Raw genomic sequence first — 57,671 nt, 5'->3', positions numbered from 1 at the left:
TGCTCGAAGGATTGGACGATATAGGCCTTACGCTGCGAAAAGTCGATGAGATTGCGGCTTTTGAGGCTTCACGGCCGGAGTTCAAACCCCGTACTTTGGAGCCTTCTGAGTAGCTGATTGGGCGCCCTTGGGGGGCAAGGGCATTCCTTTTGGGTTGGTAAAAGGCTTAGAGAATTTTGCCGAAATTACGCGTGGCACTTGGAAATCAGGTGGTGTTGGGTTTACCGTGTTCGAAGTCGGTTCAACGTGGACCACTGGCTTCGGAGGGTTTTACATGAACAAAGCAGAGCTCATCGACGTTCTGACACAGAAATTGGGCTCGGATCGTCGGCAGGCCACCGCTGCGGTGGAGCACGTCGTCGACACCATCGTTCGCACCGTGCATAAGGGTGAGAGCGTGACTATCACCGGTTTTGGCGTTTTCGAGCAGCGCCGCCGCGCCGCACGCGTCGCCCGCAACCCGCGCACCGGTGAGACTGTCAAGGTGAAGCCGACGTCCGTTCCGACGTTCCGTCCCGGCGCACAGTTCAAGGCGGTTGTCTCTGGCGCACAGAAGCTCCCGTCCGACGGCCCCGCTGTGAAGCGTGGTTCCACCGCGGCTCCGGCCAAGCGTGGCGCTGCCAAGAAGGCTGCTCCTGCCAAGAAGGCTCCGGCCAAGAAGGCAGCACCGGTCAAGAAGGCGGTAGTCAAGAAGGCTGCTCCTGCTAAGAAGGCTCCGGTCAAGAAGGCAGTAGTAGTCAAGAAGGCTGCTCCTGCTAAGAAGGCTCCGGTCAAGAAGGCAGTAGTAGTCAAGAAGGCTGCTCCCGCCAAGAAGGCTCCGGTCAAGAAGGCGGTTCCCGTCAAGAAGGCCGTAACCAAGGCTCCTGCCAAGAAGGCTCCGGCCAAGAAGGCACCGGCCAAGAAGGGCCGCAAGTAGTTTCAAACAACATCGGGTCCCACCTCAGGGTGGGGCCCGATGTTTGTATTTCAGGGGTAGGTGATGTCAGGGGGTAGCCCCCGTTAGCCCACGGCGGGCAGCGGGCTGTCCAGATGATCTGCGGCCACCAGCTTCTGGCCGCGCATCGACAGCACCCATATGCTGCCCTTACGGTTACGTGACTTATCGGGGCGGATGCCGTCGCGATGCGCCCACCATTCGATGAGATCCGGAATGACCCGGCCCTGTGTGCATACCACCCGGACCCCGGCCGATCCGGCGATTTCAAGAATCCTGCGATGTGCGCGCTTTCGGTCTGCCCAATAGGCCTCTTCGCTGAGCGCGGGCTCGCTGTAGATCACCGTGTTCAACTCCTCGGCAACCGGTTCCACGGTCTGCCGACAACGCAGTCGATCGGCGGCGTGAATGGCGTCGGCGCCGAATGCAAGTAGTTGACCAGTGAGCGCCTCGGCTTGGGCGCGGCCTTTCTTGTCCAATGGCCGCAGGGTGTCGTCTCCCGAATAGCGTTCCTTTCGCCCCGCCTTAGCGTGACGCACGATAATCAATGTCTGGGTGTCAATTTCGTGCTTTGCGAGATTTCGCAGCACTTTCCGGTCAACCGCATAGCTGACGGTCTTGATCGCGCGCGCTATCGGTAGCCATTGAATCTCGTCGACTTCATGGTTGGCTTCGAACTTTCCGTCTAAAGCTTGTGCCGCCCAATATTTGACGCGTTTGGTTCCCTGGGACACCGGATAACTCACGGACGGTAATCGTCTGCCGAGCCGCGAGGTAAACCCAGTCTCCTCGGCGATCTCGCGGACCGCAGCGATTGCCGCCGTCTCACCAGGGTCGAGCTTCCCCTTGGGTAATGACCAATCGTCATACCGTGGGCGGTGAACCAGCGCTACTTCGATGTCGCCGTCGGCAGGGTCGCCCTGGTACCGCCAGAGCGCCGCCCCCGCGGCAAGGACCGCTGCGCCGGTCCGGGTGGTCGGATCGGGCACGAAAGCTCCTTCGGGGGAGAGTGGTTCGGCCAGGACAACTTATGTGTGCGAGCGGTGCCGTTTCATCATCTCGATCTGGTGGTCGCGTACTTCCTCGCCGTCCGCGGGCGAGGCCAGCCACTGGCCGTCGGGCTGCAATTCCCAGCAGCGGGTTCGAGAGTCCAACGCCGAGGTGAACATATCGTCGAGCTGTGCTGTGAGCTTGGGGTCGGTGACTCGCGCGAGGACCTCGACCCGTCGATCCAGGTTACGGTGCATCATGTCCGCACTGCCGATCCAGAATTCGTCGACGGCGCGGAAGTGAATGATGCGCGAATGTTCAAGGAAACGGCCGAGAATGGACCGCACCGTCACGGTGCCCGAGAACTCCGGAACCCCGGGTCGCAGTGCGCAAATCCCACGCACCACCACCTCTACTGGCACCCCGGCCTGGGAGGCTCGGTACAACGCGTCGATCACCTGCTCGTCGACCAGTGCGTTCATTTTCAACCGGATTCGGGCGTCCTGCCCGGCCCGGTGTGCGGCGATCTCACGGTCGATACGGTCGATAATCCCCGCGCGAATTCCCTGCGGTGCCACCAATAGGTTGCGGTAGGAAACCTTTCGCGAGTACCCGGTGAGGGAATTGAACAGGTCGGTGAGGTCCGCCCCGATCTCTGGCGCGCTGGTCAGCAGACCGACATCCTCGTAGAGCCGCGCGGTCTTCGGGTTGTAGTTGCCGGTGCCGATGTGGCAGTACCGACGGATCGCCGAGCCCTCGCGCCGAACCACCAGCGACGTCTTGCAGTGCGTCTTGAGCCCGATCAAGCCATAGACCACGTGCACACCAGCGTCTTCCAGCGCGCGGGCCCACTTGATGTTGGCCTGTTCGTCGAAGCGCGCCTTGATCTCGACTAGAGCGACCACCTGCTTACCGGCCTCGGCGGCGTCGATGAGCGAGTTGACGATGGGAGAGTCGCCGGAGGTGCGGTACAGCGTCTGCTTGATGGCCAGCACCTGTGGATCGGCGGCCGCCTGCTCGATAAACCGTTGCACGCTGGTGGAAAACGAGTCGTAGGGGTGATGAACGAGCACATCACCGTCCCGGAGGGTGGAGAAGATGCTCTTCGGGGTTTCGCCCTGACCGAACGCGGGATGGGTCGCCGGCACGAACGTCGGGTCCTTGAGCGCGGGACGATCCACGCCATAGACCTGCCACAAGCAGGACAGGTCGACCAGCCCGGGCACCTGCACCACATCACCCGGATGCACGTCCAGCTCGCGCAACAACAGTTCGAGCATGTGCTCGGTCATATCGTCGGCGACCTCGAGCCGCACCGGCGAGCCGAATCGTCGTCGTGCCAGTTCTCGTTCGAGTGCCTGCAGCAGATCCTCGTCCCGATCTTCCTCGACCTCGAAATCGGCGTTACGGGTAATGCGGAAGGCGTGATGTTCAACGACTTCCAGGCCGGGGAACAGCGCCGACAGATGCGCCGCGATGAGTTCCTCCATGGGCAGGAAGCGTGCGCTGTGTGCAGTCTGGGAGGCTTCCGCACCTTCGGGGCTGCGCAACCTGACGAATCGATCAACGTTGTCAGGCACCTTGATTCGGGCGAAATGCTGGCCGCCCGTCTCGGGAACCTGGACGGTGATGGCTAGATTCAGACTCAGACCGGATATGTAGGGGAATGGATGCGCCGGGTCGACGGCCAGCGGGGTCAGCACCGGGAAAACCTGGTCGGTGAAATATGAGGAGAGATAGCTCCGCTCGTTCTCGGCCAGGTCGGCCCAGGTGACGACGAAGATGCCGTTCTCGGCGAGCTCGGGGCGCACCGACTCGCTGAACACCCGGGCGTGCTGGATCGAGATCTCCTGAGTGCGCTCGCCGATTAGTTTCAGCTGCTCGCGCGGGGACAACCCGTCGGCGGAACGCACCGACAGGCCGGTCTCATCGCGGCGCTTCAGGCCGGCAACGCGGACCATATAGAACTCGTCCAGATTGGATGCGAAGATCGCCAGGAATTTGGCGCGTTCCAGGATGGGCAGCGATTCGTCGGCGGCCAGGGCGAGGACGCGCGTGTTGAAATCCAGCCATGAGAGCTCCCGGTTGAGATACCGGTCCTCGGGAAGCTCCTCACCCGACACGATCGTGGTTGCCGCCGGGGGAACGCTCGGTGTGGTCACCCTTGTGATCATAGGGTCAGAGGGGCAGTGCCGCCCCCAGCTCGCGGGCCACGGCCAGATCTTCCGGGGTATCGACGTCGCAACGCAATCCTGGCCAGTTCCCGGTGAGCTCGACTGCCCCCGAATCCCGATGTCGCCGTGCTGAATCGGTTCCGAACAGCGGGTTGAGATCGCCGTCGGTGCAGAATAGCGCCGCGGTGCCGGTGCCGTGCCTGTCGGCGACGAAACTACGCAAGTGGCGGTGCGCGAGCTCCACCGCTGCCGCGAATTCCTCGGCCGTGACTGCGGGAAGGTCGGCTTGCAACACAACAAGATTCGGTGACGATGCGCGCATCTGTGTCGCGGCGTTCCGTAACGCGTTGTTCAGCGGATCGGGGTGGCCGGCGGGGGTGTCATCGAAGATAAACCGTGCTCCGGCCTCTCCCGCCGCCGCCTTGGCGGCAGGGTCGGGACTGATGACCGCGACGGATCGGGCCGCGGTAAACGCCACGGTGATGGCGTGCGTCAGCATGCCCAGTACCAGTCGTTCCCGCTCGGGTGCGGGGAGCGACGGTGCCAGGCGACTCTTCGCGGTCGACAGGTTCTTGACCGCGATGATCACGCTGAAGTCTGTGTCGGCCTGTCTGCCCACTTGCTCCGTGCCCACATCTCCATGGTGCCAGCTCCCAGTAGGGTGTCTGCCATGGCCACGGCGGCGGTGATGGGAGCTGGTTCCTGGGGGACCGCGTTGGGCAAGGTACTTGCCGACGCCGGTCACGATGTCCGTTTGTGGGCACGCCGATCCGAACTGGCCGATGAGATCAATGCGACGCACCGGAACTCGGTGTACCTCAGTGATGTGGATCTGCCTGCCTCGATAGTCGCCACCGGAGTGGCCGCCGATGCCCTCACGGGTGCCAACCTGGTGTTGCTCGCGGTGCCCTCGCAGTCGCTGCGCGCCAACCTGACCCCCTGGGTCGATCTCATCGAACCCGGATCCTCGGTGGTGAGTGTGGCCAAGGGCATCGAGGTTGGCACACTCATGCGGATGAGCCAGGTCATCACACAGGTCCTGGGCGCCGACCCCAGCCGGGTGGCGGTGCTGACCGGTCCGAACCTGGCCAGTGAGATCGCCTCATCCCAGCCCGCCGCCACTGTCATCGGCTGCACCGACTCGACCAGGGCCGTCGCCCTCCAGCGTGCGTTCTCCACGCGTTACTTCCGCCCGTACACCAACTCTGATGTGGTCGGCTGCGAGATAGGCGGTGCGTGCAAGAACGTGATCGCCTTGAGCTGCGGGATGGCCGCCGGAGTCGGGTTGGGGGAGAACACGATTGCCACCATCATCACCCGCGGGCTGGCCGAGATCACGCGGCTGGGTCTGGCGCTGGGCGCCAGTCACACCACCCTTGCGGGACTGGCGGGGGTGGGCGACCTGGTAGCCACCTGCACCTCGTCACACTCCCGGAACCGAACCTTCGGTATGCGGCTGGGCCGCGGTGAGACGCTGCAAGAGGCACGTAACGCCGGCGGCGGTAGGGTCGCCGAGGGAGTCACCTCCTGTGAGTCCATCCTGGCGCTGGCGTCGAGCTATGACGTCGAGATGCCGCTCACCGAGGCTGTCCATGGCGTCTGTCATCGCGGACTGAGCGTCACCGATGCCGTCGCCCAACTGCTGGGGCGCAGTACCAAACCGGAGTAAACACATGCCAGAGCCAGGGATATCGACCCGGGCCGTTGTGGCCGCCACCGCTGAACCCGCTGCCGGGCAACCCTTTCTGGCGGGTCCGGTGTTCGCCTCCGCATACCATCTGCCGGTGCCCGAGGATGACTCACTCGACACCTATGGGCGTGCCTCCAATCCCAGTTGGAGGCAATGGGAATCGGGGCTGGCGGCACTGGAGCGCGCCGAGAGCGCGCTGGTGTTCGGCTCGGGCATGGGCGCGATTACCTCGGCTCTGCGGGCGTTGGTTCGGCCCGGACAGACCCTTGTCGTCCCTGCGGATGGGTACTACCAGACGCGGCGCTACGCCACGGAAAATCTTGCGGCGTTGGGGATCAACGTCATCGCGGCCGCCTCAGACGAGATCGTGGCTGCTGCCGAGCGGGCGGATGTGGTGGTGGCGGAGACGCCCTCGAACCCGCGGCTCGACGTCGTCGATTTGGCACTGCTGGCCCGGCAGACGCATGCCGGCGGTGGTGTTCTGGTGGTGGACAACACCACGGCCACCCCGATGGGGCAGCTGCCCCTGGAATTGGGGGCCGACCTGGTGGTGGCCAGCGCGACGAAGGCGCTCTCGGGTCACAGTGACCTGATCGCGGGATACGTCGCTGGATCGCGTGAGGACCTTGTGTCGGCGGTCGCGCAGGAACGTTCGCGGGCTGGAGCGATCCTGGGTCCCTTCGAAGCCTGGTTGGGTGCGCGCAGTCTTGCCACCGCCGGGTTGCGTTTCGACCGCCAATGCCAGAACGCGTTCGCGTTGGCGACGATGCTGCATGAGCATCCCGCGGTCGCGTCGGTGCGCTATCCGGGTCTCGCGAGCGACCCATCTCATCCCGTGGCGTCCGCCCAGATGAGCCGGTACGGCTCACTGGTGTCGATCGAACTGGCCGATGCCGACGCTGTGCACGCGCTGGTGCAGCGGAGTGAGCTGCTGGCGGCATCGACGAGTTTTGGCGGCGTGCACAGCTCGGTGGACCGCCGAGCTCGCTGGGGAGACGCAGTTCCGGAGGGGTTCGCGCGGATCTCGCTGGGCATCGAGGACACCGACGATCTACTGGCCGATATTGAGGCCGCGCTCGCAGCCGGTACGGTCTGAAGGTTGTGAACCGGATCAAGGTCGCGCTCGTCTTCGGCGGGCGCAGCAGCGAGCATGCGATCTCCTGCGTATCCGCCGGCAGCATTCTGCGCAATCTCGACCAGAACGCGTACGAGGTGGTGGCGGTCGGGATTACCCCCGAGGGCGGCTGGGTGCTGACAGATGGCGATCCGGCGCAGCTGGCGATCAGCGACCGGACTCTTCCTCAGGTCACCGACGCGTCCGGTATCGAACTGCTGCTCGCCACCGACCCGCGTCGTGCGGGCCAACTGGTGAATGTCGATTCGGGCGCAGCCGGTCAGGTGCTGGCCTCGGTGGACGTGGTGTTCCCGGTACTGCACGGGCCCTATGGTGAGGACGGCACCATTCAGGGACTCCTCGAGCTTGCCGGGGTGCCCTACGTGGGTGCGGGTGTGCTCGCGAGTGCGGCCGGTATGGACAAGGAGTTCACCAAGAAACTGCTGGCCGCCGAGGGGCTTCCGATCGGCAAGTACGCCGTGATCCGCCCCCGCGACACCACACTGACCCTGGATCAGCGGGAGGACCTGGGGCTGCCGGTGTTCGTGAAGCCCGCCCGCGGCGGCTCGTCGATCGGTGTTTCTCGGGTGATGACGTGGGAAAAGTTGCCGGCGGCCATTGAGCACGCACGCCAGTTCGACCCCAAGGTGATCATCGAGGCCGCCATCATCGGACGTGAGCTGGAGTGCGGTGTGCTGGAGTTCCCCGACGGGGACATCCGGGCCAGCGTGCTCGGCGAGATTCGGGTCGAGGGTGTGTACCAGGATGAGACGGCTGCGGGCGCCTTCTATGACTTCGAGACCAAATACCTGGACGACACCGCCGAACTGGACGTGCCGGCCAAGGTTGACGACGCGGTGAGCGATCAGATCCGCGAGCTGGCGGTGGCGGCGTTCCGGGCGATCGACTGCCAGGGGCTGGCACGGGTGGACTTCTTCCTTACCGAGGACGGCCCGTTGATCAACGAGATCAACACCATGCCCGGATTCACGACCATTTCGATGTATCCGCGGATGTGGGCGGCCAGCGGCGTGGATTACCCGACACTGCTGGATGCGATGGTGCGCACCGCGCTAGCGCGCGGAACGGGTTTGCGATGAGCCGCTTGCGCGAAGAGTGTCTAGCTGCGATGAGCCGCTTGCGCGAAGAGCCTCTACCGAGGTAGCGGCACCGGATCGGGTTTTACGGCGGGTAGTGCCTTCCCGATTGCGTCGGACATCTCCGTCAATGGCTCCGAACCCGAACCGTCCGGCATCGTCAGCGCGATGTAGACGCCGCGGTCCACGGCGAACCAGGTGGTGGTCGCGATCGCGGCATCGGTGACCCGGAACCACTGCACCCCGTTGACCTGCTCGACCGAGGTGCCGACGGCGAACTCTGCAGGTCGGTCGACTCCGCAGCGTGCGATGACCGAGTCCTTCCCACGGCGCCACGCCGCCGTGGCGGGCGGTGCGGGTTCGACGATCTGCACTCGCGTCCAGTCGCCTGCCATACCGATCGGATATGCCTTGACCATATCCACGCAGAGCGGTGAATTAGCTTGTGGTGCTGGGATGTTGGTAACTGCGATGGGTTTTGTGCCGTCCTGGAATTGCGCGAACTTCAGGACGCCGAAGAGGACTGCCAGGGCCGCTACCGCCCCGAAAATTGCGATGCCGATGAGGAGCTTGCGTGACGGGCCGTCGTCGGATTGCACGGGCCTACACTAACCGAGTGCCAAATCTGGGCGATACCGGCGAGTTCGGCGTGATCAGCCGACTCACTGCGGGTCGTGCGCTGGGTGCCGATATCCAACTCGGTCCGGGTGATGATGCTGCGGTGGTCGGCGCGCCGGACGGTCGGGTCTTGGTCTCGACGGATATGTTGGTGCAGGACAGGCATTTTCGACTCGACTGGTCTTCGCCGTCGGATATCGGGCGAAAGGCGGTGGCGCAGAACGCCGCAGATATCGAGGCGATGGGCGGGCGAGTCACGGCCTTTGTGATCGCGGTGGGCGCACCCGCGGAGACCGCTGTCTCCTTCCTCGAACGGCTCAACCAAGGAGCCTGGGCCGAAGCGGCGCGGGTTCAGGCATCGATCGCAGGTGGAGATCTGGTCGCCTCACGTGACCTGGTGATCTCGGTGACAGTGCTTGGAGACCTGCAGGGCCGCGCACCGGTGACCCGCAGTGGAGCAACAGCGGGGGAGACGGTCGCCGCCTGTGGTGCGCTGGGCACCTCGGCGGCGGGTCTCCGGTTGTGGCAGGAAGGGATTGACGAGTTCCCCGAGCTGCGACAGGTACACCTGGTCCCGTCCCCGCCGTATGGGCAGGGACGGGTCGCTGCGCTGGCCGGAGCCACCGCTATGACCGATATCTCCGACGGGCTGCTGGCCGATATGGGCCATATCGCCGAGGCGAGCGGGGTCCGTATCGACCTGCGGTCGGCCGATCTGAAGCCCTATCTGGTACCGGTCGCCGGTGCCGCGCGACTGCTGGATGCCGATCCGTGGGACTGGGTACTCGTGGGCGGAGAGAACCATGCCTTGGTGGCCACCTTCCCGGGGGCCGTCCCGGCAGGCTGGACCGCCATCGGCGAGGTTTTCTCCGGGAATCCCGGAGAAAACACGGTGACGGTAGACGGTGCGGCATGGACGAAGCCGATGGGATGGGACTCGTTCGCTTAATGTCTTCGCGCACGCGGCTCATCCCCGCCCGACGTCTTCGCGCACGCGGCTCATCCGTGAGCTAAGTTGACTCTTCGTGACCGCCCGACCTCTCGCCGAGCTCATTGATCCCGGCTGGGCCGATGCGCTGGGACCCGTTGCCGATCAGGTGAGCACGATGGGGGAGTTCCTGCGCGACGAGATTTCCGCAGGCCGCGGATACCTGCCCGCTGGGGCAAACGTGCTGCGCGCCTTCACCTATCCGCTGGCCGATGTCCGGGTGCTCATCGTCGGACAAGACCCCTACCCGACACCCGGACATGCCATGGGGCTGAGTTTCTCGGTGGCCGCCGATGTGCGACCGGTGCCGCGCAGTCTGGCCAATATCTTCCAGGAGTATGAGAGCGATCTGGGTCTGCCCAAGCCCGCCAACGGTGATCTCACGCCGTGGTCACAGCAGGGTGTGATGCTGCTGAACAGGGTGCTGACCGTGCAGCCCACCAGCCCGGCATCGCATCGCGGCAAGGGCTGGGAGATCGTGACCGAATGCGCGATCCGGGCGCTCGTCGCGCGGGACACACCGTTGGTGGCGATCCTGTGGGGACGCGACGCATCGACACTTAAGCCGATACTGGGGCCCGGCGTGCCCACCATCGAATCGGTGCATCCGTCGCCGCTGTCAGCCTCGCGCGGATTCTTCGGCTCCAAACCCTTCAGTCGGGCCAACGAACTGCTCGCCGGATTGGGCGCGCAGCCGATTGACTGGCGGCTGCCGTAATGCGTTGGACGACGGGTGCATTGGCCGCCCTCGGGGGTACGACCGCCGCTCTGGTGACCGGTGGGACGGCGTTGCGCACCCCGGCTGTGGTCGACCGACTCAATGCCTGGGCGGGCCGCCGGCTCACTGAGGAGCAGCGCGGGGACCCGTACTCGGCGATCCTGCCCACCCCGATCGCCGGTGACGACTTCTACAGTGATCCGGGCGATCTGAGCCTCATTGAACCGGGCGAGATCATCCGCACCGACCAGGTGTCGCCGCGGCTTCCGCTGCGCAAGGCCACCATGCAACGGATCATGGTGCGTTCCACCGATACGGCGGGTAATGCCGTCCCCGTGACTGCGGCCTTGATCGTGCCAGAGCGTCCGTGGCAAGGCCCGGGTTCGCGTCCGGTGGTGGTACGCAACCAGGCGATCAACTCCCTAGGCCTTAAATTCACACCGTCATATCGGTTGGCGCACTTGTGGTACCGGGACAACCCGCCGATGTTCCCGTTTCTGTCCGCGCAGAACTACGCCGTGCTGTTCCCCGACCATGAGGGGCCCCGGATGTCGTACGCGGCGGGCAAGATGGCAGGCCATGCGGTACTGGATTCGGTGCGCGGAATGCTTTCGGCACGACCCGATCTCGCCGATTCACCGATCGTCATGCATGGATACAGCGGCGGCGCCATCGCCACCGTGTGGGCGGCGCAACTGCAGCCAACCTATGCGCCGGAGCTGCGCATCGCGGCCGCGGCCGCCGGCGGTACCCCCACCGATTACGCCCTGCTGTACGGGAGCATGAACAAAGGTTTGGGGGCGGGGCTTTTCGCCGCCGCGATCATTGGTCAGGCTCGCGAATTCCCGGAATTGGTGCAGATTTTCGGCGACTTTGCGCTCTATTGCGCGATCCGTGCCAAGGATATGCCGCAGCCCCCGCTGGCCGCGGCGGGTCTGCTGCGATTCGACCTCGACCTGCTCTCCGCCATCGAGGCGCCGTTTGAGTCAGAGCTGGGGCGACGCGTCATCGCGGCCAACCGGCCGGGTGAGCTCACACCGACCATGCCGGTGCTGCTGTATCACGGTTCGCGGAGCAAGGCGGTCGGCGACCTGTTCATCCCCGAAGAGGGTGTCTTGGCGCTGCGTGATACCTGGCGCGCCAACGGTGCCGAGGTGGACTACTGGGCGCTGCCCGGTGAGCACATCACCGCGGATATGGTGGCGATCCCCTGGGTGGTGAACTGGATTCGGAAACGGCTCAGCTAGCTCAGGGCCAGACGGGCTTGCGCTTGCCGACGAAGGCGTCAACACCCTCGATACCGGTCGGACTGACCGAGGCCTCGGCGATGCTGGTCTGCTCCAGATCCAGCTGCGCGTCGAGAGTGTTGTTCGCACTGAGGCGCAGCAGGCGACGGATGCGGTTCTGGGCCTCACGAGGACCGGCCGCGAGTTTCTCGGCGATGGCCACCGCGGTGGTTGACACTTCGTCATCGGACACCACGCGGCTCAGCAGTCCAATGGACAGGGCCTCGGGGGCTTCGACGACGCGATCGGTGAGCAGCAGCTCGGCGGCACGGGCCGTGCCGATCCTCCGGGGCAGCGCCCAGGACATACCGCCATCGGAGGAGTACCCGATCCCGGGGTAGGCGGCTCGCAGCTTGGTCGACTCGCCGCCGATCGCGATATCGGCCAGCAGCACCAGGCTCAGTCCGCCGCCGGCGGCCCAACCATGCACCGAGGCCACCACCGGGCGATCTGCGGCGTCCACGGCGCGAACAAACTCGTGCAAACGACCGGCGAGCTCATGGAGCTTGGCCCGGCGATCTTCGGCGGACGCGAACTCGCGCACATTACCGCCGGCGCAGAAGTTGGCGCCGCTGCTGGTCAGCAGGATTGCGCCGATGTCGGCGGGCAGGTCACGCAGCACTGAAACCGCGGCGTCGACACCGGCAAAATCAAGCGAGGTACCGGCCGCCGCAGTAGCGATGGTGATGTGCAGAACGCCGTTATGAACGGCGATGTAGTCAGAAGACTCCAAAGACACAGTGGTCACGGCCTTGGCTATACGCCGCGGACGACCTTGCCGGCCTTAATGCAGGAGGTGCAGGCATTGACGCGCTGCTTGTTGCCACCGGGGGAGGTGACGGCGTGAACCGTCTGGATGTTCGGATTCCAGCGACGGTTGGTACGCCGATGCGAGTGCGAAACCGACTTGCCAAAGCCGGGGCCCTTACCGCACACGTCGCAGACGGCAGCCATAGTGAAACTCCTCAAGCTCGCGATTCTGGCCAACGACCTGTTCAGGGTGGCCCACAACCCTGCAAGAATAGCCTGACCGGCCGGTGAACACCAAAATGTGTCGTGTCAGCTCCCATAGATAGGCTTTTCACATGCAGCTCTCGGTTCTGGACAGCGCCGCGCTGCTCGAATGGGCGCGCGCCTCCGTCGAGGGGCTGATCGCTCGTAGCGACGAGATCAACCGGCTCAATGTGTTCCCAGTAGCCGATGCCGATACCGGCACCAACATGCTGTTCACCATGCGATCGGCGGTCAACGCCGCCGAGGCGCTAGGAGAAGGCGCCACGGTCGCACAGGTCGCCGCCGCACTGGCTCGAGGCGCGGTCCATGGTGCTCGCGGGAACTCCGGGGTCATCCTGTCTCAGATCGTGCGCGGGGTCGCCGACGCCGCAGCCGACCACGACACCATCGGAGCCGAGGTGGTGCGTCGCGCATTGCGACAGGCATCACAATTCGTCATCGCTTCGATGAGCACACCCGTCGAGGGCACCATCGTGTCGGTGCTAGCCGCTGCCGCCGAGGCAGCTGACCGAGCCGCCGACGAGCTCGCCAACCTCATCATCACCGCCGCGGATGCCGCGGTGGCCGCCCTGGAGAGGACGCCCAAACAACTCGATGTGCTCGCCGACAACGGGGTGGTCGATGCCGGCGCGCGCGGCCTCGTCGTAATCCTCGACGCCCTGGTGCTGGTGGTGGCAGGGGAGCTGCCTGCTCGTCGTGAGTACACCCCATCACCGCCCAAGATCGCGCCCTCCCAGGTTTGGGTGGCCGGACCCGGGCGCGGTCCGGGTGGCTTGAACCTCGACCCGCCGGGTGAACTCCCCCCGGAGTTCGAGGTGATGTATCTGCTCGGCGGGTGTGACGAGCTGCAGATCGCCGATCTGCGAACCCAGCTCGACGAGATGGGCGACTCCATCGCCATTGCCGGCGACGGCGAGATGGGGCACTCGGTGCACGCCCACGTCAACGACGCCGGAGCCGCTATCGAGGCGGGTATGAAATTCGGTGTTCCGCAGTCGATTCAGATTTCCTCCCTGCGCGGAGCCGCTGGCGGTCATCACGACGGACGACACCGGCACCGCCGGGTGCTGGCTCTGGCGGAGGGCGATGGCGCGGCGGCACTCTTCTCCAGCGAGGGTGCGCAGGTGTTACGGGTCGATGAACCCCCTGCGAGCGCAAAGCGTCTCCTCGATGCGGTGGTCGACAGTGGTGCGCACCAGATCATGGTGTTGCCCAACGGATTGATGCCACCTGAGGAGCTGGTGGCGGTCTGCGCGGCGGCACGCGGGTGGGGGATCACGGTGATCCCGCTGCCCTCGGCGTCGATGGCGCAGGGGCTGGCAGCGTTGGCCGTGCACGATCCGGAGCGGATGGCCGTCGACGACAGCTACACCATGGCGCGTGCTGCGGGCGCAACCCGGTTCGGGTTGGTCCGCGTGGCGACCGAACGTGCCCTCACCTGGTCCGGAACCTGCGAGCCGGGAGATGCGATGGGCATCATCGGCGACGAGGTGTTAGTTCTGAATCACGACGTCACCAATGCTACTAAGGCTTTGGTGAGCATCATGTTGTCCTCGGGCGGAGAGCTGGTGACGGTCCTGCTGTCCGACAATGCCAACGAGTCTCTCGCCGATGCACTGATCGAGCACACCCGATCGCACCACGGGGGTGTCGAGGTGATGATCTATCGCACGGGGCAGCACACCGACGTCGTTCATATCGGTGTGGAATAACAGATGGTGACATTATCCGATCGCCTGGATCATGTGTTGGGGCACAAGGCATCCGACGTCCTTGACGCTGAATTCGGTCTGCTGACCGTTGAAGACCTACTGCATCATTACCCACGCCGGTACAGCACCGACTTCAGTCTGCGCGACGAGCAGGACGGTGAGCGCGCCAAACCCGGTGAGCACACCACCCTGGTGGGGTTCATCACCTCGGCGGAGCTGAAGAGCATGAAGAACCGTAAGGGTCAGTTCCTATCGGTCATGCTGGGGAGCGCCCCGCATGCGGTGCAGGCCACCTTCTTCCATCCGCACAAGGTGAAACGCGATCTGGAGGTGGGCAATCGGGTGATGCTCTCGGGTGCGGTCGGAGAATTCCGAGGTAAACCCCAGTTGACGCACCCCGACTATTTGGTGTTGGAAACCGCGCTCGGAGAGAGCACCACAACGCGCGGTAGTACCGCGCTGCGCGGCATCGCCGGAACGGCGCGCGACGCATCCACGGCCATCTCCGCATTCGAGCGCAATGTGTTTCCGATCTACCCGGCAACCAAGAACTTAGAAAGCTGGGACATCTACCGTTGCATCGATCAGGTGCTGGCTCAGCTGGATCCGGTACCCGAGGCGTTGCCGGAAGCCGTGCTGGTAGAGCACAGCCTGATGTCTCTCGACGAAGCGCTGCGCAAGATCCACATGTCGGAGGACGACACCGAGCAAAAGCAGGCGCGCAGACGCCTGGCGTTCGATGAGGCGCTGGGTCTGCAACTGGCATTGGCCGTGCGGCGCGGCAGCGATATCGGGTCAGCGGGTCCGCCGATGCCGCTCAGCGAAGGACTGCTGCGCGAGGATCTGTTGCGCCAGTTGCCCTTCGAACTGACCGAGGGGCAGCAGCAGGTTGTTGCCGAAATCGGTGCCGACCTAGTCGGGGTCAAGCCGATGAATCGGCTGCTACAAGGTGAGGTGGGCTCCGGTAAGACCGTCGTCGCGCTGCTCGCGATGATGCAGGCCATCGACGCGGGATATCAGTGCGCCCTGCTGGCGCCCACCGAGGTGTTGGCAGTTCAACATGCTCGGTCGCTGCGCGCGATGCTCGGATCATTGGCCACGGCGGGCGAATTGGGCGCTCCGGACGACGCGACCAGCATCGCGCTGCTCACCGGATCGATGTCGCCTGCGGTGAAGAAACAGATCAAGGCCGACGTGGCAACCGGGCTCGCGGGCATCGTCATTGGCACCCATGCGCTGCTGCAGGATTCGGTGGACTTTCACAAGTTGGGTTTGGTGGTCGTCGACGAGCAGCACCGCTTCGGTGTTGAGCAGCGAGATCGGTTGCGGGCCAAGGCGCCGGAAGGCATCGTGCCACACCTGCTGGTGATGACGGCCACTCCGATCCCGCGCACGGTGGCGCTCACGGTGTTCGGCGACCTGGAGACCTCGACGCTGCGGGAGCTGCCGCGTGGACGCCAACCCATCACCACCACCGCGGTGTTCACCCGCGAAAAACCGGGCTGGCTCGCTCGCGGCTGGGAGCGAATCGCCGAGGAGGTGGCCGCAGGCAGGCAGGCCTACGTGGTGGCCTCGCGCATCGATGCCGACGACAAAGATGCTGGACCCGATGATTCGGAGGAGAAGCGCCCGCCGCCGGTTCCCGTCACCGAGTTGTACGAGACCATTCGCGGCTCGCTGCTACCGGGTCTGCGCGTCGGGCTGCTGCACGGCCGGTTGCCGTCGGAGCAGAAGGACGCCGTCATGACGGCGTTCGGCGCGGGCGAGATCGATGTCTTGGTGTGTACCACCGTGATCGAGGTCGGTGTGGACGTCCCGAATGCGACGGTGATGCTGATCATGGATGCGGACCGGTTCGGAATCAGCCAGCTGCACCAGCTGCGCGGCCGTGTGGGTCGTGGCGGCAACAAGGGCCTATGCCTATTGGTAAGTCCCTGCAGCCCGGCGGGTTCGACGGGACGGCGGTTGCGGTCGGTGCAGGACACCCTGGATGGGTTCACCCTGGCCGAGCTGGACCTGGAGGAGAGGCGCGAGGGCGACGTCCTGGGCCGCGATCAGTCCGGTCGTGCGGTGAACCTGCGGCTGCTCTCGCTCTTGGATCACCGCGACATGATCGAGACCGCCCGGGACATGGCGGTGCGTGCGTGTGCCGAGGACCCGGTGTTGACGAGGCACCCGGCGCTGGCGGGTATGGCGCAGCGCTTCCTGATCGCCGATCAGATCGAGTACCTGGATAAGTCGTGAGGAATCGCGCCCTTCTCATCGTCGCCATCGCTGCGGCGATCGCGGTGGTGGTGGCGTACCAGCTGTCGACTCGCTATCGGCTCCAACGTGCTAATGCCATTGCTGCGCAATCGAATATCCCGACTCTTGCGCAGGGCGATGACCCCCTGGCCGGGATAACCGTGGTGGCCAAGCGGCTGCGGGGCAAGGACTATGAACGTGCGCAGTTCGGTGACGCCTGGTCCGATGACACCGACGCCCCGGGCGGGCGCAACGGTTGCGATACCCGCAACGACATCCTGAATCGCGACCTGGCGGACAAGAGCTACGTGTACACCCGGAGGTGCCCCAACGCGGTGCGCACCGGCACACTTCGCGATCCGTACACGGGAGTGCAGGTGGCATTTACCCGTGGTCCGAAAAGTGGTGAAGCCATTCAGATCGACCATATCGTCCCGCTGGCGTACGCCTGGGATATGGGCGCACGGGACTGGGAACCGTCGTTGCGATGGCGCTTTGCCAATGATCCCGCCAATCTCATCGCGGTGCAGGGGCAGGCCAACCAGGACAAGGGGGACCAGGGGCCGTCGGGCTGGATGCCATCCAACCGTGCATTCTGGTGCCAATACTCCATGCAATTCGCGGAAGTGCTTCGCGAATACCACCTTTCAATCGACGAGCGGTCGGCGAACACTGTCAGAGAGGCTGCGCAGACCTGTCCACCACGGTGACCCCCGGCGCGCTTACGATGGCTCCGGCAGGCACTGTAGTACGAAGAACGGATGTCTTTCCGGGTCCGGTGTTCTCCGGTGATATGGGTACAGCCCGAGTCTGATTGCGCGCCTTTGGGCAAGGCGGCGACGCTGGGCCACTACCGCTCGGATGGATCTAACTGTGCGGGTGGCGATATCACTATCAGTCAGCGTGTGGTCGCTGAGGAGCGCAATCTCGGCGGGCGACCAATGTTTGAATTTGGTCATTCCGTTTTGCGCGTTAGATTTCTGGCCCGCCTGCTGGCCGCGTACTCACGGCTGTAGAGCGATTCCCTGTCATAAAGGCCCAACTTGCGTCCCACGATCGGGAGGGTGCGCGTGAGCCAGGCGACGAACCGTGTGGTGCCGTCGGCGAAAGGCAGCATCTGCACGAGAGCGGCCAAGAAGTCTTGATCGGTGTCGATCCGGGCGATCTTCCATTTCTCGTTCTCCTTGCGGAGGATGTAGCGGTCGACGCCGCAGCCGCGAACGGGCTTGCGCGGCCAGGGTATTGCACTGTTCCAGAAGAATCTGGTGGCGCCTGAGTAGGGGAAGGCCGCCCGTATCTGGTCGTTGAAGAAGTCGTAGTACGGGAGGTGGGTGTCTGTTCCGTCCCACGGGTAGAAGCCGAGTTCGCGCGTGAATATGTAGCCGAGCCGCGCGAAGTCGCCGGTGTAGTCGCGCCCGTGAAACTCCAGCTGTCCAGTATTAGACATGGTCCATACCAGGTCTTCTGTCCAGCATTCCTCGAGTGCTTCCGGAGAGTCGTCGTTCCAGGCTGCGAACCACTTACGCCAGAACTCCGCGATCCCTTCCAGCGGGAAGCCGGCCTCGACGTACATGTCTTCCTGTTCCTTGCAACGTCGCAAGAAGGGCTCGATAAGTGCTTCGGATTCGGCGACTGGCGCGTGTACCCGGCCAGGAGGAGCCTTTACACTCCAATCCGGCTGGTGCGCATTCTGATTCCTTATCTCCGTGTTCGTCACGTGGTTCCTTTCTTGTGATGGCTTGTGTGAGGGGCGTTTCAAACTCTGGTGATCGTGGCGGGCACGCCGCCCTTGACCAACGTCGACAAGCTGAAGAATTGCCGGGGTTGCCATCCTGGTCGCAGGTGCAGGCGATACCGCTGGAAGATGGTCGCCAACAAATACTGCGCCATCATGTAGGCCATACCGGTGCCCATGCAGTGGTGCGGTCCGGCGCCAAAGGCCTGGAATGCCAGACGTGGACGTGCATTGACGCGGTCCTGATCGAAGAACTGCATCGGGTCGTACACTTCGGCGTTCTCGCCCCACCACCGCGGGTCGCGGTGGACCACGTACAACGAGCTCGCGACCAGGGTGTATTTGGGGATGGGGTATCCGCCGAGCTCGGTGTCCTGCATCGCATATCTTGGGTTGATGGGCGCGCCTTGCAGCCGCTGCCCCTCGTCGAAACATGCCCGTGCCCAAGGCAGCTTGGGTAGATCGTCGGGGGTTGGCATGTCGCCATTCAGCATTGCGATCTCGTCGTAGAGACGCTCCAGATGTTCCGGATGCTGTAGGAGCAGTGCCAGCGTCCACGACATCGACGCGACGATCGTCTCGTAGCCGCCGCCGATTGCCGACATGATCTCCGAGTACACATCGACTTCAGTGAGCGGGTTACCGGGGTCGTTACGTGCGCCGAGCAGGATGTTGAGCAGGTCCGCATCGTTGGTTGGATTCGCGCGTCGTTCTTGGACCATCCCACGGATGGTTCGCATGAGGTGAACCCCCGAGACCGTGAGATTCTCCTTGCCGGGCAACGGGAAGACATTCGGCGGGGTCGCCAGAAAGAGTCCCGACGCGATAGCGCGCATCACGGACCGCGTCGCTGTATCGGCATGCATAACTTCGTCATCGGACAGTTTCGTCGAGAACATCGCGTACATAAATGCCGGCAGCACGATCTTCGGCAGCTCTGCTTGCAGGTTCACCTCCTGGCCGGTGCCAGCGACCATCAGCCATCGGTCGATCCGATCGGTGAACACCTCGACGAACTTGTCCGACACCACCGCGAGGTGCTTCTTGCCGAACATCGGCATGAGCTTTTTGCGTCTGTCTCGAAGGGCCTGCCCTTCGAGGGCCTGCACCGGGCAGCCCACACTCGTAACTGCCTTTTGCATTCGCCTGCCTTGGATGGGCGCAGACATGCTGTATTTGAGCTCGGTGTCCTCCATGAACTCACTCACGAGATCCGGGTGATTGGCCAGGACCAGTGGATATATCGGCAGCGGCACCCGATAAATGTCTCCGTATCTGCGATGGCAGTCCTGCAGGAACTTGTACGGGTTACGTGCCATAGGAATCGCCGAGCCTATGAAGGGCAATCCAATTGGGCCCGGTGGAATCGGCCGGTCGCGGCCCCAGCCCGTCAGGAGGCTGAACGAGGCGCGCAACGGCTTACGGGTGGGCCAGAACGGATCATCTTTCAGAGACGCGATTACCGCGCGACGGCCGACACTCCACCGAGGTGGCGTGTCCGCGGGAAGCTGACCGTGTGCCGGGCACTGGGTCGCAGCAGTAGTCAAGATCGGTCCTTTCCGTGGTGGATCTCAATTGCCCCGGACGGGCAGATCTGACTGGCTTTATTTGCGTCGTCATGCAATTCGGTGCTGGTGGTACTCGCCGCGACGCTCGTGCCATCGGGATTCTCCGTAAACAGCAGCGGATAGGAGCCGTAGCAATAGCCGGCGCCCATGCAGACATCACCGTCGACGGTGATCGAGAAGAGTTGTTCCGTCATGAGACATTGGACTGTAAATGTAACAGTGTATCTGCGTCAAGAGGTAACATGACTGATCGTGGATCTAGGCGCGATTTGGTCGCAGGTGTCTTCTGGGCAGGCTGCCCCGGAGGACGATGAGCGGGAGCGGCTTCTTGACGCCGCGCGCACTGAGTTCGTTGCGCATGGGTTCCGTCGGGCGGCGGTGGCAGATATAGCGAAGCGGGCCAAGGTTTCTCGACAGACTCTGAACCGCCGATGCGGCGACAAGGACGACATGGTGTCGTCGGTCGTCGGTCGTGAGGTGCTTCAGTTCTTTCTCAAGTTGGCGCCATTGTTGGATCCGGGCGACAAGGTTGAGGACCAGGTTGTCGAGGTGTTCGTGACTGGAATGCGTGAATGCCGGGCGAATCCGGTGGTTGCGGCTCTCAAGGAGTATGAGGCCGAATCAATGTCGGTGCGACTGTTCGAGACCGAACACGGCAACTACCAGCTAGTGCTTTCCGTTCTTGCCATGCGGTTGATGGGGGATGGGTATCCAGAAGCGGGCGCCAAGCAGGCGGCCGAGCTCATCACGCGGATTACCGCGACTCTCTTGCTGGCTCCATCGAAGGTTCTTCGCGCGGAGACAGACGACGAGGCAAGGAATATTGCCGTCACCTACTTCATCCCGGTGTTGAGGGCAGCGCGCGAAGTTGCGGAGTAACGCGCGCCGTTGCCGGCATGTTGCGCGCGGCTTTATGTCCTAGCTCCTGAATCCGGTCACAGCTTTGGTGAGAGTGTCTCTCTCGGTCAGGCCTCGTGGAAGTTATTCGCGGATAACGGTTTTCGTCGCGATGCGGGCGGTGTCCCATCGTCGGACAGGCGAAACGCACCTGTCCACAACTGTTGAATCTGTGGTAAACAGGGACGGAAGCCCGAACAGGTGGTGGTCGTAAATGAAGAGAAATCGGTGGGGTTGGCTACTTGTCGTAGCCGTGGCTTTTGCGCTGCTGAGTTCGCCGGTCGGCATTCCTTCCGCGGCAGCCGCGGCATGCCCCGATGTTGAAGTCGTGTTCGCGCGAGGCACTTTCGAGCCCCCAGGCGTCGGCGGGACCGGGGATGCATTCGTCAACGCGCTGCGCGCGCGTACCAAGGGCAAGTCCGTCGAGGTCTACCCCGTCGAGTACCCGGCGTCCTTGGCCTTTGCGACCGCGGCCGACGGTGTCATCGACGCGAGCAACCGCGTCAAGGACATATCCGCGCGGTGCCCCAACACGAAGATCGTATTGGGTGGTTTCTCCCAAGGTGCGGCAGTCGTCGCGTACACCACCGCCGATGCAGTGCCGGTGGGTTTTGATCTGCCGGAGGGGATCAGCGGTCCGATGCCACCCGATGTGGCCGACCATGTTGCGGCGGTGGCGCTGTTCGGGAAGCCGTCGAGCGGGTTCTTGCAGAGGGTGGATACTAACGCCCCGCCGATCAACATCGGTCACCTCTACGCGGGTAAGACGGTCGACATGTGCGTTCCCGAGGATCCGATTTGTTCCCCCGACGGCTTCGACAACGCTGCGCACGGCTCGTACGTGGACAACGGGATGACCAATCAGGCCGCGGATTTCGCGGTCCGGCAGCTTAACTCCTCAGCGGAGTCGGCTAGCGCGCCTGGATGAGTTCGATCGTTGCCTCGATCACGGCAACATCGGATGCCCCTGGCACGAGGATGAATTCATCCAGCCCGGCCTCCTCGGCTCCGTCGAGGGTGCGGTTGACTGCGTCGGCGTCGAAATTGGTCAACGTCTTCGGCACGTTCTCAGCGATCTGAGGCCCGAAGATCGCGAGGTACTCGCTGGTGAACTGTTTGAGCTCCGACTCGGCATCGGGGATGCCCAGGGTGTAGAAGGCGCCGCTCGACAGGAACGGGGGATCGGCATGCCCGGCCTCCTGCCATGCCGCGCGGGCGGCCCCGGCGGAGTAGGCAAGCTCGGAGGACGCCCCGGACACGCTGAAACCGGTGATGCCGTCGGCCCATCGCGCTGCGCGGGCCAGGGACTTCGGGCCGATCGCGGCGGCAACGATAGGCGGACCGCCGCTTTGAACGGGCGCCGGACCCACCGGGTCGGCACCCTCGAACGGGGGCTCGCCTCGCCACAGTCGCCGCAGCGCGGCTACCTGGTCATCGAGGCGCTGGTGGCGTCTGTCGAAGGATGCGTCCAATGAGCGGTAGTCGTGTTCCCGGCCACCAACACCTACCCCCAGGGTGAATCGGCCCTCGGAGAGCACATCCAGCGACGCCGCTTGCTTGGCGACCAGCGGCACCGGATGGGCAGGGAGCACGGAAACATTGGCGAGTATCCGGATCCGTTCGGTAACCGCCGCGGCTCCCGCGAGCGTCACCCACATCTCCTGGTTGTGATACGAGATGCGCTCGCCCGACGAGATCGTGGAGAAAGGTCCCTCATCGGCGAGGCGGGCCCAGGTGATCGTCGACTCGCGGGTGTACTCCCGGCACATGAAAGGCAGGGCAATGCCGATATCCATGCGGGCACCCTATACGGGTCCAGGAACTATGGGCACGGAAACCGCTGCGCCGCATTGCCTTCGGTGGTCCAGTTTCTAGACGCCGGTCTAAGTAATCGTTACGGTTACCGCGTGAGCCCCTTACGTGATCTCGCCCTGCGTGTCAGCACCGCCGCGACACCCCACATTCCCATCCCCGTGCGACGGGCCATGGCCGGTCGTCAGGTGATCATCGACGGCAACATCCTCGACCCGTCGACTCAGCTCCTGCTGCGCGGGCTGGAGCTCATGGGTGAGGCAGACATGACCAGAGGTGAGGACGTCGCCGAAAACCGTGCCGGTATACGCAAACAGTCGGCATTACTGCAGTTCAGCACCCCGGTCGGACAGGTACGCAACTTCTCCATTCCGGGCCCCGCCGGCCCCATCCCCGTCCGGCATTACCGGCCGGTCGTCGAGAACACCGGTGCGGTGCTGGTGTTCTTCCATGGTGGCGGCTGGATGATCGGCGATCTGGACACGCATGACCAGGCCGTCCGACAGACCTGCCGCGATGCCGGTGTCTCGGTGTTGTCGGTGGATTACCGTCTGGCTCCCGAGCACAAGGCACCCGCCGGCGCTGAGGACTGCCTGGCCGCCTATCTGTGGGCAGTCGAGCATGCCGGTGAGCTGGGTGCCACACCCGACAGAGTCGCGGTGGGCGGTGACAGCGCGGGAGGCAACCTCGCCGCCGTCGTCTCGCAGCAGGCGCGCGACACCGGGGCACAGCTGCCGCTGTTGCAGTTCCTGATCTATCCGGCGGTCGACTTCACCGTGCGGCGACCGTCGCGCGATCTCTTCGCCGAGGGCTTCTTCCTTACCAAGGCGGCCATGGACATGTTCGAAGGTCACTATCTCGACGGGTCCGAGGTCGACAAGGCGGACCCTCGAGTGTCACCGATTCTGGCCGACAACCTCGCGGGATTGCCGCCCGCGCTCATCACGACGGCCGGTTTTGACCCGCTACGCGACGAGGGCAATGAGTATGCGGAGAAGCTGCGGGCCGCCGGAGTGCCGGTGGACCTGCGGGTAAAGGGTCCGCTGATTCACGGTTTTTACAACATGGCCAGGCTGGGTGGTGCCCCGTCGGCCGCCGTGAACGAGCTGACATCGGCCCTGCGCGCGCATCTGTCTCGCTAATTTCTGCCCGGTAGGCTGTTCGAGTGGCCAAACCGAAGCAACCCCCCAGCTACGACCTCAAGAAGGCGGAGCAGCGCCGAAGCCAGCTGATCCAAATAGCGCTCACGGCGATCGTCGTGCTGTTCGCCGCGGGGCTGGTCGGTTTCATCGTCGTCAAGAACAAGAAGGATGCGGGTCCGCCCGCGCCACCCGCGGGAGACGTCAAGGCTGTCGAGGTGGTCACCGCCGGCCCGGCCAAGCTCATCACCAAGGAAGGAACCACCGAACCCAAGGTGGTCCTGACCCTGATCGAGGATCCGATCTGCCCAGCCTGTGGCATGGTCGAGCAGGAGTTCGGGCCGACGATCGAGAAGCTCATCGACACCGGCGCGGTCCGTGCCGACTACAACATGGTGGCGATCCTCGACGCGCCCAAGTTCAAGCGCGACTACTCCTCACGGGCCTCGGCGGCGGCCTACTGTGTGGCCGACCAGTCCCCGGAGCTGTTCCGCAAGTTCCACAAGGCGCTCTACCAGAATCAGCCCGATGAGGTCGATGCGAAGACATGGCACGACGACAAATGGCTGATCGATACGGCCAAGAGTGTCGGTGCGTCCGACGCGGTCTCCAAGTGCGTCAAGGACAAGAAGTACATCAACATGGTCAAGGCGCTCGGCCCGGCGCTCAACATCCAGGCCACACCCACGATCCGGATCAACGGCAAGGACTGGGAAATCGGGAAGAGCACCACCCCGGCTGATCTGGTCAAGGCCATCACTGATATCACCGGACCGGTACCGGGCCTGACGTGAGGCTGCGCCCCGCGACCGCCTGGTACGTACTTTTCGCCGGGGTGGCCGGCCTGGCCGCCGCGCTGGCCCTGACCATCGAGAAGATCGAGATCCTGCTCGATCCGACGTACATCCCGTCGTGCAGCCTGAATCCGGTCGTATCCTGCGGGTCGGTGATGACGACCGCACAGGCCTCGGCCTTCGGGTTCCCCAACTCGCTCATCGGCATCGTGGCATTCACCGTGGTGTTGGTTACGGGCGTGCTGGCGGTGGCCAAGGTGGAGTTACCGCGTTGGTACTGGGGCGGGCTGGCCGTCGGCACCCTGCTGGGTGCAGTCTTCGTCCACTGGTTGATCTTTCAGAGCCTGTACCGCATCGGGGCGTTGTGCCCGTACTGCATGGTGGTCTGGGCGGTAACGATTCCGCTGCTGGTGGTGAGCGCATCGATTGCCTTGCGGCCCTTAGGGTCTCAGCGCTGGGCAAGAGTCCTGTACCAGTGGCGGTGGTCGCTGGTGGCGTTGTGGTACGCCGCGGTGATTCTGATGATCCTCGAACGATTCTGGGATTACTGGATCACACTGGTCTGAGCGCGTTTGTGAAATTGAGCGGACGCGCGTTCGCTCAATCCTCACGGTACGGTCAGTCACTATGTTCTCGAAGGTTCTTGTCGCCAACCGCGGTGAGATCGCGATCCGCGCGTTTCGGGCTGCCTACGAATTAGGTGCCGAGACGGTCGCTGTCTACCCATATGAAGACCGCAACTCCGGTCACCGACTGAAGGCCGACGAGGCCTATCAGATTGGTGAGAAGGGGCACCCGGTCCGGGCTTATCTGTCGGTCTCGGAGGTCGTCAACGCGGCCAAGAACTCCGGTGCCGACGCGATTTACCCAGGATACGGATTTCTCTCCGAGAATCCCGATCTGGCCGCGGCCTGTGCGAAGGCGGGTATCACCTTCGTCGGACCGCCCGCCGATGTCTTGGAGCTGACGGGTAACAAGGCCCGCGCCATCGCCGCCGCGCGGGAGGCGGGGCTGCCGGTATTGGCGTCCTCGCAGCCTTCGGCATCGGTCGAGGACCTGCTGGTCGCCTCCGAGTCGATGGCGTTCCCGGTATTCGTCAAGGCGGTCGCCGGCGGCGGCGGCCGTGGCATGCGCCGGGTCGCCGAGCGTGAGCAGCTGCGCGAGTCGATCGAGGCCGCGAGCCGCGAGGCGGAGTCGGCGTTCGGAGACCCGACGGTCTTCTTGGAGCAGGCCGTTATCAACCCACGGCATATCGAGGTGCAAATCCTCGCCGATACCGCAGGCAACGTCATCCACCTCTTCGAACGCGACTGTAGCGTGCAGCGGCGTCACCAGAAGGTCATCGAGCTGGCCCCCGCGCCTAACTTGCCGGCCGAGCTGCGCCAGAAAATCTGTTCGGACGCAGTAGCTTTCGCCCGTCATATCGGATACAGCTGTGCCGGCACCGTCGAGTTCCTACTCGATGAGCGCGGCCACCACGTCTTCATCGAGATGAATCCCCGGATCCAGGTGGAACACACGGTGACCGAGGAGATCACCGATGTGGACCTGGTTGCGAGCCAGCTGCGCATCGCCTCCGGTGAGACACTCGACGACCTTGGCCTGAACCAGGATTCGATCAAACCGCGGGGTGCCGCGCTGCAATGCCGGATCACCACGGAGGATCCTTCCAACGGTTTCCGCCCCGACACCGGCCGCATCACCGCGTACCGCAGCCCCGGTGGTGCGGGTATCCGACTCGACGGTGGGACGACACTCGGTGCCGAGGTGGGCGCGCATTTCGACTCGATGCTGGTGAAGCTGACCTGCCGCGGGCGGGACTTCGAGACCGCGGTGGCCCGTGCCCGCCGCGCCGTCGCCGAGTTCCGAATCCGCGGCGTCGCGACCAACATCCCGTTCCTGCAAGCGGTTCTGGACGATCCCGACTTCCGGTCCGGACACGTCACCACCTCATTCATCGAGGAACGTCCGCAGCTGCTGACCGCGCGCTCCTCGGCCGACCGCGGTACCAAGATCCTGAACTATCTGGCCGATGTGACCGTCAACAAGCCTCATGGGAGCAAGCCCTCCAGGGTGTATCCGCATGACAAGCTGCCCGCGATCGATCTGTCGGTACCGCCGCCGGACGGGTCCCGTCAGCGGCTGTTGGCCTTGGGCCCAGAGGGTTTCGCGAAGGCGCTGCGGGAGCAGAAGGCTGTCGGTCTGACCGACACCACCTTCCGCGACGCGCACCAGTCGCTGCTGGCCACCCGGGTGCGCACCACCGGTCTGTTGGCGATCGCGCCGTACGTGTCGCGGCTGACGCCGGAGCTGCTGTCGATCGAGGCCTGGGGCGGTGCGACATACGATGTGGCGCTTCGCTTCCTGAAGGAAGACCCGTGGGAGCGGCTCGCCGACCTACGTGAGGCCGTCCCGAATATCTGCCTGCAGATGCTGCTGCGCGGCCGGAACACGGTGGGGTACACGCCATATCCGGAGACGGTGACCAAGGCGTTCATCCGCGAGGCGAGCGCTACCGGGGTGGATATCTACCGAATCTTCGATGCGCTCAACAACATCGAGGCGATGCGCCCGGCGATCGACGCCGTGCGCGAGGTCGGCACCTCGGTCGCCGAGGTGGCCATGTGCTACACCGGCGATCTGTCCAACCCCGGTGAAAACCTGTACACGTTGGACTACTACCTGAAGCTCGCCGAGCAGATCGTCGATGCGGGTGCACATGTGCTGGCGATCAAGGACATGGCGGGCCTGCTGCGTCCGCCCGCGGCAGCGACGCTGGTGACGGCGCTGCGCTCGCGGTTCGATCTGCCCGTGCACGTGCATACACATGACACTGCCGGCGGGCAGCTGGCCACTTACCTGGCGGCCTGGCAGGCGGGCGCCGATGCGGTGGACGGCGCGGCAGCACCCTTGGCCGGAACCACGAGCCAGCCTTCGTTGTCGGCGATCGTGGCCGCCGCCGCACACAGCGAGTACGACACCGGGGTCTCGCTGACCGCGGTATGCGATCTGGAGCCGTACTGGGAGGCGCTGCGAAAGGTATACGCCCCCTTCGAGTCCGGGCTGCCGTCGCCGACCGGCCGGGTGTACACGCACGAGATTCCCGGCGGGCAGCTATCGAACCTGCGCCAGCAGGCCATCGCGCTGGGGCTGGGTGACCAGTTCGAGGAGATCGAGGCACGGTATGCCGCCGCGGACCGGATGCTCGGCCGTTTGGTCAAGGTGACCCCGTCCTCGAAGGTGGTGGGCGATCTGGCGCTGGCGTTGGTGGGTACCGGTGTGAGTGCGGACGAATTCGCCTCGGATCCGGGCCGTTTCGATATCCCTGAGTCGGTGATCGGATTCCTGCGCGGAGAGCTGGGCGATCCTCCGGGCGGCTGGCCCGAGCCGTTCCGTACCCGCGCGCTGGAAGGTCGCGGCCCCGTTCGTGCGGAGGCGGTACTCACCGCGGATGACGAGGCTCAGCTGGATGGCGACAGCGTGACACGGCGAGCTGCGTTGAACCGGCTGCTGTTCCCCGGCCCCACCAAGGAATTCCTGGCGCATCGGGATCAGTACGGCGATACGTCAAGGCTTTCGGCGAACCAGTTCTTCTACGGCCTTCGGTACGGAGAGGAGCACCGCGTCAAGCTGGAGAAGGGCGTCGAGCTGCTCATTGGGATCGAGGCGATCTCCGATGCTGACGAGCGCGGCATGCGCACCGTGATGTGCATCCTCAACGGCCAATTGCGTCCGGTGCAGGTGCGTGACAGGAGCATCGACAGTGCGGTGGCCAGCGCTGAGAAGGCCGATCGGGGGAATGCGGACCATGTGCCGGCACCCTTCGCGGGCGTGGTGACGCTCAATGTGGTTTCCGGCCAGGAGGTTGCGGCAGGGGAGAGCATCGGCACCATCGAGGCCATGAAGATGGAAGCCTCCATCACCGCGCCGAAGGCGGGCACCGTCGCGCGGGTGGCGTTGACCGAGACTGCCCAGGTCGAGGGTGGGGATCTGCTGGTGGTGATCAGCTGACCCGGATCATCGCCGGCGCCGCGGGTGGACGCCGGATCGCGGTGCCGCCGAAGGGGACCCGGCCCACCACGGATCGGGTCAGGGAGGCGCTGTTCAGCATGCTGGAGGCACGCTTGGACTTCGACGGGATCGCCGTGCTCGATCTGTTTGCCGGTTCCGGTGCACTGGGTTTGGAAGCGTTGTCACGCGGTGCGGATCACGTGACACTGGTGGAGTTGAACGCTGTCGCGTCGAAGGTGATCGCGGCCAATATTGCGGCGGTGGGGCTTCCCGGTACCGAGCTGCGGCAGTCTCCAGTGTCGGCGTTCCTGTCGACCTCGCCCAACCGCGCGTACGATCTCGTCCTTGCCGATCCGCCGTATTCGGTTTCTGCCGAAGAGGTTTCGGCTCTGCTGTCGCGACTGACCAACCATTGGGTGAACGACGACGCAATCGTGGTGCTGGAGCGTGACGCCGCCGGCCCCGAGACGGTGTGGCCGGACGGCTGGGAGGTGACGTCCCGCAAGTACGGAGGGACGCGGCTAGAGCTCGGGGCCCTGTAGCACCTGTCCAGGTAATCCACAGCCACCGTTTACTTATCGGGCGGACACTTCTCGTCATGACCCCGCTGCAGCGGTACATCGCCGAAGAGATCGCCACCGACCATGTCGAAGGACTGCTGACGAGACGCGAGGCCGTGCGGCGGCTCGCCCTACTGGGCGTCGGCGCCGCTGCCGCCGGCGCGCTCATCGCGGCGTGCGGCAGCGAGGACAAACCTGCCACAACGCGGCCGTCGGCTTCCACGTCACCACCACCCGGTATGGACAAAGCTGTAGCGCCGGAGCCGATCACGTGGACCGGCCCCAACGGCACCATGCAGGGCGCATGGGCGACGGCGGCGCATCCGCGCGGGTCGGTGTTGGTGATCCACGAGAACAAGGGTTTGACTCCCTGGGTCAGCACCGTGGCGGGACGACTTGCGGGCGTCGGCTATTCATCGCTGGCCGTCGACCTGCTGTCCGAGGAGGGCGGCACATCGACGTTCAAGGACCCGGCCGAGGCCACCGCAGCGTTGGGCAGGGTCTCACCCGATCGGTTTGTCGCGGACCTGAAGTCCGGAGTGGACGAGATTCTGCGCCGGGTGCCTGAGAAGCCCGCCGGTGTGGTGGGTTTCTGCTTTGGTGGTGGCCTGGTCTGGCAGCTACTGGCATCGGGGGAGCCGCGGCTCGCAGCGGCCGTGCCGTTCTACGGGCCATTACCGGATAACCCCGATTTCTCGCGGTCGAAAGCGGCGGTCCTTGCCTTCTACGGGGAGCTCGACAAGCGGGTCACCGCCTCGAAAGACCAGGCTTCTGAGGCGCTACAGAGGGCGGGGCTCGTTCACGAGATCGTCGTCGAACCCGGCGCCGACCATGCCTTCTTCAACGACAGCGGTCCGCGCTACAACCCGAGTGGGGCAGCCGATGCCTGGCAGCGCCTCACCGTTTGGTTCGGTCAGCACATCGGTTGAATGGCGCTTAGGCTAGCTGCTCATGTGGTGTAGAGCAGTGTTGGCTGCGGTGGTCTCTGGCGCGGTATCGGTCGCCGCGGCCGGGCTCGCGCTGGCCGACGAGGGCGACGCGCCGGCACCTCCCGCCCCCCAGTCGCCCGTGGCGAATCTCTTGCCGGGTGGCGCGAAGGCTGCGGTGGTTCCATCAGTGGCCAGCGATGCCCTGTCTGCTGGACTGCCTGCACCGGTTGCGGGCCTGGCATCGCCCGGTGGTCCGCTGTCTGCGGAAGGCCCCTTGTTATCGCCTGATGGTCCGCTATCGGCCAACGGTCCTCTGACGGCGGCGGGCGGTCCGCTGTCGACCGATGGTCCGGTCCTGTCACCGACCAGCCCGGTGTCACCCTTCAACGAGATGTGCGGTTCGGGTGGGCTGCTGAAATCCGTGACCGACAGGTTCGCCGGAGTGATTCCGGACAGCACTCTGGCGTCGATGCAGAACCAGCACCCCGCAGGCACCGACAAGTGCCCCGCGTCTCCGCCTGCGGACGATCAGGCCCCGGCCGCCGATCAACCGGGAAGCTAGTCGCTCAGCTAATCTGCAGGGCTCGCGTCAAAAGGGCGGGTATCGCTGAGCGCAATTCCAGCAGCGGCGCGATCCGCGCCACCGCCGACCAGTCTGATTCCCCATCGAGCCGCTTAACGACCATCCGTACGTTCCTTGATTCGGTCTGCGCCGAAACCATCCGCACCTCCCTTGATTTTGGGTGGCACCGGGAGCATCATCACATTTCTAATGTGAAATGAGTCACAGTCAAGATGGCGGTGGTCATGTGATGGGGGTAGTCGATCAGCTATCCGAGGCTGGGCGCGTGAACGGCCGAGCGCTGAGGTTAACCAAGGAACGGGTATCGGCAACGCAAGGAGTTTGACGTGGTGGTCCGGGGTATCAAGGCATTCAAGAAAATTATGCAGACAACATATGATCCAGAGCTGGTGATTCCGGAAGACGTTAGGGTGAAAGAATTTACCGGCGATAACAGTTTGTCGCGGAAGGACCTTTGTCAGCATCCGATTCCTGCTGGTTCCCTTGTATGGAAGTATTGGGGGCGCCTTGATGTGATGTATTTCGGCAGCGGAGTGTTGGGCCCCATTGCGGGGGCGTGGCCGCAAATGGGGAGAGCGACCGCGGGTTCTGTTCTCTTCAGTGGTGACAGTTCTTTCGGTGCACGCGCCAAGATATATAAGATACGGCGTCAGAGATCCCGTGAGTACATTTATGGCTCGGTTTACGACGCTCCGGAAGATGCGAAGAAATACGGACTGAAGACTCGGAATATGCACAAGTCCGTCAAAGGCGCACTGCAGGAAGGCACGTTTCATGCTTTGAATGCGGAAACCTTCTATTTCGCGCACGTCACCTTCTTCTATTACCACTTGATAATAATGATCGAGCAACTGTATTTTGGCGGGTCCATGCCACGGGCGATGAAGGAACAGATATTTGAGGAGTCCAAGGAGTGGTACAGCATATGGGGGGTGGACGATAGTCCTCAGCCGGATACGTACGACGATTTCGAGCGGTATCTGGAAAACATCGAGCATAACCATTTGGTGAACTCGCAGGTAACTCAGGTCATGCTGGATCAATTTCTGGAGCGCCGCCTGGCGCCGCGGTGGTGGCCTCCGGTCATGAAGAAATTTGTGTGGCCCTGGCTGGTGGGGCGACGGCAGGTTGTTGTCAGTAGTTATCCGCCCCATGTGCGGGAGCTGTTCAATTTAGAGTGGACCCCCGAGGACGAGGAGATACTGCGCCGCTTTATGGATATGCATCGGCGGTGCTACACGGTTCTCGAGCGCCTCCTCCCGCTGAAGTTTTTCTACTTGCCGATTGCGGTTCGAGGCTTTGAGCGCGAAGGGATCGATCCACGCAACATCACCCTGGAATCTGCACAGCAAGCACTCCGGGAAAACCGCGCCCGCCGCGCCCCGCGAGAAAATACACCCATAGATGAGACGAATGGGATGCTAGCTTCCAGCTAATATGGTTACTGGGCCGCCGATTTCACCCCGGCCGCCGATCAACCGGGAAGCTAGTCGCTCAGCTAATCTGCGTGGGTGGGGTCAAAAGGGTGGACATCACTCAGCGCAATGGTCGTTGTGCTGGTGCTCGGTCTGACGTATCTGTTCGGTCAGGCCTACTGGGGTAGGCACACGATTGCAGGCAATCCCGAACCCGCGCATGACCTGCCCGCCTACGCCGAATTGTTGGTACCCGTGCACGCCGAGCGTGCGGGGGCGCTGCCCCGTCCTCAGAATGCGGCGAAGTGGAGTGTCGACGGAATCAAGTTGCCCGAGGGGCATCTGATCGTCAGTCCAACGGGACGTTCACTGGCGTGGATAAGCAATGCCACGGTGGTCGACATCCAATCGCTATGGCTGCGTCTGGCGGGCCGATTCGATCGAACAGGACTGTGGCCCTTGGCTTCCCGCGGGCTGAGTGGCGACCTGCACCGGCCCTGGTCGGATCCCGATGACCTGCGGCACTTCGCGGATCCCGCGGATGTCGGAGCCGTCGACGCTAAATCTTTTCTTGCTAAACAGGTCTCGTCTGCCGACAGTCGAATCATCGATGTTCCCGTTGCTCCAATCACGTTGGAGCAGCGCACCCAGCCTCCGCAACGTGCTCTCCCATTGACCGCCGACCACCTAGAACAGGGCTCGCTCCTCATCTTGGTGCCGGTTACCCGTCCGGCCGACGCACTCAACGCGCTGGGGTGGACTCACGGCGTCAACTACGACATCGCTGAGGCGCAGCTGTCGGCGGTTCTTCGGTCCTGGGAGGACCGATTCGGGGCGGTGCTGACGACCGTGGACTTCGATTTCATCGAGGTGGAGGTGACACGTCCGCCGGGAGCGGATCTCGCTTTGCCTGTTGGCTATGAGCACTACGGGTTCTGCCCCGACAACATCGACCAGGGCGCGGGCACATTGAGCGCCTACGCGCGCGGAATCACCGGCGCGCGAACGTGGAGTTTCTGGTGGGATTAGCGCCGGAGGCGGGGCATGCGAAATCTTGTGCGGGAGAGATCAACACATCATTCAGCGTCATCTGAGCATGGTGTCGAATTAGTCTGAACGTGATCACAGGAAGACGTTAGAGGGAGGGCGCAGATGCGCTACAGCGGTGTTGTGGTGATGGGTGGTGTCGTATCGGCTGCCGTGTGCCTTGTCGGCTGCTCGTCGGGTGGGGGCCTGCGGCATGACGGGCAAGCGAACAATCCGGTATCCAGTTCTGCAGGCGATGTCCAGGCCGCCGGACCACGTGTTGTGGTGGATGGAATCGTCCGATCGGTGGAGAATCGGGTCGAGTGCGTTACCGCGGCTGATATGACCTTCGTGAATATCGGTAGCTTTGGCGATGGGATTGCCGCCACGCTTGCGGCGGGCGACAGTCCAACGCTCCAGAGTCTGACCCTTGGCGTCATCGATGGACACCCAGTGACCTATCACTCCGGGCATGGTGCGAGCGAACCCGCGGTGACAAAGTCCGGGCAGTTTTACAGGATTGCCGGCGGCGCTACCGCCGGCCTGAGCACGCCCGCGACATTTGAACTTGAGTTCACCTGCCCAGCCAGGAGATAACAGAATCATGGTGAGTCGGTAACGCACCGCACGAATCGCCGCCGATAAGTCCCCGCGGCCGTTCCCGAGGAAATACCCTTGGGGTATGACTACAAGTGTCGGGCAGGACCTCGTCAAGCACCTCTGGAAAACAGCGGTGGTATCAGGAGTTTTGGCGGTAATCGTGGGGGCCGTGGTGCTGATATGGCCTCAAGTCACCGTGCTCGTCGCCGCATATGCTTTCGGCGCATATCTATTGATATCCGGTATCGCTCAGGTCGTCTTCGCCTTCACGCTGCCGGTGTCATCGGCCGGCATGCGGGTGCTGTTGTTCCTCACCGGCGCGATTTCGTTCGTCCTCGGTGTGCTGTGCTTCAAAGACGAGCTGAATTCGATTCTGCTGCTGGCCATCTGGATCGGCGTCGGCTGGATCGCCCAGGGCATCGCGGGCACCATCACCGCCATCGGCGACAAGGACCTCCCGGGGCGTGGCTGGCAGATCTTCAGCGGCATCATCTCGACGATCGCGGGCATCGTGCTCATCGTCTACCCGATCAGCTCGATCGTCACCCTCACCCTCGTCGTCGGCATCTGGCTCATCGTGATCGGTGTGCTGCAAATCGGAAGCGGTATCGGCATTCGCTCGGCCACCAAATCCTCCGCATGACGGGAGCGGTATGCCCCGGCTCGTTCGATCCGGTAACTCTCGGGCATCTGGATGTCTTCGAACGAGCCGCGGCGCAGTTCGACGAGGTGATCGTCGCCGTCCTGGTCAACCCGAACAAGGCCGGCATGTTCACCATCGACGAGCGCATCGAGATGATCCGCGAGACGACCACCGACCTGCCCAATCTGCGCGTCGAGTCAGGTCAAGGGCTGCTGGTGGACCTCGTGCGGGAACGCGGTCTCAATGCGATCGTCAAGGGGCTGCGCACCGGCACCGACTTCGAGTACGAACTCCAGATGGCGCAGATGAACAAGCACATCGCCGGGGTCGACACCTTCTTTGTCGCGACCGCCCCGGCCTACTCGTTCGTCTCGTCCTCGCTAGCCAAGGAGGTGGCGACGTACGGAGGCGACGTTTCGGCGTTGCTGCCTCCGGCAGTCCATCAACGACTTCTCGGGAAAATCCGCGGCCAGGCACAATAGAACTGTGACCCCGCAGAAATAGCCGACACACCGATCAGCTAGCACGGTCACAGCAGTCACACCAGGCACACTGGTAACAGTGGAAACTCGCGTGAAGGGTGGAGCCGTGTACCGAGTATTTGAAGCGCTCGATGAACTGGGTGCCATCGTGGAAGAGGCGCGCGGCGTTCCGATGACCGCCGGATGCGTCGTGCCCCGCGGCGATGTCCTCGAACTGATCGACGACATCAAGGACGCCATCCCCGGCGAGCTCGACGACGCCCAGGACGTCCTGGATGCCCGCGATTCGTTGCTGCGCGAGGCCAAAGAGCATCACGAAACGGTGATCGGGAAGTCAAACGCCGATGCCGAGCAGACTCTGTCTCATGCCCGGTCCGAGGCCGATCGGTTGCTGGCAGATGCCAAGGCACAGGCCGATCGCATGGTTGCCGAGGCGCGCAATCACGCCGATCAGACCGTCGGCGAAGCGCGGGAAGAGGCTGCGCGCGCGCTCGCCAACGCCAAGCGCGATCAGGAGAGCACCGTCGCCCGTGCCAAGGCAGAGGCGGAGCGCCTGGTCGATTCCGGTAATGCCTCCTATGACAAGGCCGTGCAAGAGGGCATCAAGGAGCAGCAGCGCCTGGTCGCACAGACTGAGGTCGTGCAAGCCGCGAACGCCGAATCCACCCGGCTTATCGACACGGCACATGCCGAGGCCGACCGGCTGCGTGGTGAATGCGATATCTACGTCGACAACAAACTGGCCGAATTCGAGGACTATCTCAACGGCACGCTTCGCTCGGTGGGCCGTGGGCGTCACCAGCTGCGTACCGGCGCTGGTACCCACGATTACGTGCAGCGCTAACATTAGATCTATGCCAGGACCGTTCGTGCTCGATGTCCTGGCCCTCGGCCGTCGACCCGGGGCGATGGAGACAGTGCAGCGCACGTTCCCTAGCCCTTCGCGCATCGGTGTCGATCTGCTTGCGATACCCGAGGGCTCGGAGCTGGAAATCGATCTGCGCATGGAGTCGGTCTCCGAGGGCGTTCTCGTTACCGGATCGGTTTCAGGCGATCTGGCAGGCGAGTGTTCGCGGTGTCTCGAGCCGTTCACCGGCCATGTAGAAGCCGACTACACCGAGCTGTTCGCCTATCCGGACAGCGAGACCGAAGCGACCACCGACGAAGACGAGATCTTCCGGATCGTCGACGGGTATGTCGATTTGGAACAGGCGGTCGTCGACGCCATCGTTCCGGACTTGTCCCTGACACCGCTATGCCGGCCCGATTGCCCGGGATTGTGCTCCATTTGTGGAGTCGCCTTGGCCACTGCCGATCCTGGACATCAGCACGATCAGATCGATCCGCGGTGGGCCAAGCTCGCCAACTTCGGTGAGGACCAGTGAGTCGGTCGTACGACGACCTGCGTGCCGCCATTGGTGTGCAGATAGGTGACGATCTCCTGACGCTGGCGCTCACACACCGCAGCTACGCCTACGAGAACGGCGGTCTGCCCACCAACGAACGGCTGGAGTTCCTCGGGGACGCTGTTCTCGGGCTAACGATTACCGAGACGCTGTACCAAGATCACCCCGACCGTTCGGAGGGCGATTTGGCGAAGTTGCGCGCCAGCATCGTCAACACCCAGGCGCTTGCCGGAGTGGCGCGCGACCTGACCGACGCCGGCCTGGGCGCGCACCTGCTGCTCGGTAAGGGCGAGGAGAACACCGGCGGCCGCAACAAATCCAGCATTCTCGCCGACGGCATGGAGTCGATTCTCGGCGCGGTCTATCTGGAGCACGGCCTGGAGATGGCCCGCACGGCGGTGCTGCGGCTGTTCGGCCAGCTCCTGGAGACCGCGCCCAAGCTGGGTGCCGGCCTGGACTGGAAGACCAGCCTGCAGGAGCTGACAGCGGAAAAAGGTTGGGGCGCACCGTCCTATGTGGTCACCTCGACCGGGCCGGACCATGACAAGGAGTTCACCGCTACCGCGATGGTCAACGACGCGGCGCACGGTGTCGGGGTCGGCCGATCCAAGAAAGAGGCCGAACAAAAGGCCGCCGCGGAGGCATGGAACGCCATCAACAGCGATGAGTCCCTTGGGCGAAGCGCCAAAGGCACGTAGGTGCCTGAGCTTCCCGAGGTGGAGGTGGTCCGCCGCGGCCTACATCACCACATCGTTGGTAAGACCATTGCAGCTGTCTCCGTACATCACGAGCGCGCCGTGCGTAGACAGCCCGGCGGTGCCGTCGAGCTAGCGGGACTACTTGCCGGACAACAGATCAGCGGAACCGGTCGCCGTGGCAAGTATCTGTGGCTCACCCTGGAAGGGCCGAACGGCGGCCAGGCACTGGTGGTCCACCTCGGGATGAGCGGCCAGATGCTCATCGGACCGATCTCCAGACCCCAGCATCTGCGTATCGCTGCGACGCTCGACGACGGATCGGTGCTGAGCTTCGTCGATCAGCGCACCTTCGGCGGCTGGATGGTGACCGATATCGTCACCGTCGACGGAAGCGAACTCCCCGAGCCGGTGGCGCATATCGCACGGGATCCGCTCGATGAGCGTTTCGATGCCTCGGCGGTAGTTACCCGGCTGCGCGGTAAGCACACCGAGATCAAGCGCGCGCTACTGGATCAGACCGTCGTGTCGGGGGTCGGGAACATCTATGCCGACGAGACCCTTTGGCTGGCGCGGATCCATGGCCGGCGCCTCACCGACGGAATGAGCCGCGCCAAGCTCACCGAGGTGCTCGGTAGCGCGGCCGATGTCATGCGCCTGGCGCTCGCGCAGGGCGGCACCTCATTCGACGATCTGTATGTGAACGTCAACGGTGAGTCCGGTTATTTCGAGCGCTCTTTGGAGGCGTACGGACGCGAGGGCGAGCCGTGCCGTCGGTGCGGACGTGCCATGCGCCGGGAGGCCTTTATGAACCGGTCGTCGTACTTCTGCCCGGGCTGTCAACGGCTGGTTGAACGCCCGTAAGGGAAGCGTCAAGAGCCCCGATACGCGCGTCAAGGGGTCGTAAAGAACGCAGGTAGGGGCCCCTGGCCGGGACCATGATCTTGGCCGTGACTGATTTCTGGTACCTGGTCTTGACGGTCGTGGGCTTCGCATTATGTGTCGCTGTCGTACGCGGATTGCAGGCGCGATGACCCTCGACTTGAGCACTGACGCTGTCACCAACATCCTGCTGATCGTCGTATCGGCCGCCCTCGTCGTGTATCTCGTGGTCGCACTGCTCGACCCGGAAAGGTTCTAACGGTGAATTCCGCTCTGGCGGCCGGTCTTCAGATCGGCTTAGTCATCTTGGTGCTCGCCATCGCATACGTCCCCTTGGGGGACTACATGGCGCGCGTCTTCACAATCGTCAAGCACTCGTTCGTCGAACGCGTCATCTACCGCGCCGGACGGGTGGACCCCGAGACCGAGCAGACATGGGTGGGGTACACGCTGTCGCTGTTGGGCTTCTCGTTCGCCAGCGTGATCTTCCTATATGTACTGCAGCGGATTCAGGGCGTACTGCCGCTGTCGGGTGACCTGGGCGCAGTGAGCCCCGCAGTGGCATTCAACACCGCGGTGTCATTCGTCACGAACACCAACTGGCAGTCGTACACCCCGGAAGCCACCATGACCAATCTGACTCAGATGGTGGGGCTGGCCGTGCAGAACTTCGTATCCGCAGCGGTGGGCCTAGCGGTGGCGGTGGCACTCATCCGCGGCATCGCGCGGACCTCCACCGGTGGCGAGCTGGGAAATTTCTGGGTTGACCTAGTGCGGGCAAGCCTGCGGATCCTGCTGCCCCTCTCCTTCATCGTCGCTTTGATCTTGTTGTCACAGGGCACCATTCAGTCGCTATTCACCCATTTTGATGCGACCGCACTCGACGGGACGGCCCAGCACATCGCGTTGGCTCCGGTCGCCTCGCAGGAGGCCATCAAGGAGATCGGCACCAACGGGGGCGGCATCCTGGCCGCCAACTCGGCACACCCCTTCGAGAACCCGACCCCGCTGACGAATATCCTCGAGATCCTCGCGATTCTCATCATCCCGGTGTGCCTGACCCGTACCTATTCGACGATGGTGGGGGACAAGCGCCAGGGCCTGACCGTCCTATCGGTGATGGCCACCCTCTTCGGCGGCATGCTGGCCTTCGTCACCTGGGCTGAGTCGAGCCCGCGCGGTATCGCCGCGCAGGCGGCGGGCGCGATGATGGAGGGCAAGGAAGTTAGATTCGGTATCCCCGCGACCACCCTGTTCGCGGTGGCGACCACCGGAACCTCCACGGGCGCAGTCGATGCCGCCCATGACAGCTTCACTGCGGCCGGTGGCGGGGCGTTGATCCTGAACATGCTGTTCGGCGAGATCGCACCGGGCGGCGTCGGCACCGGCCTGTACGGCATCCTGGTGCTGGCCATCATCGCCGTGTTCGTCGGTGGCCTGTTGGTGGGCCGTACACCGGAGTTCCTGGGCAAGAAGATCGGTCGGCGCCAGATCACCATGGCCGCACTGTCCGTGCTCGTCATGCCGGCGCTCGTGCTCATCGGTACTGGAATCTCGGTGGCGCTCCCGTCGACACCGGGATACCAAGGCAACAGCGGCGATCCGGGCACACCCCAGTCCATTCACGGTTTCTCCGAGGTGCTGTACGCCTACGCCTCGGCCGCCAACAACAACGGCAGCGCCTTCGGTGGCCTCACCGTGACCAGTCACTGGTTCCAGGCCTCCCTCGGTGTGGCGATGTTGTTGGGTCGCTTCCTGCCTATCATCTTTACCTTGGCGCTGGCCGGATCGCTTGTCACCCAGCAGAAGACACCGGTATCGGCCGGAACCCTGCACACCCATGGCCCCATGTTCGCCGGATTACACACCGGCACAGTGCTGTTAGTGGCCGCACTTACCTTCTTCCCGGCGCTGGCGCTGGGACCGATCGCCGAGGCAGTCCTGTGAGCAAGACCGTAGTCAGTACCGGAGTTTTCGACCCCACCCAGCTCGTCAAGGCGCTTCCGCTTGCGGTGCGCAAGCTCGACCCCAGGCATATGGCCCGCAACCCGGTGATGTTCGTGGTCACCGTGGGATCGGTGGCCACCACCGTGCTCGCCGTGTTGCATCCCTCGATCTTCGCGTGGGCCATTACAGCCTGGCTCTGGTTCACGGTGGTATTCGCGAACCTGGCCGAGGCCGTTGCCGAAGGCCGCGGCAAGGCGCAGGCGGCAAGCCTGCGAGAGGTCAAGCGGGATACCGTGGCTCGCAAGCTGGTTGGAGATGGCAACGGAAGAGAAGAAGAAGAGAGCGTCTCGGGTAGTTCGTTGCGACCGGGTGACCGGGTCGTCGTGGAGGCCGGGCAAGTCATCCCCGGTGACGGTGATGTGGTGGAAGGTATTGCAACCGTTGATGAGTCGGCCATCACAGGCGAGTCCGCACCGGTGGTCCGGGAGTCGGGCGGCGATCGTTGTGCCGTCACTGGCGGTACCACGGTGCTGTCGGACCGCATCGTCGTGCAGATCACCGCGGCTCCCGGTGAGTCCTTCGTCGACCGGATGATCGCGCTCGTGGAGGGCGCCTCCCGGCAGAAGACTCCTAACGAGATCGCGCTCAACATCCTGCTGGCTTCGCTCACCATCATCTTCCTGCTGGCTGTCGTCGCGCTGGGCCCGATGGGTAATTATGGTGGCGAGCAGCAGGATCCGGTCAAGCTCATCGCGCTGTTGGTCTGTTTGATCCCCACCACCATCGGGGCTTTGATGTCGGCGATCGGCATCGCGGGGATGGACCGGCTGGTGCAGCACAATGTGCTGGCCAAGTCGGGGCGCGCCGTCGAGGCGGCCGGTGACATCGACACCCTGCTGATGGACAAGACGGGCACCATCACCTTCGGTAACCGTCAGGCGACAGAATTCATTGCGGCGCCCGGTGTCACGCACGACACCCTCGCAGAGGCTGCGCGGGCGTCGAGCCTCGCCGACGAAACTCCTGAGGGTCGCAGCATTGTCGAGTTGGCCGGGGGGCGGGGTGCCGGGGCTGCTGCTGAGGGCGAGTTTGTGGCCTTCACCGCTGCCACGAGGATGAGCGGCCTGGACACTGCCGACGGCAGGCAGATCCGCAAGGGCGCCTCGGATGCGGTGTTCACCTGGGTGGCAAGCCTTTCCGGCGTGCAAGAGGATGACCCTGCGGTGGTGGCCGTCCGCAAGGCCGCTGACCAGGTGGCCGGCGAGGGCGGCACTCCACTGGTGGTCGCCGATCACAGCAGTACCGAGACGCGGCTCCTCGGCGTGATCCGGCTATCTGATGTGGTGAAGCCCGGCATGGCCGAACGCTTCGCACAACTGCGCGCCATGGGTATCCGCACCATCATGGTGACCGGCGACAACCCGTTGACAGCCAAGCAAATCGCCTCCGAGGCGGGTGTCGACGACTTCGTCGCCGAGGCCACCCCAGAGGACAAACTTGAGCTGCTGCGCGCTGAGCAGAAGGCCGGTCGCCTGGTCGCGATGACGGGTGACGGCACCAACGACGCCCCGGCGCTCGCGCAGGCTGACGTGGGTGTGGCGATGAACACCGGCACCTCGGCGGCCAAGGAAGCCGGGAACATGGTGGATCTGGACTCCGATCCCACCAAGCTCATCGATGTGGTGGCCATCGGCAAGCAGCTGCTGATCACCCGCGGCGCGTTGACCACCTTCTCGTTGGCCAATGACCTCGCGAAGTACTTCGCGATCCTGCCGGCATTGTTCAGCGGTATCTACCCACAGCTGAACAGCCTCAACGTGATGAGACTGGCCACTCCGCAGTCGGCGATCCTCTCGGCGGTCATCTTCAACGCCCTGGTGATCATCGCGCTGGTTCCCTTGGCGCTCAAGGGTGTCCAATATCGGCCCGTGGGAGCGGGCGAGCTGCTGCGACGAAATCTGTTGATCTACGGACTCGGTGGCGTGATCGTTCCCTTCATCGGGATCTGGTTGATCGATCTGGTCGTGCGTTTTATACCTGGGATTGGATAGCGATGAACAAGATTGTGATTGGGTGGCTGCGCCAGTGTGTGGCAGGCCTCGTGGTGCTGTTGTCTCTGACGGTGGTGCTCGGCATCGCATATCCGGCCGCGGTGTGGCTGTTCGGCCGTATTGACTCCGTGTCCGCCGAAGGCTCACCCCTCAAGGACCACAACGGGTGCGTCGTCGGATCGGCCCTCATCGGGGTGGATCCGCAGGCGTCCGGGGCGGATTTCTATTTCCACACCCGCGCCAGCGGTGACCCGGCCGCCGGGCTGCCCTCCAACCAGGGCCCCAACAGTGAGAAGCTGAAGACGGATATCCAGGAGAGGCGTGGGGCGATCGCCTCACGCGAGAGCGTCGATCCCACACGGATTCCCGCCGACGCGGTGACCGGATCAGGTTCGAGCCTGGATCCCGATATCAGCCCGGAGTACGCCGCGCTGCAGATACCGCGGGTCGCGGCGGCCACCGGTCTGGGCAGGGCGAAGATCGAGGAGTTGGTACAAGCGCACACGTCATCCCGGCAATGGGGCATTCTGGGTGAGCCGCGTGTCAACGTCCCCACGCTGAACGTGGCACTGGGCCTCACCGGCCCTCCCTGCCGATGAAGGAGAGACAGTGCCTGACGGTCTTCGCGCCAGTGGCTCATCCCTGCGCGGGACGTTGCGGATCTACCTGGGGGCCGCGCCCGGAGTAGGCAAGACCTACGCCATGCTCAACGAGGCGCACCGCCGCGCCGGGCGCGGCACCGATGTGGTCGCCGCCACCGTGGAGACTCATGGCCGCTCCAAGACGGCGGAACTACTTGACGGGCTTGAGCTCATCCCTCCTCGCGAGGTGACCTACCGCGGAACCGTGATGTACGAGCTCGACATCGACGCCGTATTGGCGCGCAAGCCGGCTCTGGTGCTTATCGACGAGATGGCGCATACCAATGTGCCGGGCAGTCGGAATGCCAAGCGCTGGCAGGATATCGACGAGATCCTCGATGCCGGTATCGATGTGCTGACCACTATTAATGTGCAGCACCTGGAAAGCCTGAACGACGTTGTCGAGCAGATCACCGGGATCGTGCAGCGTGAGACCGTCCCCGATGCCGTGGTGCGCCGCGCCGAGCAGGTCGAGCTCGTTGACATCACACCGGAGGCGTTGCGGCGCAGGATGGTTCATGGCAACGTCTATGCGCCAGAGAAGGTGGGTTCGGCACTGGGTAACTACTTTCGGACGGGCAACCTGACGGCGCTGCGTGAGCTGGCGCTGCTCTGGCTCGCCGATCAGGTGGACGCTGCGCTCGCCAAATATCGCTCGGACAACAGGATCACCAAGACCTGGGAGGCGCGTGAGCGCGTGGTTGTCGCGGTCACCGGTGGACCCGAATCGGAGACCCTGGTGCGCCGGGCAAGCCGGATCGCCGCCAAGTCAAGCGCCGAGCTTCTGGTGGTGCATGTGGTGCGCGGTGACGGTCTGGTCGGGGCCTCCACCGCGGTCATGGCGCGGGTACGTCGATTGGCCAACGACATTGGAGCCTCGGTGCAGGCTGTTACCGGCGATGATGTGCCGCAGACGCTGCTTGACTTCGCGCGTGGGGTCAATGCCACCCAGTTGGTGATGGGCACCTCGCGACGGTCACGGTGGGCCCGGATCTTCGACGAGGGTGTGGCCGCGGCCGTCATCCGCGACTCCGGCGCCATCGATGTGCACATGGTGACGCACGGGCACATGCGGCCTGTGGGCCTGCGCAGCTGGTCCATGCCCCCGGAAGGGCGTAAGCGGCTCATCGTCAACTGGTTGGCCGCGATTCTGGTACCCCTGGCGACCGCATTATTCATTCACTTCTTCGACTCCGCGCTCGGCGTCGGCAGCAAGAGCGCCCTGTTTCTGATTGCGGTACTGACAGTTTCGCTGCTCGGTGGTGTGTCGACCGCGCTGGTGTCCGCGATCATCTCAGGTCTGCTGCTCAACTTTCTGTTCGTCGCACCCCGGTATAGCTTCACCATCGGTGAGACCGATAATGCGCTAACCATCCTGATGATGATGGTGACGGCTGTCGCCGTCGCGGCCTTGGTGGACGCGGCCGCCACCCGGGCACGGCAGGCTCGGCGGGCCTCTCGCGAGGCGGAACTGCTGGCGCTCTTCGCCGGTGGCGTCCTGGTCAACTCCGACCTCTCTGCCCTGCTGGAACGGGTGCGGACCACCTACAACCAGACTGCGGTCAGTCTGCTGTGCGCGGAGGGGCCCGCAGTCGCCAGCGTGGGGGAGGACCCGCCCACTCGGGAATCGGAGGCCGACTCGGTATTCCGGGTAGACGACGGTGCATACGCGCTGGCGCTCAACGGGCCGCCGGTGCCGTCCGCCGATGCGCGGGTGCTTCAGGTGGTCGCCGGAACCGCGGCAGGCCTGGTTCGTTCGGCGCGCCTGGCCGAGGAGGCATCGCAGGCTTCGGCTCTCGCCGAGGCGGACCGGCTGCGGCGGGCACTGCTGTCGGCGGTCAGCCATGACCTGCGCACCCCGTTGGCCGCGGTCAAGGCCGCCGTGTCGAGCCTACGCAGCCCCGATATCGAGTTTTCGCCCGAGGACACCGCGGAACTGCTTGCCACCGTGGAAGAGTCGACCGATCAGCTCACCGCGCTGGTGGGCAACCTACTGGACTCGTCGCGGCTGGCGGCGGGTGTCGTCAAACCCCGGGCGGTGCCGGTCTACGTCGAGGAGATCGCGCAGCGTGCGCTGCTCGGTGCCACCGAGAACGACCGCAAGCGAGTGCACCTGGACTTGAACGGCGCGGTGGTGCGGGCGGATCCGGGTCTGCTCGAGCGCGTATTGGCCAACCTTGTCGACAATGCACTGCGATACTCACAGGGGCAGGTGCTGGTCAACTACGAAGAAGTGGAGGACCGCACGCTGGTGATCGTCGCCGACCACGGGAAGGGATTGGACGCATCAAAACGCGGTGCGGCCTTCGAGGCCTTCCAGCGGCTCGGCGATCGCGACAATACAGTCGGTGTGGGACTTGGGCTTTCGGTGGTTAGGGGTTTTGTGGAAGCAATGGAGGGCACGGTGAATGCGACCGATACGGCCGGCGGCGGTCTGAGCATGATCGTCGATCTACCCAGTGCCGGGCTGCTCCGGTGACGCGGGTACTGGTCGTAGATGACGAGCCTCAGATCCTGCGCGCGCTGCGGATCAACCTGTCTGCACGTGGCTACGAGGTGGTGACGGCCTCGTCGGGAGCGGGCGCACTGCGCGCGGCCGCCGAGACCCAGCCCGAGGTGGTAATCCTGGACCTCGGGCTGCCCGATATGGACGGCACCGAGGTACTGGCCGGGCTGCGCGGATGGACGACTGTTCCGGTGATCGTGCTGTCGGCTCGCACCGATTCGGCGGACAAGGTGGAGGCACTCGATGCGGGTGCCGACGACTACGTGACCAAACCCTTTGGCATGGACGAGTTCCTGGCCCGGTTGCGCGCTGCGGTGCGCCGTGGCACACCCGATGGCGCCGAACCGGTGGTGCACACTGGCACCTTCGATGTGGATCTTTCCTCGCACAAGGTGATCCGCGATGGCCGGGAGGTGCACCTGACGCCCACCGAATGGTCGATGTTGGCAGTGCTGGTGCGCAATCGCGGAAAGCTGGTGGGGCAGAAGGAGCTGTTGCACGAGGTCTGGGGGCCGGCGTACAGCTCCGAAACCCATTATCTGCGTGTGTATCTCGCACAGCTGCGCCGCAAACTGGAAATCGATCCCGCTCATCCCAAGCACCTGCTTACCGAGGCGGGGATGGGATACCGCTTTCAGGAGTAGCGCTGAGAAGGGCTAGAAAGGCGGTCGGCCGAGATCGATCTGCTGCACATCCGGATCGCATCCGGGCCGGTAGTTGCGGACCAGCTTGCCGTAGCTCGCCTTGAACTGGTCGGCGCCTATCTTTTCCACGGTTTCCGGCTTGGCGAGCAGCACGTAGATGCCCATCGGGGTGATGCGCTTGGTGAAGCACGTGTCGACGACCGTGTAGGCCTGCCGCTCGGCGGAGGTGGGGACGATCTTGGGTTCACCCGGTGGGACGTATACCAGCTCCTCGATCCGCGGGCCCCACGAACCAGATAGCAACTGCGCCCGTACCTCGCTGTACGGACGCAGCAGTAGGGACTCTAGCGCCACAACCGGTTCCGCCGCGGCCGTTGGTGCACACAGGGTTTGTACACAGAACGTCGCCAACGCCATCGTGGCAGCGGAGATTACATAGCATTGCGGGCGTGACGTCATTATGGGTAGAGCGTACGGGCAATCGGCGCTATACGGGACAGAGCTCCCGAGGTGCGGAAGTGCTGATCGGTTCGGAGACTATCGACGGGGTATTCACCCCGGGTGAGCTCCTCAAGATCGCCCTGGCGGCCTGCAGCGGAATGTCCAGCGATCAGCCGCTCGCACGCCGCCTCGGGGACGACTACCAGGTGCGCATCGATGTCAGCGGACCCGCTGATCGGGAGCAGGAGCGTTATCCGGTGCTCGACGAAAAGATGGTCATCGACCTGAGCGGGCTCAGCCCAGAGGAGCGTGCGCGGGTGCTCACCGTCGTGGAACGCGCCGTCGACCAGGTGTGCACTGTCGGGCGCACCCTGAAGGCTGGAGTCGAGGTGAATTTCACGGTGGATGAGCGCTCGCGCGAAGACCGAGAGCCGAGTGTCTGAGGTCCGCTTATCCGCCTGGGTGCACGGCCACGTGCAGGGGGTCGGTTTTCGTTGGTATGTGCGGTCCCGAGCCCTTGAACTCGGCCTGACCGGATATGCCACCAACACCCGGGATGGTCGGGTACATGTGGTCGCACAGGGCGAAAAGACGGCCTGCGAACAGCTGCTTGCCAAGTTGAACAGCGGTGAAACGCCAGGTCGGGTAGATCTGGTGGTGGACAGCTGGCAGGAGCCCGGCGAGCCCATCTCCGGGTTTAGCGAGCGTTAGCGCCACGACCGGTATTCTGGCCCGCTGTGCACCTCAAGAGTCTGACGCTGAAGGGCTTCAAGTCCTTTGCTTCGCCGACGACTCTGCGCCTCGAACCGGGTATCACCTGTGTAGTCGGCCCCAATGGTTCGGGTAAGTCCAATGTCGTGGACGCCCTGTCCTGGGTGATGGGTGAGCAGGGCGCCAAGGCCCTGCGCGGCGGCAAGATGGAAGACGTCATCTTCGCGGGCACATCGACCCGCGCACCGTTGGGCCGCGCCGAAGTCACCCTGACGATCGACAACTCCGATCACGCGCTGCCGATCGAGTACTCCGAGGTGTCCATCACCCGCCGGATGTTCCGGGACGGCGCCGGCGAATACGAGATCAACGGCCAGAGCTGCCGCCTGATGGACGTCCAGGAACTGCTGTCCGATTCGGGTATCGGCCGGGAAATGCACGTCATCGTCGGGCAGGGTCGCCTCTCACAGATCCTGGAGTCCCGACCGGAGGATCGCCGCGCCTTCATCGAGGAGGCGGCCGGGGTACTCAAGCACCGCAGGCGCAAGGAAAAGGCGGTCCGCAAGCTCGAGTCGATGGCCGCCAACCTGGCCCGGCTCACCGACCTCACCACCGAACTGCGACGCCAGCTCAAACCCCTTGGGCGCCAAGCGGAAGTCGCGCGCCGTGCCGCCACCGTGCAGGCCGATCTGCGGGACTCGCGGCTGCGCCTCGCCGCCGACGATTTGGTGCGCAGGCGCGATGAGTTCGACGGCACCAATGACGCCGAGGCCACGCTGCGCAAGGAACACTCGGAGATCACCGAAAAGCTCGATGTGGCAACCGCGGTGCTGGCCGAGCACGAGACGGCTCTGAACGAATTGATGCCGCAGGCCGAGCAGGCCCAGCAGACCTGGTTCCGGTTGTCGGCCCTCGCCGAGCGCGTCAGTGCCACCGTCCGGATCGCTGGGGAGCGGGCCAGCCACCTGGACGAGGTGGTGGCCGTGCCGACCGGACCCGATCCGGACGAGCTGGAGGCACAGGCGGAGCGTGTCGCGGAGCAGGAACGCCTGCTGATCACGCAGCTGGAAACGGTTGCCGAGCAGCTGGCAGCGGCCAAGGACGAGCTGGTCACGAAGGAGGCCGCTGTTGCCGAGGCGCAGCGCCAGCACCTGGCGGCCGTGTCCGCCGAGGCGGATCGACGCGAGGGCCTCGCCAGGCTCACCGGTCAGGTCGACACCATGCGCACCCGGCTGGAATCCATCGACAGCCAGGCGCAGCGTCTTACCGAGACGATCGAAGAGGCGACGGTACGCGGTGAGGTCGCGCAGACCGAGTTCGACACCATCAAGGCGCGCGTAGCCGAGCTCGACCAGGGCGAGGTGGGGCTCGACGAGAATCACGAACGGTCGGTATCGGCCCTCTCGATCGTCAATGAACGTGTCGCAGAACTGCAATCGGCCGAACGTCAGGCCGAACGTCAGATCGCTTCGCTCAAGGCGCGTATCGACGCGCTTGCCATCGGGCTGGACCGTAAGGACGGCTCGGCATGGCTCACCGAGAACCACAGTGGCGCTGGAATCTTCGGATCCATCGCGCAGCTGGTCAAGGTGCGTCCCGGTTACCAGGGCGCCATCGCGACGGCGATGGGACCGGCCGCCGACGCGGTGGCCGCGGAGAACGCCGCAGCGGCGCAGGCCGCCGTGGCCGCGCTAAAGGCCTCCGACGGCGGGCGGGCGGCGATCGTGTTCGGCGAGTGGCCCGCCAACACGCATGCACGTCCGGCGATTACCCTGCCATCCGGCGCGCACTGGGCCACCGACCTGGTGGAGGCGCCCGAGCGGCTGGCCACCGCGGTGTCGGCCATACTGGCCTCGGTGGTGGTGGTCGACGAGATCGGCGCCGCCATCGAGGTGGTGCTGGCCAACCCGTTGCTGCGGGCCGTGACCATCGACGGCGATCGGGTGGGCGCCGGCTGGGTTGCCGGCGGATCCGACAAGAAGCAGAGCACCCTCGAGATCCAGGCCTCCATCGAGGCAGCCCGGGAAGAGCTGCGGGCCAACGAATCTCAAGTGGGTGAGATTTCCGCGGCGTTGGCGGGCGCGCTCGCCGAGCAGACGGCGCGCCAGGACACTGCCGAGCAGGCATTGGCTGCCCTCAACGAGTCCGATGCGGCCATCTCGGCGGTGTACGAGCAGCTGGGGCGCGTCGGCCAAGGCGCTCGCATCGCGGCTGATGAGGTGAAAAAACTTACCCTGCAACGTGATCAGCTGGAACTCGGCCGCGCCAAGACGATGGAAGAGCTGGCCGAGGTCGAGTCCCGGCTACGCAATGCCGAAGAGGCCCCCAACCTGTTCGATGATGAGCCCGTCGATCGCGATGACATGGTCGCTGAGCTGGAAGAGGCTCGTTCCGTGGAGATCGAGGCGCGCCTGGCGGTGCGCACCTCCGAGGAACGGGTGAATTCCGTTCGAGGTAAAGCTGACTCGTTGCGCCGAGCCGCGATGGCAGAGCGTGAGGCACGTGCCCGGTCAGAGCGGGCGGCCGTCGCGCGGAAGCGAACGGCTGCCATGGCGAGCACAGTCGTTGCGGCCGGCCACGAGGTTGCCGCCCGTCTCGAACACGTGGTGGCCGCCGCGTCCGCGCGTCGTGACCAACTCGGCGCGACCCGCGCACAGCACACCGCGGCGATCGGCACCGTGCGCGAGCAGGCCCGTGAACTCACCGCTGCCCAGAGCCGCCTGACTGATGCACTGCATCGCGACGAGGTCGCCAAAGCCCAAGCGGTTCTGCGCATTGAGCAGCTCTCGGAACAAGTGCTCGAACAGTTCGGTATGGCGGCCGACGATCTCATCGCCGAATACGGTCCGCATGTCGAGCTGCCGCCCACGCAGCAGGAGATGGACGAATACGAGCAGGCTCGCGAGCGCGGGGAGCAGGTGAGCGCGCCCCGGCCCATGCCGTTTGACCGGGACACCCAGGAGCGCCGTGCCAAGCGGGCCGAGAAGGACCTGCGCGAGCTCGGTAAGGTTAATCCCCTTGCCCTGGAAGAGTTTGCGGCTCTGGAGGAGCGGTACAACTTCCTGTCGACACAGCTTGAGGACGTCAAGGCGGCACGTAAGGATCTGCTCGAAGTGGTCGCCGACGTGGACGAGCGCATATTGCAGGTGTTCACGGAGGCCTACGCCGATGTGGAGCGCGAGTTCAAGGGTGTGTTCTCCTCGTTGTTCCCCGGCGGCGAAGGCCGACTGGTTCTGACCGACCCCAATGACATGCTCACCACCGGGATCGAGGTGGAGGCGCGTCCACCGGGCAAGAAGATCAAGCGGCTGTCACTGCTCTCCGGTGGCGAGAAGTCGCTGACCGCGGTTGCCATGCTGGTGGCGATCTTCCGGGCTAGGCCGTCGCCGTTCTACGTGATGGATGAGGTCGAGGCCGCACTCGATGATGTCAACCTGCAGCGCCTGATCGGCCTATTCGAACAGCTGCGGGAGAAGTCGCAGCTCATCGTTATCACTCACCAGAAGCCGACGATGGAGGTCGCCGACGCGCTCTACGGCGTCAGCATGCGCGATGACGGCATCACGCAGGTGGTCTCACAGCGCATGCGTGGTCTAGACGGCCAGCTCTCGAGCCAAAACGCCTAGCGCCTGCGCGCGTTTGGCAGGATCGCCGAGCACCTGGATAGCGACCTGGGTGGCCCCGGCGTCCCGATGCTCCTGTAGCTGGGCCGAGCGCGGCGGCTGGAAGAAGTGGGCCGATGGAAGAGGTCTGACCGTCCAATACTGTTGAAGGGCAACTAATTACGCTGTCTTGGCGTCCAATGCAAACCAGAGTATTTTTACGTATTTTCCCTTGCTTGTCTTTCCAAACACCGGTCCAAGGAAGATGCCTGGCGAGACCTCACGCAGTTCGTCATAGGGTTTGCGTCCCAGTTGTGAATTGCCGGGATGGTCGTATTCAAATACGAAGGTGTCACGGCCGTCGATGATTGATTTTCCGATCCGGGTGGTGAAGGGAAACCATTCCCGGCCGAATCTGACTCGGTTCGCGCCGTGTCCGTGCTTGCCATCCTGGCCGCTGACGAGCTTCTTCCCGACCCACACGAAGTGCCGTTGCCTGGCCAGCGCGCGTAATCCTGCCGCTAGGAGTCCACGATCGAGCCCATGGATAGCTAACATCCGGCCGTTGGGCGAAGAACCCAATACGGAGAGATCAGTGGGTTCATTGCTGGCTCGGTACAGCGCTTCGAGTTCGCCAACGAGCATTCGGGATAATGTGTCAAAGGTGTGCTTGGACATTGTTTGTCCTCTTTCAATGTTATGAAGGCTGAGGTCCGGACAAGGGGCTTGGTGTGTTGGGCTTGATGTTGGATGCGATTACGGCAGTACCGTATGTGCGGCGGTATTCTGCGCCCGCAGCAATGCAGTGTCGCGCTGGTGGTGCTTCATCGAAGTACCTTCGGACACGCACCATAGTGCGGTCGTGACGAGCAGTAGGGCTGTGCCAACGGTCAGGAGCGCATCGGCTGTGCCCGGGGTGCAGAAAATTCGGGTCGATTTGCAGCTGAAGGCGTTGGCTTGGTCGCCATCCAAGTTGCCCGATCTGCTCATGGTGTCTCGGCGGAGCCGGATAACACTGGAATCGACGATGGCACAGTCGTTTTCAGGATCCCGTAGGTTGCAATGCCTGCCAATATGAGGCCCTCGCTGACGTGTACCCAGGTGGCGAAAGGATCGACAGCCATAATTTCGCACACACCCATGCCTGCTGTTGCGCATACTGCCGCCATGCCCCAATAGACCAACGCGGTGGCGGCGGCATAGCCGATGGCACCGGTGCGGGTCCGGACGCACAGTAGCCCTGCTACTCCTGTTGCCAAATGAAACAAGGCATGCCAACCGTTGACGGCGACAGGTATGACTCCGAATGCGTAGAAGGAGGCCGAATACATCGCGCCTGTCGTGTGTACCGGGAAATCATGACTAATCGCCAGTCCAGCCGGCCCATTGAAGGTGAACCAGACGGCCATCAGGAACGCCAAGAACTGCACGCGAGTCGTACTGACGTTCTGGATGTAGTGGGAGAAGGCGGCTCTGGACATGCATCCCTCCTAGAGAGATCGTGAGACAATATGTGTATTTCTATCTCTACGGTATCGTCGGTTCACACGAAATGACAAGGAGTGCTGTGAGCCAAGTGACCAAGGGCACACTGCTCAACACACTCGCATCGAGCGATCCGGCGGCTCTGCGGCTGCCCGACGAATCGGACGAGATCACCAAGCGGATACTGGCCGCTGCGTTCGAGCAGTTCTCCGTCGTCGGCTGGCGGCGCTCAACAGTTGAAGACGTGGCTAAGCGGGCAGGATTGGGCCGCGCTACCGTATATCGGAGATTTCCTAACAAAAGCGCGCTGACTGTGGCAGTTGCGCAAGCCGAGCTGGGTAGGTACATGGCCGGCGCCGCTTTGGCTAGCGGAGGGCAGGCAACTGTGGCCGACCGCATGGCTGAAAGCTCTGCCTACACATTGGAGTTCGTTCGCAATCATCCACTGCTAAGGCGTTTGCTTGAGACCGAACCGGACGCCATCCTGCCTACCCTCACCACAGAAGCCGGACCAATCATCGAAACATTCCGAGAGTTTTGTGCCGCTCTCTGGAAAACCGAAATCTACGGTGACGCGATAGTTTCACAGCAAACCATCACGCATCTGCGAACCGCGGCCGAACTACATATCCGAATCGCGCTCTCGTTGATACTGACCCAAGAAAGCGCTATCGAACTTGACACTGCTGAACAGGCCCGTCAGTTCACGCGTCACTACCTGGCACCGATGCTCGACGCGAACCAAGACACCGGACAATAAAACCGCTCGGCAAGGTTTCAATCCCCTTCCGCTGGAAGAGTCCGCGCACCTGGAAGTCGCAGCTCATCGTTATCACTCACCAGAAGCCGACGATGGAGGTCGCCGACGCGCTCTACGGCGTCAGCATGCGCGATGACGGCATCACGCAGGTGGTCTCACAGCGCATGCGTGGTCTAGACGGCCAGCTCTCGAGCCAAAACGCCTAGCGCCTGCGCGCGTTTGGCAGGATCGCCGAGCACCTGGATAGCGACCTGGGTGGCCCCGGCGTCCCGATGCTCCTGCAGTCGCGCCGCGATCTGCTCCGGAGTCCCGTATGCGATAAGGGAATCCACCAGCTTGTCGCTGCCCGGCTTGACCAGATCCTTCGTGCTGCCGGCGAAACGCTCCAACATGGTCAGGTAGTTGGTCAGGCCGAGATACAGGTCCAGGGCTTGACGGCCGATCGCGCGGGCCTCGTCCGCATCGGTGGTGAGCACCACCTTCTGCTCGGGGACGATGATGGCGTCGGGTCCCAGAAGCTCACGTGCCCAACGAGTATGGGAGGGCGGGGTGAGGTACGGGTGGGCGAGCGCCGATCGCCCCGTGGCGAGCTTGAGCGACTTTTCCGCCAGCGCCGCCAGCCCCCGGCCCTCCTTCGGGACCCCGACCTCATCGAGCACATCGAGGTACTCGACCAGGCCGGTGTACGGCTTGTAGACCACGCCATTGTCGACCTCGGGATGTCCGGCGCCGATACCGAGGATGAACCGCCCGGGATGTGCCGACTCGATGCGCTGCCAGGACTGCCCGGCTTCCCGCGCGGGCGCAGACCAGATGTTAACGATCGCGGTCACGATCCTGATGCGCTCGGTGGCCGACAGCAGGGGGTCGACCCATGGCAGACCGGCGGGGGGCGAACCGCCCAGCCACGCAGTATCGAAGCCGAGGTCTTCGACGGCCCGCAAGAGATCTGCGTCCACCGTCGCGTAGTGAGTGAAGAATCCGTAGGGCGCGAAATCAGGTGCTGTCACGCTTCTACGCAACTCCGAACAGCGCCGACGCTATTCCTTTTCGTCAGCCGGATTACTTATCTGCACCGCAGCTGCAGTTGGAGCCACACTGACAGTCAACGCAGGTGCAGTTGGGGTTGTCGCAGGTCTTCGATGTCTCAGCTGCGACGGTCTCATTGCTAGTCATGCATATGATGCTACGCCCAGACGTGCTAATCCTTGGCGGTATTGCGCCACCAAACGGCCGCGCCGACCGCCACCAAACCGAGAACGAGCAGCCACGGCCAGGCGCCGTGCAGGTACACCCAGCCGGAGATTGTGCGTTGAATCTTCCCGGCCGCGTTGATGATCGGGTCGTCGGGGTTGCCATTGGCGTGGAACAGCCTGACCTCGTAGCTGCCGTAGTACCCCACGTAGGCGCCGACCAGGATGAGGATGCCGCCGCTGATCCGGTTCAGGTACGGCAGCAGGCGCCGCATCGCGTTCAGCAGCACCGTGCTGGCCAGGGCGGTGGACATGGCCAGCGTGCCCACCACGAGGGTGATACCGGAGGCGTACGCCAGGTAGACCATGACACCGTCGAACAGGGACCCACTCTCGAAGGTGGTACTGGTGACCGCGAGGAACGGGCCGATGGTGCAGGACAGCGAGGCGACCGCGTATCCCACGCCGTAGCCGAACATCGAGCCCAACCGGGTGGTGGGAGCGTTCGCATCCAGCACTTTGGGCATGAGCGCGATGATGTCGCGGCCGGACAGCAGCCACAGCCCCAGGATCACCAGGCCGATTCCGAAAACCACCGTCACGAAAGGCAGATAGCGCTGCACCACGGACGCCACCGATACCGTCAGCAGCCCGAAGACGGTGAACACCGCGACGAACCCGGCCGCCATCACCACGGTGGCCACTACGGCGCGGGCCACTGCCTGTGACCTGCCGATCTCGGCACCGGGGCCGCGCACCACGAGCGCGAGATAGACCGGGAGCAGTGCGAAACCGCACGGGTTGAGTGCGGCGATCAGCCCGGCTGCAAAGGCCAGTGAAGTCAGGTGAGTGCCTTCACCCGGTCGCTGAGCTCCTGTTCAGACATCGACGATGTCGGATTGTTCACGAAGTCCGAGGTGCCGTTGGAGTTGATGAACAGATACGCCGGTTGCCAGGGCACTCCGAACTGCCGCCAAAGCGAGCCGTCGGCGTCGTTGAGGTTGGTGAAGTGGAGGTTATAGCGCGAGATAAACCCCTCCATGTCACCGACGGAACCGCGGCCGGAGATGCCGACGAAGGTGACTCGGGGATTGGCCGCGGATACCGCACTCACGTGCGGACCCTCGCCATTGCAGAACGGGCAGTAGGCCGCCCAGAACCACAACACCACCGGCTTGCCTTTGAGGCTGGCGCCGTTGAACGGCGCGCCCGAGACCGTGGTGCCGGTGAAATCGAGTAGGCCATCGGCTCGCGCCGTAGGCGTACCGACGGCACCGACCGACAGACACAACACGGTGGCGATGACCGCCAAGGTGCGCGTCAGTGCTCGAACCTTGTTACGTCCCCCGAATTGGATTTTCATGCCAAGAACCTCCTGGGACGATGTGACTTCCGCAGTGTATGACGGTTGTCTCCCGTTTAGCGGGGACGAAGCGAAATTCGCTGGAGCTGTTTGATCGTGCTGACGTCGGCGCAGTGCATGACGATGCGCAGTTCGTCGAGGAACTGTTCGAGCCAGGCAATCACCGCCTGCGACGATTGGACCGCGGGCGCCAGGAGGGGGAGTGCGACTGAAACAGCATCGGCTCCCAGCGCGATGGCCTTCGCGGCGTCCATGCCAGTGCGTATCCCGCCCGAGCCGACCAGCGGCATATGCGGTAGCTCGGCGTGCACTTCTACGAGTGCGTCCGCGGTCGGGATGCCCCATTCGGCGAGCTCGGGTGAGGTGATCGCCCCGAACCGGACGAACTGCTCGACCCGGGCCCACGAGGTGCCGCCCGCACCCGCGACATCGATAGCAGCCAGTCGGCATCCACCGAGGCGGCGTGCGGCGGCGCCGCTGATACCGTGGCCGACCTCCTTGAGCAGCACGGGGAACTCGACGGCGTGGGTCAGCTCGGCGAGTCGATGCACCTGACCGGTGAAATCGGTGTCGCCACCGGGCTGCACGGCCTCCTGTAGCGGGTTGGTATGCACCGCGAGCGCGTCCGCGCCCACCCGCTCCACCAGGGTGCTCAGCCGGGCGGTATCGGCGATGTTGCCGAGCTGTGCCAGCCCAATATTGCCGATGAGCAGGATGTCGGGTGCCACCTCGCGGACCGAGAAGGTGTCTGCGCTCTCGGGGTCGACGAGCATGGCCCGCTGAGACCCCAGCATCATCCCAATACCCAGCTCCTGGGCTGCCGCTGCCAGGTTGCGGTTGATGGTGGCCGAGAGTTTCGCGCCACCGGTCATCGCTCCGATAAGCACGGGCGCCGCCAGCTGTTTGCCCAGGAATTCGGTGGACAGGTCGACCTCGGCGAGGCTGGAGTTCGGCAGCGCGATGTAGGGCAGGTCGAATCGGTCCAGGCCGGTGGTGCGAGTGACGTACTGCACTGGATCGCTCAGGCAGGCGTCAATGTGGCGCTTCTTGCGTTCCTGTAACAATGCCCTAGTGCCTCTTGAAGTGTGGATCGCCATCGCGATCGTTGCCGTCTTGGTTGTTGCCGCATTGGTCTTCGGACTGGTGCGTTACCGCTCTCGCAGTATCAGCCTGACACGGTCCTCCGAGATCACCGAGGGTGCCACACCGAGCGACCGTTCTGGTGGATACACCGCCGGGTCCACCATCACCTTTAGCGAGGGCGGTGCGCAAGCTGTCCCGCTGCCCACCGTGGGCGATGACGCCGAGATTCCTCGGGACGCGCCTCGACGCACCATCTCCAATGTCCAGCTGCCGGAGCCTGTTGTCGAGCCCGAGCCCGAGCCCGAACTTGTGCCCGAACCCGAGCTCGTCACGGAACCCGAGGCTGAGCCGGAACCTGAACGCGCGGCGGTGCTCGATGAGATCGCGCCGGTGGCGGGGCGGCTGGACCGGCTCCGGGGGCGGCTGGCCAGCTCGCAGAATGCCGTGGGTCGCGGCCTGCTGGGGCTGCTGGGGGCCGGGGACCTCGACGAGGAATCGTGGGAGGAGGTCGAGGACACCCTGCTGATCGCCGACCTCGGCACCGCGGTCACCACCTCGATCGTGGACAGGCTACGCAGCGAGATGGCAGCACGTAGCGTGCGTACCGAGGCGCAGGCCAGGGCGCTGCTGCGGGAGGTGCTCATCGACGAGCTGCAACCCGACCTCGACCGATCCATCAAGGCGCTGCCGCATAACGACAAACCATCGGTGCTGCTCGTCGTCGGGGTGAACGGCACGGGCAAGACCACCACCGTGGGCAAGTTGGCCCGTGTGCTCGTGGCCGACGGGCGCCGGGTGGTACTCGGGGCCGCCGACACATTCCGCGCGGCCGCGGCCGATCAGCTACAGGCATGGGGCCAGCGGGTGGGTGCTCAGGTGGTGCGGGGTGCCGAGAATGCCGATCCCGCGTCGGTCGCCTTCGACGCCGTCGACGCCGGGATCCGTGCGGGTGCCGATGTGGTGGTGGTCGACACCGCCGGGCGGCTGCACACGAAGACCGGCCTCATGGACGAGCTCGGCAAGATCAAACGCGTGGTCGAACGCCGTGCCGACGTCGACGAGGTGCTGCTGGTGCTCGACGCCACCATTGGGCAGAACGGCCTGGCACAGGCCCGGGTGTTCGCCGACGTGGTGGACATCACCGGTGTGGTGCTCACCAAACTTGACGGAACGGCTAAGGGCGGCATCGTTTTTCACGTGCAACGCGAGCTCGGCGTGCCGGTGAAGCTGGTCGGCCTCGGCGAGGGGCCCGACGATCTGGCTCCGTTCGAGCCGCCGGCATTCGTCGACGCACTGCTGGGGTAGATCCCGTGGAGAACAACCGGTAACAGAGGCGAAACACACGCGCGCCCTCTCGGAAACATCCGCTGCGCATTCTTCACAGCGCAACGTGCTGAGATCAGTCGAGAGGAATGCCGCTAGTGGATGGTTTCCCAGTAATGGGTGTCCCGAATACCGGGGACACCGCGTGGATGTTGGCCAGCGCTG

57 protein-coding genes and 1 pseudogene (1 of these 58 running past the window's edge) are annotated in these 57,671 nt (G+C 64.1%); 40 read left to right on the top strand and 18 right to left on the bottom strand.

Going from position 1 to position 57,671, the window contains the following annotated elements; genetic code table 11:
• Positions 1-113: the 3' end of a 3-isopropylmalate dehydratase small subunit gene (gene leuD, locus AB0H22_RS00290; protein WP_180748191.1), read on the top strand. It extends 487 nt beyond the left edge of the window; only the last 113 of its 600 coding nucleotides appear in the window; its start codon lies beyond the left edge, outside the window; the stop codon is at positions 111-113.
• A 161-nt stretch (positions 114-274) separates the two neighbouring features.
• Positions 275-916, top strand: a complete 642-nt coding sequence (locus tag AB0H22_RS00285) for an HU family DNA-binding protein (RefSeq protein ID WP_358144013.1) — start codon at positions 275-277, stop codon at positions 914-916.
• Positions 917-999: 83 nt separating this feature from the next.
• On the opposite strand, the gene AB0H22_RS00280 is transcribed toward AB0H22_RS00285, so the two are convergent.
• The 3 genes from AB0H22_RS00280 to cofC are packed head-to-tail and all read right to left on the bottom strand — an operon-like array spanning position 1,000 to position 4,717.
• Positions 1,000-1,923, bottom strand: a complete 924-nt coding sequence (locus AB0H22_RS00280) for an NUDIX hydrolase (protein ID WP_358144010.1) — start codon at positions 1,921-1,923, stop codon at positions 1,000-1,002.
• Between the two features lie 39 nt (positions 1,924-1,962).
• A complete protein-coding gene (locus AB0H22_RS00275) occupies positions 1,963-4,098 on the bottom strand; it encodes an RNA degradosome polyphosphate kinase (RefSeq protein WP_180748188.1) in 2,136 nt (711 codons plus the stop codon).
• A gap of 4 nt (positions 4,099-4,102) precedes the next feature.
• A complete protein-coding gene (cofC, locus tag AB0H22_RS00270) occupies positions 4,103-4,717 on the bottom strand; it encodes a 2-phospho-L-lactate guanylyltransferase (RefSeq protein WP_180749654.1) in 615 nt (204 codons plus the stop codon).
• A 69-nt stretch (positions 4,718-4,786) separates the two neighbouring features.
• On the opposite strand from cofC, the gene AB0H22_RS00265 reads away from it, so the two are divergent.
• The 3 genes from AB0H22_RS00265 to AB0H22_RS00255 are packed head-to-tail and all read left to right on the top strand — an operon-like array spanning position 4,787 to position 8,002.
• Positions 4,787-5,767, top strand: coding sequence for an NAD(P)H-dependent glycerol-3-phosphate dehydrogenase (locus AB0H22_RS00265; protein ID WP_255485688.1), 981 nt, complete (start codon positions 4,787-4,789; stop codon positions 5,765-5,767).
• Between the two features lie 4 nt (positions 5,768-5,771).
• Positions 5,772-6,884 carry a cystathionine gamma-lyase gene (locus AB0H22_RS00260; protein ID WP_180748186.1) on the top strand — a complete coding sequence of 371 codons (1,113 nt, stop codon included), beginning with the start codon at positions 5,772-5,774 and terminating at the stop codon, positions 6,882-6,884.
• Positions 6,881-8,002 (top strand): D-alanine--D-alanine ligase family protein, encoded by a 1,122-nt coding sequence (locus AB0H22_RS00255; protein ID WP_180749653.1) that lies wholly within the window; start codon positions 6,881-6,883, stop codon positions 8,000-8,002. The genes AB0H22_RS00260 and AB0H22_RS00255 overlap by 4 nt, the downstream gene beginning before the upstream one ends.
• Before the next feature lie 53 nt (positions 8,003-8,055).
• Here AB0H22_RS00255 and AB0H22_RS00250 read toward each other — a convergent pair whose 3' ends face one another.
• Positions 8,056-8,598: a DUF3515 domain-containing protein gene (locus AB0H22_RS00250; RefSeq protein WP_180748185.1), complete on the bottom strand. Its 543-nt coding sequence runs from the start codon at positions 8,596-8,598 to the stop codon at positions 8,056-8,058.
• Between the two features lie 17 nt (positions 8,599-8,615).
• Between AB0H22_RS00250 and AB0H22_RS00245 the strand changes: the two genes are divergently transcribed.
• The 3 genes from AB0H22_RS00245 (at position 8,616) to AB0H22_RS00235 (ending at position 11,570) form a co-directional block, all read left to right on the top strand.
• Positions 8,616-9,566: a thiamine-phosphate kinase gene (locus AB0H22_RS00245; protein ID WP_180748184.1), complete on the top strand. Its 951-nt coding sequence runs from the start codon at positions 8,616-8,618 to the stop codon at positions 9,564-9,566.
• A gap of 76 nt (positions 9,567-9,642) precedes the next feature.
• Complete coding sequence (locus AB0H22_RS00240) at positions 9,643-10,323, top strand: uracil-DNA glycosylase (protein WP_180748183.1); 681 nt, start codon at positions 9,643-9,645, stop codon at positions 10,321-10,323.
• Complete coding sequence (locus AB0H22_RS00235) at positions 10,323-11,570, top strand: lipase family protein (RefSeq protein WP_180748182.1); 1,248 nt, start codon at positions 10,323-10,325, stop codon at positions 11,568-11,570. Before AB0H22_RS00240 ends, AB0H22_RS00235 begins: the two co-directional genes overlap by 1 nt.
• 1 nt (position 11,571) lies before the next feature.
• Here AB0H22_RS00235 and AB0H22_RS00230 read toward each other — a convergent pair whose 3' ends face one another.
• Both AB0H22_RS00230 and rpmB read right to left on the bottom strand, forming a co-directional pair.
• Positions 11,572-12,348: an enoyl-CoA hydratase-related protein gene (locus AB0H22_RS00230; RefSeq protein WP_358145955.1), complete on the bottom strand. Its 777-nt coding sequence runs from the start codon at positions 12,346-12,348 to the stop codon at positions 11,572-11,574.
• 17 nt (positions 12,349-12,365) lie between these two features.
• Positions 12,366-12,563: a 50S ribosomal protein L28 gene (gene rpmB / locus AB0H22_RS00225; protein ID WP_079610124.1), complete on the bottom strand. Its 198-nt coding sequence runs from the start codon at positions 12,561-12,563 to the stop codon at positions 12,366-12,368.
• 131 nt (positions 12,564-12,694) lie between these two features.
• Here rpmB and AB0H22_RS00220 point away from each other — a divergent pair, with 131 nt between their 5' ends.
• The 3 genes from AB0H22_RS00220 to AB0H22_RS00210 are packed head-to-tail and all read left to right on the top strand — an operon-like array spanning position 12,695 to position 17,289.
• Positions 12,695-14,335: a DAK2 domain-containing protein gene (locus AB0H22_RS00220; protein WP_180748181.1), complete on the top strand. Its 1,641-nt coding sequence runs from the start codon at positions 12,695-12,697 to the stop codon at positions 14,333-14,335.
• Between the two features lie 3 nt (positions 14,336-14,338).
• Positions 14,339-16,579, top strand: a complete 2,241-nt coding sequence (recG, locus tag AB0H22_RS00215) for an ATP-dependent DNA helicase RecG (protein WP_358144005.1) — start codon at positions 14,339-14,341, stop codon at positions 16,577-16,579.
• Positions 16,576-17,289, top strand: coding sequence for an HNH endonuclease family protein (locus AB0H22_RS00210; protein WP_358144002.1), 714 nt, complete (start codon positions 16,576-16,578; stop codon positions 17,287-17,289). Before recG ends, AB0H22_RS00210 begins: the two co-directional genes overlap by 4 nt.
• A gap of 245 nt (positions 17,290-17,534) precedes the next feature.
• On the opposite strand, the gene AB0H22_RS00205 is transcribed toward AB0H22_RS00210, so the two are convergent.
• The 3 genes from AB0H22_RS00205 to AB0H22_RS00195 all read right to left on the bottom strand — a co-directional run bounded on the left by AB0H22_RS00205 (position 17,535) and on the right by AB0H22_RS00195 (position 20,076).
• Positions 17,535-18,296, bottom strand: coding sequence for a nuclear transport factor 2 family protein (locus AB0H22_RS00205; RefSeq protein WP_180748178.1), 762 nt, complete (start codon positions 18,294-18,296; stop codon positions 17,535-17,537).
• Positions 18,297-18,334: 38 nt separating this feature from the next.
• The gene (locus AB0H22_RS00200; RefSeq protein ID WP_358145953.1) at positions 18,335-19,666 is read right to left on the bottom strand and encodes a cytochrome P450; all 1,332 of its coding nucleotides are present in this window, start codon (positions 19,664-19,666) and stop codon (positions 18,335-18,337) included.
• A gap of 191 nt (positions 19,667-19,857) precedes the next feature.
• On the bottom strand, positions 19,858-20,076 hold the full coding sequence (locus AB0H22_RS00195; protein WP_180748177.1) for a ferredoxin: 219 nt from the start codon (positions 20,074-20,076) through the stop codon (positions 19,858-19,860).
• Positions 20,077-20,134: 58 nt separating this feature from the next.
• Between AB0H22_RS00195 and AB0H22_RS00190 the strand changes: the two genes are divergently transcribed.
• Both AB0H22_RS00190 and AB0H22_RS00185 read left to right on the top strand, forming a co-directional pair.
• Positions 20,135-20,761 (top strand): TetR/AcrR family transcriptional regulator, encoded by a 627-nt coding sequence (locus AB0H22_RS00190; RefSeq protein WP_358143999.1) that lies wholly within the window; start codon positions 20,135-20,137, stop codon positions 20,759-20,761.
• Between the two features lie 232 nt (positions 20,762-20,993).
• Positions 20,994-21,707 (top strand): cutinase family protein, encoded by a 714-nt coding sequence (locus tag AB0H22_RS00185; protein ID WP_358143997.1) that lies wholly within the window; start codon positions 20,994-20,996, stop codon positions 21,705-21,707.
• On the opposite strand, the gene AB0H22_RS00180 is transcribed toward AB0H22_RS00185, so the two are convergent.
• The gene (locus AB0H22_RS00180; protein ID WP_358143995.1) at positions 21,691-22,575 is read right to left on the bottom strand and encodes an LLM class flavin-dependent oxidoreductase; all 885 of its coding nucleotides are present in this window, start codon (positions 22,573-22,575) and stop codon (positions 21,691-21,693) included. The two genes, AB0H22_RS00185 and AB0H22_RS00180, sit on opposite strands and share 17 nt — an antisense overlap.
• A gap of 111 nt (positions 22,576-22,686) precedes the next feature.
• Between AB0H22_RS00180 and AB0H22_RS00175 the strand changes: the two genes are divergently transcribed.
• The 22 genes from AB0H22_RS00175 to AB0H22_RS00070 all read left to right on the top strand — a co-directional run bounded on the left by AB0H22_RS00175 (position 22,687) and on the right by AB0H22_RS00070 (position 45,545).
• Positions 22,687-23,733 (top strand): alpha/beta hydrolase, encoded by a 1,047-nt coding sequence (locus AB0H22_RS00175; protein ID WP_358143993.1) that lies wholly within the window; start codon positions 22,687-22,689, stop codon positions 23,731-23,733.
• A 23-nt stretch (positions 23,734-23,756) separates the two neighbouring features.
• Positions 23,757-24,524: a thioredoxin domain-containing protein gene (locus AB0H22_RS00170; protein WP_180748147.1), complete on the top strand. Its 768-nt coding sequence runs from the start codon at positions 23,757-23,759 to the stop codon at positions 24,522-24,524.
• Positions 24,521-25,090 (top strand): vitamin K epoxide reductase family protein, encoded by a 570-nt coding sequence (locus AB0H22_RS00165; protein WP_358143990.1) that lies wholly within the window; start codon positions 24,521-24,523, stop codon positions 25,088-25,090. Before AB0H22_RS00170 ends, AB0H22_RS00165 begins: the two co-directional genes overlap by 4 nt.
• A gap of 61 nt (positions 25,091-25,151) precedes the next feature.
• A complete protein-coding gene (locus AB0H22_RS00160) occupies positions 25,152-28,535 on the top strand; it encodes a pyruvate carboxylase (protein WP_180748145.1) in 3,384 nt (1,127 codons plus the stop codon).
• Positions 28,532-29,077, top strand: coding sequence for a 16S rRNA (guanine(966)-N(2))-methyltransferase RsmD (gene rsmD, locus AB0H22_RS00155; protein ID WP_358145951.1), 546 nt, complete (start codon positions 28,532-28,534; stop codon positions 29,075-29,077). Before AB0H22_RS00160 ends, rsmD begins: the two co-directional genes overlap by 4 nt.
• A gap of 56 nt (positions 29,078-29,133) precedes the next feature.
• Positions 29,134-30,024, top strand: a complete 891-nt coding sequence (locus tag AB0H22_RS00150) for a dienelactone hydrolase family protein (protein ID WP_358143988.1) — start codon at positions 29,134-29,136, stop codon at positions 30,022-30,024.
• 40 nt (positions 30,025-30,064) lie between these two features.
• Complete coding sequence (locus AB0H22_RS00145; protein ID WP_358145949.1) at positions 30,065-30,586, top strand: hypothetical protein; 522 nt, start codon at positions 30,065-30,067, stop codon at positions 30,584-30,586.
• Positions 30,587-30,969: 383 nt separating this feature from the next.
• On the top strand, positions 30,970-32,043 hold the full coding sequence (locus AB0H22_RS00140; RefSeq protein WP_358145947.1) for an oxygenase MpaB family protein: 1,074 nt from the start codon (positions 30,970-30,972) through the stop codon (positions 32,041-32,043).
• A gap of 108 nt (positions 32,044-32,151) precedes the next feature.
• Positions 32,152-33,051, top strand: a complete 900-nt coding sequence (locus tag AB0H22_RS00135) for a DUF4253 domain-containing protein (RefSeq protein ID WP_358145945.1) — start codon at positions 32,152-32,154, stop codon at positions 33,049-33,051.
• A 123-nt stretch (positions 33,052-33,174) separates the two neighbouring features.
• A complete protein-coding gene (locus AB0H22_RS00130) occupies positions 33,175-33,645 on the top strand; it encodes a lipoprotein LpqH (protein ID WP_358143985.1) in 471 nt (156 codons plus the stop codon).
• A gap of 85 nt (positions 33,646-33,730) precedes the next feature.
• Positions 33,731-34,291 carry an HdeD family acid-resistance protein gene (locus AB0H22_RS00125; protein WP_078308956.1) on the top strand — a complete coding sequence of 187 codons (561 nt, stop codon included), beginning with the start codon at positions 33,731-33,733 and terminating at the stop codon, positions 34,289-34,291.
• Positions 34,288-34,773, top strand: a complete 486-nt coding sequence (gene coaD, locus AB0H22_RS00120) for a pantetheine-phosphate adenylyltransferase (protein WP_180748141.1) — start codon at positions 34,288-34,290, stop codon at positions 34,771-34,773. Before AB0H22_RS00125 ends, coaD begins: the two co-directional genes overlap by 4 nt.
• 106 nt (positions 34,774-34,879) lie before the next feature.
• The gene (sepIVA, locus tag AB0H22_RS00115) at positions 34,880-35,617 is read left to right on the top strand and encodes a cell division protein SepIVA (protein WP_180749642.1); all 738 of its coding nucleotides are present in this window, start codon (positions 34,880-34,882) and stop codon (positions 35,615-35,617) included.
• A gap of 10 nt (positions 35,618-35,627) precedes the next feature.
• Entirely contained in the window at positions 35,628-36,158 is a 531-nt protein-coding gene (locus AB0H22_RS00110; RefSeq protein ID WP_180748140.1) for a DUF177 domain-containing protein, read from the top strand.
• Positions 36,155-36,877, top strand: a complete 723-nt coding sequence (gene rnc / locus AB0H22_RS00105; RefSeq protein WP_180748139.1) for a ribonuclease III — start codon at positions 36,155-36,157, stop codon at positions 36,875-36,877. Before AB0H22_RS00110 ends, rnc begins: the two co-directional genes overlap by 4 nt.
• A complete protein-coding gene (gene mutM, locus AB0H22_RS00100) occupies positions 36,878-37,738 on the top strand; it encodes a bifunctional DNA-formamidopyrimidine glycosylase/DNA-(apurinic or apyrimidinic site) lyase (protein ID WP_180748138.1) in 861 nt (286 codons plus the stop codon).
• Between the two features lie 166 nt (positions 37,739-37,904).
• The gene (gene kdpF, locus AB0H22_RS00095; protein WP_180748137.1) at positions 37,905-38,015 is read left to right on the top strand and encodes a K(+)-transporting ATPase subunit F; all 111 of its coding nucleotides are present in this window, start codon (positions 37,905-37,907) and stop codon (positions 38,013-38,015) included.
• A gap of 2 nt (positions 38,016-38,017) precedes the next feature.
• Positions 38,018-39,703: a potassium-transporting ATPase subunit KdpA gene (gene kdpA, locus AB0H22_RS00090; protein ID WP_358143980.1), complete on the top strand. Its 1,686-nt coding sequence runs from the start codon at positions 38,018-38,020 to the stop codon at positions 39,701-39,703.
• Positions 39,700-41,754: a potassium-transporting ATPase subunit KdpB gene (gene kdpB, locus AB0H22_RS00085; protein ID WP_180748135.1), complete on the top strand. Its 2,055-nt coding sequence runs from the start codon at positions 39,700-39,702 to the stop codon at positions 41,752-41,754. Before kdpA ends, kdpB begins: the two co-directional genes overlap by 4 nt.
• A gap of 2 nt (positions 41,755-41,756) precedes the next feature.
• Positions 41,757-42,353, top strand: coding sequence for a potassium-transporting ATPase subunit C (locus AB0H22_RS00080; protein WP_180748134.1), 597 nt, complete (start codon positions 41,757-41,759; stop codon positions 42,351-42,353).
• A gap of 10 nt (positions 42,354-42,363) precedes the next feature.
• Positions 42,364-44,874, top strand: a complete 2,511-nt coding sequence (locus AB0H22_RS00075) for a sensor histidine kinase KdpD (protein ID WP_180748133.1) — start codon at positions 42,364-42,366, stop codon at positions 44,872-44,874.
• Positions 44,871-45,545, top strand: coding sequence for a response regulator (locus AB0H22_RS00070; protein ID WP_180748132.1), 675 nt, complete (start codon positions 44,871-44,873; stop codon positions 45,543-45,545). Before AB0H22_RS00075 ends, AB0H22_RS00070 begins: the two co-directional genes overlap by 4 nt.
• Before the next feature lie 12 nt (positions 45,546-45,557).
• Here AB0H22_RS00070 and AB0H22_RS00065 read toward each other — a convergent pair whose 3' ends face one another.
• Positions 45,558-46,004 carry a hypothetical protein gene (locus tag AB0H22_RS00065; protein ID WP_180748131.1) on the bottom strand — a complete coding sequence of 149 codons (447 nt, stop codon included), beginning with the start codon at positions 46,002-46,004 and terminating at the stop codon, positions 45,558-45,560.
• Here AB0H22_RS00065 and AB0H22_RS00060 point away from each other — a divergent pair.
• Genes AB0H22_RS00060 through smc form a run of 3 tightly spaced genes read left to right on the top strand, consistent with a single transcriptional unit; the run spans position 45,995 to position 50,323 of the window.
• On the top strand, positions 45,995-46,429 hold the full coding sequence (locus tag AB0H22_RS00060) for an OsmC family protein (protein WP_180748130.1): 435 nt from the start codon (positions 45,995-45,997) through the stop codon (positions 46,427-46,429). The two genes, AB0H22_RS00065 and AB0H22_RS00060, sit on opposite strands and share 10 nt — an antisense overlap.
• Complete coding sequence (locus AB0H22_RS00055) at positions 46,422-46,697, top strand: acylphosphatase (RefSeq protein ID WP_358143975.1); 276 nt, start codon at positions 46,422-46,424, stop codon at positions 46,695-46,697. The genes AB0H22_RS00060 and AB0H22_RS00055 overlap by 8 nt, the downstream gene beginning before the upstream one ends.
• A gap of 26 nt (positions 46,698-46,723) precedes the next feature.
• Positions 46,724-50,323, top strand: coding sequence for a chromosome segregation protein SMC (gene smc / locus AB0H22_RS00050; RefSeq protein WP_358143972.1), 3,600 nt, complete (start codon positions 46,724-46,726; stop codon positions 50,321-50,323).
• Here the strand turns inward: smc and AB0H22_RS00045 are convergent.
• From AB0H22_RS00045 to AB0H22_RS00035, 3 genes and pseudogenes are all read right to left on the bottom strand, one after another.
• Positions 50,291-50,410 (bottom strand): annotated as a pseudogene (locus AB0H22_RS00045) (LLM class F420-dependent oxidoreductase); the annotation flags it as partial. The gene smc and the pseudogene AB0H22_RS00045 overlap by 33 nt on opposite strands.
• Positions 50,411-50,479: 69 nt before the next feature.
• Entirely contained in the window at positions 50,480-50,977 is a 498-nt protein-coding gene (locus AB0H22_RS00040; RefSeq protein ID WP_358143970.1) for a hypothetical protein, read from the bottom strand.
• 308 nt (positions 50,978-51,285) lie between these two features.
• Positions 51,286-51,780 (bottom strand): DUF4383 domain-containing protein, encoded by a 495-nt coding sequence (locus AB0H22_RS00035; RefSeq protein WP_358143967.1) that lies wholly within the window; start codon positions 51,778-51,780, stop codon positions 51,286-51,288.
• An 86-nt stretch (positions 51,781-51,866) separates the two neighbouring features.
• On the opposite strand from AB0H22_RS00035, the gene AB0H22_RS00030 reads away from it, so the two are divergent.
• Complete coding sequence (locus AB0H22_RS00030) at positions 51,867-52,544, top strand: helix-turn-helix domain-containing protein (protein ID WP_358143963.1); 678 nt, start codon at positions 51,867-51,869, stop codon at positions 52,542-52,544.
• Between the two features lie 173 nt (positions 52,545-52,717).
• Here the strand turns inward: AB0H22_RS00030 and AB0H22_RS00025 are convergent, their stop codons facing one another.
• From AB0H22_RS00025 to fni, 4 genes are all read right to left on the bottom strand, one after another.
• Positions 52,718-53,554, bottom strand: a complete 837-nt coding sequence (locus AB0H22_RS00025; protein WP_358143961.1) for a TIGR03620 family F420-dependent LLM class oxidoreductase — start codon at positions 53,552-53,554, stop codon at positions 52,718-52,720.
• A 191-nt stretch (positions 53,555-53,745) separates the two neighbouring features.
• On the bottom strand, positions 53,746-54,582 hold the full coding sequence (locus tag AB0H22_RS00020) for a cytochrome c biogenesis CcdA family protein (protein ID WP_180749641.1): 837 nt from the start codon (positions 54,580-54,582) through the stop codon (positions 53,746-53,748).
• Positions 54,579-55,100: a protein disulfide oxidoreductase gene (locus tag AB0H22_RS00015; RefSeq protein WP_180748126.1), complete on the bottom strand. Its 522-nt coding sequence runs from the start codon at positions 55,098-55,100 to the stop codon at positions 54,579-54,581. The genes AB0H22_RS00020 and AB0H22_RS00015 overlap by 4 nt, the downstream gene beginning before the upstream one ends.
• A 56-nt stretch (positions 55,101-55,156) precedes the next feature.
• The gene (gene fni / locus AB0H22_RS00010) at positions 55,157-56,164 is read right to left on the bottom strand and encodes a type 2 isopentenyl-diphosphate Delta-isomerase (protein ID WP_180748125.1); all 1,008 of its coding nucleotides are present in this window, start codon (positions 56,162-56,164) and stop codon (positions 55,157-55,159) included.
• On the opposite strand from fni, the gene ftsY reads away from it, so the two are divergent.
• Positions 56,136-57,488 carry a signal recognition particle-docking protein FtsY gene (gene ftsY, locus AB0H22_RS00005; protein ID WP_358143957.1) on the top strand — a complete coding sequence of 451 codons (1,353 nt, stop codon included), beginning with the start codon at positions 56,136-56,138 and terminating at the stop codon, positions 57,486-57,488. The genes fni and ftsY overlap by 29 nt on opposite strands.
• Positions 57,489-57,671: the final 183 nt, after the last annotated feature.

The sequence above is a fragment of the Mycobacterium sp. NPDC050853 genome, from assembly GCF_040653875.1.
Classification (GTDB): domain Bacteria; phylum Actinomycetota; class Actinomycetes; order Mycobacteriales; family Mycobacteriaceae; genus Mycobacterium.
The sequence above is the reverse complement of the archived record's forward strand: the minus strand, read 5'-3'. Positions and strand labels throughout refer to the sequence as shown.

Excerpts from the sequence above, each read along its gene's own strand:
- AB0H22_RS00285 (WP_358144013.1), top strand. The coding sequence starts at position 275 with ATGAACAAAGCAGAGCTCATCGACGTTCTGACACAGAAATTGGGCTCG.
- AB0H22_RS00275 (WP_180748188.1), bottom strand. The coding sequence starts at position 4,098 with ATGATCACAAGGGTGACCACACCGAGCGTTCCCCCGGCGGCAACCACG.
- AB0H22_RS00265 (WP_255485688.1), top strand. The coding sequence starts at position 4,787 with ATGGGAGCTGGTTCCTGGGGGACCGCGTTGGGCAAGGTACTTGCCGAC.
- AB0H22_RS00260 (WP_180748186.1), top strand. The coding sequence starts at position 5,772 with ATGCCAGAGCCAGGGATATCGACCCGGGCCGTTGTGGCCGCCACCGCT.
- AB0H22_RS00235 (WP_180748182.1), top strand. The coding sequence starts at position 10,323 with ATGCGTTGGACGACGGGTGCATTGGCCGCCCTCGGGGGTACGACCGCC.
- rpmB (WP_079610124.1), bottom strand. The coding sequence starts at position 12,563 with ATGGCTGCCGTCTGCGACGTGTGCGGTAAGGGCCCCGGCTTTGGCAAG.
- AB0H22_RS00220 (WP_180748181.1), top strand. The coding sequence starts at position 12,695 with ATGCAGCTCTCGGTTCTGGACAGCGCCGCGCTGCTCGAATGGGCGCGC.
- recG (WP_358144005.1), top strand. The coding sequence starts at position 14,339 with ATGGTGACATTATCCGATCGCCTGGATCATGTGTTGGGGCACAAGGCA.
- AB0H22_RS00195 (WP_180748177.1), bottom strand. The coding sequence starts at position 20,076 with ATGACGGAACAACTCTTCTCGATCACCGTCGACGGTGATGTCTGCATG.
- AB0H22_RS00185 (WP_358143997.1), top strand. The coding sequence starts at position 20,994 with ATGAAGAGAAATCGGTGGGGTTGGCTACTTGTCGTAGCCGTGGCTTTT.
- AB0H22_RS00180 (WP_358143995.1), bottom strand. The coding sequence starts at position 22,575 with ATGGATATCGGCATTGCCCTGCCTTTCATGTGCCGGGAGTACACCCGC.
- AB0H22_RS00160 (WP_180748145.1), top strand. The coding sequence starts at position 25,152 with ATGTTCTCGAAGGTTCTTGTCGCCAACCGCGGTGAGATCGCGATCCGC.
- AB0H22_RS00150 (WP_358143988.1), top strand. The coding sequence starts at position 29,134 with ATGACCCCGCTGCAGCGGTACATCGCCGAAGAGATCGCCACCGACCAT.
- AB0H22_RS00140 (WP_358145947.1), top strand. The coding sequence starts at position 30,970 with ATGCAGACAACATATGATCCAGAGCTGGTGATTCCGGAAGACGTTAGG.
- AB0H22_RS00135 (WP_358145945.1), top strand. The coding sequence starts at position 32,152 with ATGGTCGTTGTGCTGGTGCTCGGTCTGACGTATCTGTTCGGTCAGGCC.
- AB0H22_RS00130 (WP_358143985.1), top strand. The coding sequence starts at position 33,175 with ATGCGCTACAGCGGTGTTGTGGTGATGGGTGGTGTCGTATCGGCTGCC.
- AB0H22_RS00125 (WP_078308956.1), top strand. The coding sequence starts at position 33,731 with ATGACTACAAGTGTCGGGCAGGACCTCGTCAAGCACCTCTGGAAAACA.
- coaD (WP_180748141.1), top strand. The coding sequence starts at position 34,288 with ATGACGGGAGCGGTATGCCCCGGCTCGTTCGATCCGGTAACTCTCGGG.
- AB0H22_RS00110 (WP_180748140.1), top strand. The coding sequence starts at position 35,628 with ATGCCAGGACCGTTCGTGCTCGATGTCCTGGCCCTCGGCCGTCGACCC.
- kdpF (WP_180748137.1), top strand. The coding sequence starts at position 37,905 with ATGACCCTCGACTTGAGCACTGACGCTGTCACCAACATCCTGCTGATC.
- AB0H22_RS00080 (WP_180748134.1), top strand. The coding sequence starts at position 41,757 with ATGAACAAGATTGTGATTGGGTGGCTGCGCCAGTGTGTGGCAGGCCTC.
- AB0H22_RS00065 (WP_180748131.1), bottom strand. The coding sequence starts at position 46,004 with ATGACGTCACGCCCGCAATGCTATGTAATCTCCGCTGCCACGATGGCG.
- AB0H22_RS00040 (WP_358143970.1), bottom strand. The coding sequence starts at position 50,977 with ATGTCCAAGCACACCTTTGACACATTATCCCGAATGCTCGTTGGCGAA.
- AB0H22_RS00035 (WP_358143967.1), bottom strand. The coding sequence starts at position 51,780 with ATGTCCAGAGCCGCCTTCTCCCACTACATCCAGAACGTCAGTACGACT.
- AB0H22_RS00015 (WP_180748126.1), bottom strand. The coding sequence starts at position 55,100 with ATGAAAATCCAATTCGGGGGACGTAACAAGGTTCGAGCACTGACGCGC.
- ftsY (WP_358143957.1), top strand. The coding sequence starts at position 56,136 with ATGTGGCGCTTCTTGCGTTCCTGTAACAATGCCCTAGTGCCTCTTGAA.